The sequence below is a fragment of the Frigoribacterium sp. R86507 genome, from assembly GCF_044597695.1.
Lineage (GTDB): Bacteria > Actinomycetota > Actinomycetes > Actinomycetales > Microbacteriaceae > Frigoribacterium.
Genome location: NZ_CP139002.1, coordinates 1 through 57,671 on the forward strand (window position 1 = coordinate 1; position 57,671 = coordinate 57,671).

48 protein-coding genes and 3 rRNA genes (1 of these 51 running past the window's edge) are annotated in these 57,671 nt (G+C 70.0%); 16 read left to right on the forward strand and 35 right to left on the reverse strand.

The window, feature by feature from the left end; translation table 11 throughout:
• Positions 1-9 precede the first annotated feature (9 nt).
• The 8 genes from rrf to SJY14_RS00040 all read right to left on the reverse strand — a co-directional run bounded on the left by rrf (position 10) and on the right by SJY14_RS00040 (position 11,622).
• Positions 10-126, reverse strand: a 5S ribosomal RNA gene (gene rrf / locus SJY14_RS00005).
• 158 nt (positions 127-284) lie between these two features.
• Positions 285-3,407 (reverse strand): 23S ribosomal RNA (locus SJY14_RS00010).
• Between the two features lie 467 nt (positions 3,408-3,874).
• Positions 3,875-5,394: ribosomal RNA gene (locus SJY14_RS00015) — 16S ribosomal RNA — on the reverse strand.
• The 16S, 23S and 5S rRNA genes sit together here, the layout of an rRNA operon.
• 538 nt (positions 5,395-5,932) lie before the next feature.
• The gene (locus SJY14_RS00020; protein ID WP_396599410.1) at positions 5,933-6,955 is read right to left on the reverse strand and encodes a YeiH family protein; all 1,023 of its coding nucleotides are present in this window, start codon (positions 6,953-6,955) and stop codon (positions 5,933-5,935) included.
• A gap of 9 nt (positions 6,956-6,964) precedes the next feature.
• Complete coding sequence (locus tag SJY14_RS00025) at positions 6,965-7,735, reverse strand: fumarylacetoacetate hydrolase family protein (protein ID WP_054146214.1); 771 nt, start codon at positions 7,733-7,735, stop codon at positions 6,965-6,967.
• On the reverse strand, positions 7,732-8,865 hold the full coding sequence (locus tag SJY14_RS00030) for a branched-chain amino acid aminotransferase (RefSeq protein ID WP_396599411.1): 1,134 nt from the start codon (positions 8,863-8,865) through the stop codon (positions 7,732-7,734). Before SJY14_RS00030 ends, SJY14_RS00025 begins: the two co-directional genes overlap by 4 nt.
• Before the next feature lie 8 nt (positions 8,866-8,873).
• Entirely contained in the window at positions 8,874-9,959 is a 1,086-nt protein-coding gene (locus SJY14_RS00035) for a 3-isopropylmalate dehydrogenase (RefSeq protein ID WP_396599412.1), read from the reverse strand.
• 118 nt (positions 9,960-10,077) lie between these two features.
• A complete protein-coding gene (locus SJY14_RS00040; protein ID WP_396599413.1) occupies positions 10,078-11,622 on the reverse strand; it encodes an MFS transporter in 1,545 nt (514 codons plus the stop codon).
• A 148-nt stretch (positions 11,623-11,770) separates the two neighbouring features.
• Here SJY14_RS00040 and SJY14_RS00045 point away from each other — a divergent pair, with 148 nt between their 5' ends.
• Entirely contained in the window at positions 11,771-12,337 is a 567-nt protein-coding gene (locus SJY14_RS00045; protein WP_071257137.1) for a TetR/AcrR family transcriptional regulator, read from the forward strand.
• A gap of 98 nt (positions 12,338-12,435) precedes the next feature.
• Here SJY14_RS00045 and SJY14_RS00050 read toward each other — a convergent pair whose 3' ends face one another.
• The 4 genes from SJY14_RS00050 to SJY14_RS00065 form a co-directional block, all read right to left on the reverse strand.
• Entirely contained in the window at positions 12,436-13,497 is a 1,062-nt protein-coding gene (locus SJY14_RS00050) for a beta-propeller fold lactonase family protein (protein WP_071257139.1), read from the reverse strand.
• Entirely contained in the window at positions 13,494-13,853 is a 360-nt protein-coding gene (locus tag SJY14_RS00055; protein WP_082452693.1) for a chorismate mutase, read from the reverse strand. Before SJY14_RS00055 ends, SJY14_RS00050 begins: the two co-directional genes overlap by 4 nt.
• A gap of 119 nt (positions 13,854-13,972) precedes the next feature.
• Positions 13,973-14,398: an organic hydroperoxide resistance protein gene (locus tag SJY14_RS00060; RefSeq protein ID WP_054146207.1), complete on the reverse strand. Its 426-nt coding sequence runs from the start codon at positions 14,396-14,398 to the stop codon at positions 13,973-13,975.
• 64 nt (positions 14,399-14,462) lie between these two features.
• Complete coding sequence (locus SJY14_RS00065) at positions 14,463-15,749, reverse strand: adenylosuccinate synthase (RefSeq protein WP_054146206.1); 1,287 nt, start codon at positions 15,747-15,749, stop codon at positions 14,463-14,465.
• Between the two features lie 167 nt (positions 15,750-15,916).
• On the opposite strand from SJY14_RS00065, the gene SJY14_RS00070 reads away from it, so the two are divergent.
• Positions 15,917-17,395, forward strand: a complete 1,479-nt coding sequence (locus SJY14_RS00070) for a xylulokinase (protein WP_396599414.1) — start codon at positions 15,917-15,919, stop codon at positions 17,393-17,395.
• 82 nt (positions 17,396-17,477) lie between these two features.
• Positions 17,478-18,200, forward strand: a complete 723-nt coding sequence (locus SJY14_RS00075; RefSeq protein WP_396599415.1) for a metal-dependent transcriptional regulator — start codon at positions 17,478-17,480, stop codon at positions 18,198-18,200.
• A gap of 147 nt (positions 18,201-18,347) precedes the next feature.
• On the opposite strand, the gene SJY14_RS00080 is transcribed toward SJY14_RS00075, so the two are convergent.
• From SJY14_RS00080 to SJY14_RS00105, 6 genes are all read right to left on the reverse strand, one after another.
• Positions 18,348-19,568: an ROK family protein gene (locus tag SJY14_RS00080; RefSeq protein WP_396599416.1), complete on the reverse strand. Its 1,221-nt coding sequence runs from the start codon at positions 19,566-19,568 to the stop codon at positions 18,348-18,350.
• 99 nt (positions 19,569-19,667) lie between these two features.
• Complete coding sequence (gene yicI / locus SJY14_RS00085) at positions 19,668-21,950, reverse strand: alpha-xylosidase (RefSeq protein WP_396599417.1); 2,283 nt, start codon at positions 21,948-21,950, stop codon at positions 19,668-19,670.
• Between the two features lie 25 nt (positions 21,951-21,975).
• Entirely contained in the window at positions 21,976-22,890 is a 915-nt protein-coding gene (locus SJY14_RS00090) for a carbohydrate ABC transporter permease (RefSeq protein WP_071257146.1), read from the reverse strand.
• Entirely contained in the window at positions 22,890-23,888 is a 999-nt protein-coding gene (locus tag SJY14_RS00095; protein WP_396599418.1) for a carbohydrate ABC transporter permease, read from the reverse strand. The genes SJY14_RS00090 and SJY14_RS00095 overlap by 1 nt, the downstream gene beginning before the upstream one ends.
• A 2-nt stretch (positions 23,889-23,890) precedes the next feature.
• Positions 23,891-25,186, reverse strand: a complete 1,296-nt coding sequence (locus SJY14_RS00100; protein WP_396599419.1) for an ABC transporter substrate-binding protein — start codon at positions 25,184-25,186, stop codon at positions 23,891-23,893.
• Between the two features lie 135 nt (positions 25,187-25,321).
• On the reverse strand, positions 25,322-26,338 hold the full coding sequence (locus SJY14_RS00105) for a LacI family DNA-binding transcriptional regulator (protein ID WP_396599420.1): 1,017 nt from the start codon (positions 26,336-26,338) through the stop codon (positions 25,322-25,324).
• 228 nt (positions 26,339-26,566) lie between these two features.
• Between SJY14_RS00105 and xylA the strand changes: the two genes are divergently transcribed.
• The 5 genes from xylA (at position 26,567) to SJY14_RS00130 (ending at position 32,492) form a co-directional block, all read left to right on the forward strand.
• The gene (gene xylA / locus SJY14_RS00110) at positions 26,567-27,757 is read left to right on the forward strand and encodes a xylose isomerase (RefSeq protein ID WP_043593145.1); all 1,191 of its coding nucleotides are present in this window, start codon (positions 26,567-26,569) and stop codon (positions 27,755-27,757) included.
• Positions 27,758-27,883: 126 nt separating this feature from the next.
• Complete coding sequence (locus tag SJY14_RS00115) at positions 27,884-29,020, forward strand: glycosyltransferase (protein WP_071257152.1); 1,137 nt, start codon at positions 27,884-27,886, stop codon at positions 29,018-29,020.
• A 60-nt stretch (positions 29,021-29,080) separates the two neighbouring features.
• On the forward strand, positions 29,081-29,773 hold the full coding sequence (locus SJY14_RS00120; protein WP_071257153.1) for a TetR/AcrR family transcriptional regulator: 693 nt from the start codon (positions 29,081-29,083) through the stop codon (positions 29,771-29,773).
• Entirely contained in the window at positions 29,770-30,492 is a 723-nt protein-coding gene (locus SJY14_RS00125) for a hypothetical protein (protein ID WP_396599421.1), read from the forward strand. The genes SJY14_RS00120 and SJY14_RS00125 overlap by 4 nt, the downstream gene beginning before the upstream one ends.
• Positions 30,489-32,492 (forward strand): YhgE/Pip family protein, encoded by a 2,004-nt coding sequence (locus tag SJY14_RS00130; RefSeq protein ID WP_396599422.1) that lies wholly within the window; start codon positions 30,489-30,491, stop codon positions 32,490-32,492. Before SJY14_RS00125 ends, SJY14_RS00130 begins: the two co-directional genes overlap by 4 nt.
• A 90-nt stretch (positions 32,493-32,582) precedes the next feature.
• On the opposite strand, the gene SJY14_RS00135 is transcribed toward SJY14_RS00130, so the two are convergent.
• Together SJY14_RS00135 and SJY14_RS00140 are read right to left on the reverse strand one after the other, a co-directional pair.
• A complete protein-coding gene (locus SJY14_RS00135; protein WP_071257196.1) occupies positions 32,583-32,999 on the reverse strand; it encodes a DUF3151 domain-containing protein in 417 nt (138 codons plus the stop codon).
• Between the two features lie 67 nt (positions 33,000-33,066).
• Positions 33,067-33,711, reverse strand: coding sequence for an RNA methyltransferase (locus SJY14_RS00140; protein ID WP_071257156.1), 645 nt, complete (start codon positions 33,709-33,711; stop codon positions 33,067-33,069).
• Between the two features lie 73 nt (positions 33,712-33,784).
• Here SJY14_RS00140 and SJY14_RS00145 point away from each other — a divergent pair, with 73 nt between their 5' ends.
• Positions 33,785-34,597: an HAD-IIA family hydrolase gene (locus tag SJY14_RS00145; protein WP_396599423.1), complete on the forward strand. Its 813-nt coding sequence runs from the start codon at positions 33,785-33,787 to the stop codon at positions 34,595-34,597.
• Positions 34,598-34,643: 46 nt separating this feature from the next.
• Here the strand turns inward: SJY14_RS00145 and SJY14_RS00150 are convergent, their stop codons facing one another.
• From SJY14_RS00150 to SJY14_RS00160, 3 genes are read right to left on the reverse strand one after another with little or no spacing between them, the layout of a single operon-like run.
• Entirely contained in the window at positions 34,644-37,031 is a 2,388-nt protein-coding gene (locus tag SJY14_RS00150) for a hypothetical protein (RefSeq protein WP_396599424.1), read from the reverse strand.
• The gene (pyrE, locus tag SJY14_RS00155) at positions 37,028-37,579 is read right to left on the reverse strand and encodes an orotate phosphoribosyltransferase (RefSeq protein ID WP_071257159.1); all 552 of its coding nucleotides are present in this window, start codon (positions 37,577-37,579) and stop codon (positions 37,028-37,030) included. The genes SJY14_RS00150 and pyrE overlap by 4 nt, the downstream gene beginning before the upstream one ends.
• Positions 37,580-37,627: 48 nt before the next feature.
• Positions 37,628-37,873 (reverse strand): hypothetical protein, encoded by a 246-nt coding sequence (locus SJY14_RS00160; protein WP_071257161.1) that lies wholly within the window; start codon positions 37,871-37,873, stop codon positions 37,628-37,630.
• Positions 37,874-37,980: 107 nt separating this feature from the next.
• Between SJY14_RS00160 and SJY14_RS00165 the strand changes: the two genes are divergently transcribed.
• On the forward strand, positions 37,981-38,817 hold the full coding sequence (locus SJY14_RS00165; protein ID WP_071257163.1) for an exodeoxyribonuclease III: 837 nt from the start codon (positions 37,981-37,983) through the stop codon (positions 38,815-38,817).
• Positions 38,818-38,863: 46 nt separating this feature from the next.
• Here the strand turns inward: SJY14_RS00165 and SJY14_RS00170 are convergent, their stop codons facing one another.
• Positions 38,864-39,784: an AEC family transporter gene (locus SJY14_RS00170; protein WP_071257165.1), complete on the reverse strand. Its 921-nt coding sequence runs from the start codon at positions 39,782-39,784 to the stop codon at positions 38,864-38,866.
• A 59-nt stretch (positions 39,785-39,843) separates the two neighbouring features.
• Positions 39,844-40,296, reverse strand: a complete 453-nt coding sequence (locus tag SJY14_RS00175) for a hypothetical protein (protein WP_071257166.1) — start codon at positions 40,294-40,296, stop codon at positions 39,844-39,846.
• Between the two features lie 205 nt (positions 40,297-40,501).
• On the opposite strand from SJY14_RS00175, the gene SJY14_RS00180 reads away from it, so the two are divergent.
• On the forward strand, positions 40,502-41,557 hold the full coding sequence (locus SJY14_RS00180) for a low specificity L-threonine aldolase (RefSeq protein ID WP_071257168.1): 1,056 nt from the start codon (positions 40,502-40,504) through the stop codon (positions 41,555-41,557).
• A 105-nt stretch (positions 41,558-41,662) separates the two neighbouring features.
• Here SJY14_RS00180 and SJY14_RS00185 read toward each other — a convergent pair whose 3' ends face one another.
• The 9 genes from SJY14_RS00185 to SJY14_RS00225 all read right to left on the reverse strand — a co-directional run bounded on the left by SJY14_RS00185 (position 41,663) and on the right by SJY14_RS00225 (position 51,428).
• Positions 41,663-42,286, reverse strand: coding sequence for a phosphoribosylanthranilate isomerase (locus tag SJY14_RS00185; RefSeq protein ID WP_071257170.1), 624 nt, complete (start codon positions 42,284-42,286; stop codon positions 41,663-41,665).
• Between the two features lie 41 nt (positions 42,287-42,327).
• Positions 42,328-43,320: an NAD(P)-dependent oxidoreductase gene (locus tag SJY14_RS00190; RefSeq protein WP_071257172.1), complete on the reverse strand. Its 993-nt coding sequence runs from the start codon at positions 43,318-43,320 to the stop codon at positions 42,328-42,330.
• A 65-nt stretch (positions 43,321-43,385) separates the two neighbouring features.
• A complete protein-coding gene (locus SJY14_RS00195) occupies positions 43,386-44,657 on the reverse strand; it encodes a nucleotide sugar dehydrogenase (RefSeq protein WP_071257174.1) in 1,272 nt (423 codons plus the stop codon).
• A gap of 87 nt (positions 44,658-44,744) precedes the next feature.
• Complete coding sequence (locus SJY14_RS00200; protein ID WP_396599425.1) at positions 44,745-45,872, reverse strand: DegT/DnrJ/EryC1/StrS family aminotransferase; 1,128 nt, start codon at positions 45,870-45,872, stop codon at positions 44,745-44,747.
• Between the two features lie 49 nt (positions 45,873-45,921).
• Positions 45,922-47,280: a lipopolysaccharide biosynthesis protein gene (locus SJY14_RS00205; protein ID WP_071257177.1), complete on the reverse strand. Its 1,359-nt coding sequence runs from the start codon at positions 47,278-47,280 to the stop codon at positions 45,922-45,924.
• Positions 47,277-48,614, reverse strand: coding sequence for a nucleotide sugar dehydrogenase (locus SJY14_RS00210; protein ID WP_396599426.1), 1,338 nt, complete (start codon positions 48,612-48,614; stop codon positions 47,277-47,279). Before SJY14_RS00210 ends, SJY14_RS00205 begins: the two co-directional genes overlap by 4 nt.
• 44 nt (positions 48,615-48,658) lie before the next feature.
• Entirely contained in the window at positions 48,659-49,693 is a 1,035-nt protein-coding gene (locus SJY14_RS00215; protein WP_071257181.1) for a Gfo/Idh/MocA family protein, read from the reverse strand.
• Positions 49,690-50,784: a DegT/DnrJ/EryC1/StrS aminotransferase family protein gene (locus tag SJY14_RS00220; RefSeq protein WP_071257183.1), complete on the reverse strand. Its 1,095-nt coding sequence runs from the start codon at positions 50,782-50,784 to the stop codon at positions 49,690-49,692. The genes SJY14_RS00215 and SJY14_RS00220 overlap by 4 nt, the downstream gene beginning before the upstream one ends.
• Before the next feature lie 2 nt (positions 50,785-50,786).
• Complete coding sequence (locus SJY14_RS00225) at positions 50,787-51,428, reverse strand: acyltransferase (protein ID WP_071257198.1); 642 nt, start codon at positions 51,426-51,428, stop codon at positions 50,787-50,789.
• A 131-nt stretch (positions 51,429-51,559) separates the two neighbouring features.
• On the opposite strand from SJY14_RS00225, the gene SJY14_RS00230 reads away from it, so the two are divergent.
• Genes SJY14_RS00230 through SJY14_RS00250 form a run of 5 tightly spaced genes read left to right on the forward strand, consistent with a single transcriptional unit; the run spans position 51,560 to position 57,157 of the window.
• On the forward strand, positions 51,560-52,294 hold the full coding sequence (locus tag SJY14_RS00230; RefSeq protein ID WP_396599427.1) for a sugar transferase: 735 nt from the start codon (positions 51,560-51,562) through the stop codon (positions 52,292-52,294).
• Positions 52,291-52,929 carry a NeuD/PglB/VioB family sugar acetyltransferase gene (locus SJY14_RS00235; RefSeq protein WP_255364314.1) on the forward strand — a complete coding sequence of 213 codons (639 nt, stop codon included), beginning with the start codon at positions 52,291-52,293 and terminating at the stop codon, positions 52,927-52,929. The genes SJY14_RS00230 and SJY14_RS00235 overlap by 4 nt, the downstream gene beginning before the upstream one ends.
• Complete coding sequence (locus SJY14_RS00240; RefSeq protein WP_071257185.1) at positions 52,926-54,239, forward strand: glycosyltransferase family 4 protein; 1,314 nt, start codon at positions 52,926-52,928, stop codon at positions 54,237-54,239. The genes SJY14_RS00235 and SJY14_RS00240 overlap by 4 nt, the downstream gene beginning before the upstream one ends.
• Entirely contained in the window at positions 54,236-55,693 is a 1,458-nt protein-coding gene (locus tag SJY14_RS00245; protein ID WP_396599428.1) for a hypothetical protein, read from the forward strand. The genes SJY14_RS00240 and SJY14_RS00245 overlap by 4 nt, the downstream gene beginning before the upstream one ends.
• Positions 55,694-55,702: 9 nt before the next feature.
• Positions 55,703-57,157: a right-handed parallel beta-helix repeat-containing protein gene (locus SJY14_RS00250; RefSeq protein WP_083396513.1), complete on the forward strand. Its 1,455-nt coding sequence runs from the start codon at positions 55,703-55,705 to the stop codon at positions 57,155-57,157.
• A 53-nt stretch (positions 57,158-57,210) separates the two neighbouring features.
• Here SJY14_RS00250 and SJY14_RS00255 read toward each other — a convergent pair whose 3' ends face one another.
• On the reverse strand, positions 57,211-57,671 hold the 3' portion of the coding sequence (locus SJY14_RS00255; protein WP_083396514.1) for a hypothetical protein. The gene runs 364 nt beyond the window's last position; 461 of the gene's 825 nt are visible here — the last part of the coding sequence; its start codon lies beyond the right edge, outside the window; its stop codon occupies positions 57,211-57,213.

Sequence of the window (57,671 nt, forward strand, 5' to 3'; positions counted from 1 at the left end):
CTAAAAGGAGTCCGGCGGTGTCCTACTCTCCCACAAGGTCCCCCTTGCAGTACCATCGGCGCTGAGAGTCTTAGCTTCCGGGTTCGGAATGTGACCGGGCGTTTCCCTCTCGCTATGGCCGCCGAAACATTTACCACACACCATTACTGGTGGTGAAGTCTGTTTTTAGACCATGCACCCGCCCCGGAGGACGGATGAGTGTTCTGTTGAGTTGTTCCCGACCGTATTTCGGGAACCACATAGTGGACGCAAGCAGCTTTCCCCCACCTCTACAGGGAGGGAGTGTTGTCAAGTTATCGGCTTATTAGTACCGGTCAGCTCCATGGGTCGTTAGTCCCCACTTCCACATCCGGCCTATCAACCCAGTAGTCTAGCTGGGAGCCTCTCACCCCTAAGGGTATGGAAATCTCATCTCGAAGCCGGCTTCCCGCTTAGATGCTTTCAGCGGTTATCCGTTCCGAACGTAGCTAATCAGCGGTGCCCTTGGCAGGACAACTGACACACCAGAGGTTCGTCCATCCCGGTCCTCTCGTACTAGGGATAGATCTTCTCAAATTTCCTACGCGCGCAGCGGATAGGGACCGAACTGTCTCACGACGTTCTAAACCCAGCTCGCGTACCGCTTTAATGGGCGAACAGCCCAACCCTTGGGACCTACTCCAGCCCCAGGATGCGACGAGCCGACATCGAGGTGCCAAACCATGCCGTCGATATGGACTCTTGGGCAAGATCAGCCTGTTATCCCCGAGGTACCTTTTATCCGTTGAGCGACAGCGCTTCCACAAGCCACTGCCGGATCACTAGTCCCGACTTTCGTCCCTGCTCGACTTGTCAGTCTCACAGTCAAGCTCCCTTGTGCACTTACACTCGACACCTGATTGCCAACCAGGTTGAGGGAACCTTTGGGCGCCTCCGTTACTTTTTGGGAGGCAACCGCCCCAGTTAAACTACCCACCAGGCACTGTCCCAGAACCGGATCACGGTTCGTAGTTAGATATCCAAAGTGACCAGAGTGGTATTTCAACAATGACTCCACCTGAACTAGCGTCCAAGCTTCACAGTCTCCCACCTATCCTACACAAGCCACTCCGAACACCAATACCAAGCTGTAGTAAAGGTCACGGGGTCTTTCCGTCCTGCTGCGCGTAACGAGCATCTTTACTCGTAGTGCAATTTCGCCGAGTTCGCGGTTGAGACAGCTGGGAAGTCGTTACGCCATTCGTGCAGGTCGGAACTTACCCGACAAGGAATTTCGCTACCTTAGGATGGTTATAGTTACCACCGCCGTTTACTGGGGCTTAAATTCTCAGCTTCGCTTGCGCTAACCGTTCCTCTTAACCTTCCAGCACCGGGCAGGCGTCAGTCCGTATACATCGTCTTGCGACTTGGCACGGACCTGTGTTTTTAGTAAACAGTCGCTTCCCACTGGTCTCTGCGGCCTTTCCCGCTCCGGGAGTAAATCCCATCACGGTTCCGGCCCCCCTTCTCCCGAAGTTACGGGGGCATTTTGCCGAGTTCCTTAACCACGATTCTCTCGATCTCCTTGGTATTCTCTACCTGACCACCTGAGTCGGTTTGGGGTACGGGCGGCTTGAACCTCACGTCGATGCTTTTCTCGGCAGCATAGGATCACTGATTTCCCCCAATCGGGGTACGCATCGGATCTCAGGCGCATTGACGACGGATTTGCCTATCGTCAGCCCTACATCCTTACACCAGGTTCACCTTACGGATACCATCGCCTGGCTCAGCTACCTTCCTGCGTCACACCTGTTAATACGTTAACCGCACCAGCATGGGGTCGAGCGTTAGACCGGCCGGCATCACCCCGAAGGGATCCACTCAGCCGGGTTAGGACTCTTAGCACCACTGGATTAGCTTGGGCGGTTCTTCGCCGGTACGGGAATATCAACCCGTTGTCCATCGACTACGCCTGTCGGCCTCGCCTTAGGTCCCGACTTACCCAGGGCGGATTAACCTGGCCCTGGAACCCTTGGTCTTTCGGAGGACGGGTTTCTCACCCGTCTTTCGCTACTCATGCCTGCATTCTCACTCGTGTGGCCTCCACGGCTGGTTTACACCGCCGCTTCACTGGCCACACGACGCTCTCCTACCACTCCGTACGACTGAACCACGAAGGCTTGTCTATAATACGAAATCTACAACTTCGGTGGTGTGCTTGAGCCCCGTTACATTGTCGGCGCGGAATCACTTGACCAGTGAGCTATTACGCACTCTTTCAAGGGTGGCTGCTTCTAAGCCAACCTCCTGGTTGTCTATGCAACTCCACATCCTTTCCCACTTAGCACACGCTTAGGGACCTTAGTTGGTAGTCTGGGTTGTTTCCCTCTCGACGATGAAGCTTATCCCCCACCGTCTCACTGCTGCGCTCTCACTTACCGGCATTCGGAGTTTGGCTGACGTCAGTAAGCTTTTGGGCCCCATCGGCCATCCAGTAGCTCTACCTCCGGCAAGAAACACGCAACGCTGCACCTAAATGCATTTCGGAGAGAACCAGCTATCACGAAGTTTGATTGGCCTTTCACCCCTATCCACAGCTCATCCCCTCAGTTTTCAACCTAAGTGGGTTCGGTCCTCCACGACGTCTTACCGTCGCTTCAACCTGGCCATGGATAGATCACTTCGCTTCGGGTCTAGGACATGCGACTGGATCGCCCTATTAAGACTCGCTTTCGCTACGGCTACCCCACACGGGTTAACCTCGCCACATATCGCTAACTCGCAGGCTCATTCTTCAAAAGGCACGCTGTCACCCCTACAAGGAGGCTCCAACGGTTTGTAAGCAAACGGTTTCAGGTACTATTTCACTCCCCTCCCGGGGTACTTTTCACCTTTCCCTCACGGTACTTGTCCGCTATCGGTCATCTGGGAGTATTTAGGCTTATCAGGTGGTCCTGACAGATTCACACGGGATTTCTCGGGCCCCGAGCTACTTGGGATCCCCATTCAGCCAGCGCCAGCATTTCGGCTACGGGGTTCGCACCCTCTATGACCAGCCATTCAAAGCTGTTCGCCTATACTGCGCTGTAACTGTCCCTGTCCGGCAGAACAGGACAACGGGTCCCACAACCCCGACCATGCAACGACCGCCGTCTATCACACATGACCGGTTTAGCCTCTTCCGATTTCGCTCGCCACTACTGACGGAATCACTGTTGTTTTCTCTTCCTGTGGGTACTGAGATGTTTCACTTCCCCACGTTCCCTCTACCCGCCCTATATATTCAGGCGGGAGTCACCAGACATAACGCCTGGCGGGGTTTCCCCATTCGGAAATCCTCGGATCAGGGCTCGATTATCAGCTCCCCGAGGCTTATCGCAGATTTCTACGTCCTTCTTCGGCTCCAGATGCCAAGGCATCCACCGTTTGCTCTTAGAAACTTGACCACAAAGTTGCTGCCAGCCAAAGACTGACAGCTCAGTGTTATCTCATTCGCCAACCACACCCCAAAGGGCGGATTGGTCTAAGAAATTGCACTTAGTATCACAAACAACAACCAACCCGAAGGCCGGCCCTGCTTGCGACTAAGATGCTCGCGTCCACTGTGTAGTTCTCAAAATACGGGCGGCACCATGAACACCCTGCAAGTGATGCAGGACCTTCATGGCCCAGAGGAAAAACAACCACACAAAGTGTGGAAGCTTGGTCCCTCAGGACCCAACAGCGTGCACACCCCTCACCCCGAACACCCTCACCTTCCAAACACCCGAAGATGCCGTACTAGCGCTGATGCTCTTCATGAAGAGCCATTGTCAATGTTCCACCCATGAGCGCCGGCCGAAGACATTCGCTTCGAAACCGACTTGACTCGTTGACCCCCGTGTATACCGCGGGGCGAGTACATGCTCCTTAGAAAGGAGGTGATCCAGCCGCACCTTCCGGTACGGCTACCTTGTTACGACTTAGTCCTAATCACCGATCCCACCTTCGACAGCTCCATCCACAAGGGTTAGGCCACTGGCTTCGGGTGTTACCGACTTTCATGACTTGACGGGCGGTGTGTACAAGGCCCGGGAACGTATTCACCGCAGCGTTGCTGATCTGCGATTACTAGCGACTCCGACTTCATGAGGTCGAGTTGCAGACCTCAATCCGAACTGAGACCGGCTTTTTGGGATTCGCTCCACCTTACGGTATCGCAGCCCTTTGTACCGGCCATTGTAGCATGCGTGAAGCCCAAGACATAAGGGGCATGATGATTTGACGTCATCCCCACCTTCCTCCGAGTTGACCCCGGCAGTCTCCTATGAGTTCCCACCATAACGTGCTGGCAACATAGAACGAGGGTTGCGCTCGTTGCGGGACTTAACCCAACATCTCACGACACGAGCTGACGACAACCATGCACCACCTGTATACCGACCTTGCGGGGCGACCATCTCTGGACGTTTCCGGTATATGTCAAGCCTTGGTAAGGTTCTTCGCGTTGCATCGAATTAATCCGCATGCTCCGCCGCTTGTGCGGGCCCCCGTCAATTCCTTTGAGTTTTAGCCTTGCGGCCGTACTCCCCAGGCGGGGAACTTAATGCGTTAGCTGCGACACGGAGACCGTGGAATGGCCCCCACATCTAGTTCCCAACGTTTACGGCATGGACTACCAGGGTATCTAATCCTGTTCGCTCCCCATGCTTTCGCTCCTCAGCGTCAGTTACGGCCCAGAGATCTGCCTTCGCCATCGGTGTTCCTCCTGATATCTGCGCATTCCACCGCTACACCAGGAATTCCAATCTCCCCTACCGCACTCTAGTCTGCCCGTACCCACTGCAGGCTGGGGGTTGAGCCCCCAGATTTCACAGCAGACGCGACAAACCGCCTACGAGCTCTTTACGCCCAATAATTCCGGACAACGCTTGCACCCTACGTATTACCGCGGCTGCTGGCACGTAGTTAGCCGGTGCTTTTTCTGCAGGTACCGTCACTTTCGCTTCTTCCCTACTAAAAGAGGTTTACAACCCGAAGGCCGTCATCCCTCACGCGGCGTTGCTGCATCAGGCTTTCGCCCATTGTGCAATATTCCCCACTGCTGCCTCCCGTAGGAGTCTGGGCCGTGTCTCAGTCCCAGTGTGGCCGGTCACCCTCTCAGGCCGGCTACCCGTCGTCGCCTTGGTGAGCCATTACCTCACCAACTAGCTGATAGGCCGCGAGTCCATCCTTGACCAAAATTCTTTCCAACTCCTAGCCATGCGGCTGAAGCTCGTATCCGGTATTAGACGCCATTTCTAGCGCTTATCCCAGAGTCAAGGGCAGGTTACTCACGTGTTACTCACCCGTTCGCCACTAATCCCTGGAGCAAGCTCCAGTTCATCGTTCGACTTGCATGTGTTAAGCACGCCGCCAGCGTTCGTCCTGAGCCAGGATCAAACTCTCCGTAAAAGAAAAAACAGCACAACCGGAATAGGCCATGACTGCTGAATTTGATGCTGACTAAAGAACAAAACAATCTGACGATTGTTGTTGTCCATCAATCTCAAAGAAACCTAAACACCACTCACAACCCCACCAAAAGATGAGACCACAAGCAATGCCAGGGTATAATTTGGCATTTGACAATGTGCACGCTGTTGAGTTCTCAAGGACCAAACGCACCTGGGACCCAGTCTTAGAAGACCTTCGCCCTGGGCAGTTCTGTTACCTGATTGCACTGACTGACGATGCCGAATCCGTGCCGAAGTCCCTTGCGGAACGAGCCGTAACTCTACATCACCTTGTTCAGTGTTCGCAACTCACTTGGTCCGAGGCTGTGAAGCATCTCGAGGACTTGGAAGTTGATCCCGCTTGAGGGTTGGAGGAGCTCCGCTCCGCCGCACCTTTGGGGTGACAAGAAGCAACTGTAGCCATGTCCTGGCGATTCTGGCCAACCCTCCATGCATCCCGGGCGTGTCGCGCTACGCATCGCGGAGGTACGGGCCCTTCAGCCCAAGGGCAGCACGAGCACAGCGCCGAGAGACACCGAGGCGATGGTGATCCACGACATCAGGCCCACGAGGACGGCGCGACCACCGGTGCGGACGAGGCGCTCGAGTCGGATCCCCGACCCCAGGCCGACGAGCGCGAGCCCGAGCAGGACCGACTGGACCGTTCCCGCGGTCGTGAGCAGCGCCTCCGGAACCGGGACCACCGTGCGGATGACGACCGCCACGGCGAATCCGACGACGAACAAGGGCACGATCGGCGGTCGGGCGCCGGCGCCGGCGCCGGCGTCCTGCCGACGGACGATCGTCGAGGTGATCGCCACGATCGGGGCGAGCATCAACACCCGCGTGAGCTTGACGATCACCGCGATCGCGAGGGCGGCGGCTCCGGCGGTCTGCGCCGTGGCGACGACCTGCCCCACGTCGTGCACGCTCGCTCCCACCCAGGCTCCGAACTCGAGGTGAGTCAGACCGACCCACCCACCCACCAGGGGCAGGACGGCGATCGCGAGGGTGCCGAACAGCGTGACCAGGGCGACGGGGGTCGCCGCGTCCTTGCCGCGATCCCGGGTCACGGCACTCATCCCACCGATGGCCGACGCCCCGCAGATCGAGAATCCGGCCGCCAGCAGAAGGGGCTGGTCACCGGGAAGACGGGCCCACCGGCCGAGCAGGTAGGTGACGCCGAAGGTGAGCACGAGGATCGCGACCACCACGACGACCGTCACCCACCCGAGGCCGGCGACGTCGACCAGGCTGAGCTGGAGGCCGAGCAACACGACGCCGATGCGCAACAACCGCTTGGAGGCGAGCGTGAGTCCGGGCTTGCAGACGCCGTCGAGCACCGGTCGGAGGGGCCGGACCTGAGCGACGGCGATGCCGAGCAGGACGCACCAGGTCAGGACGGGCACCGCCGGCAGCACGAGGTGCAGGCCCCAAGCCAGCCCGTAGGCGGCCCCGGCGACGACGAGCCCCGGCACCGGACGCGCACGGGAGGGCGCGTCGACGGCGGCGGGGCTCACCGGACGGGCCTAGACCCGGTTCTTGGCGGGGTTGATCAGCGAGCCGAGGCCCGAGATCGCGACCTCGACGGTCTGGCCCGACGTGAACGGACCGATGCCCGCAGGCGTTCCGGTCAGGATGACGTCGCCGGGCAGCAGGGTGAACACGTCGGTGACGTACTCGATGAGCTCGGGGATCTTGTGGATCATCTGCATCGTCGACTCGCGCTGCATGACCTCGCCGTCGACCCGGGTCTCGATGGTGGCGTCCGCCCAGTCGAACTCGTTCTCGATGTAGGGCCCGAGCGGCAGGAAGGTGTCGTAGCCCTTGGCGCGGGTCCACTGGCCGTCGGCGTTCTGCACGTCGCGGGCCGTGACGTCGTTGGCCACGGTGTAGCCGAAGACGACGTCCTGGTAGTCCTCGGCCTTGACGCGCTTGGCGATCGAGCCGATGACGATGGCGAGCTCGCCCTCGAAGTCGACCCGGCCGACGTCGGGCGGCAGCTGGATCGAGTCGCCGAAGCCGATGACCGTCGTGTTGGGCTTGAGGAACAGGACGGGCGCCTCGGGCGCGGACTGGCCGAGCTCGTCGGCGTGGTCCTGGTAGTTCAGGCCGACCCCCACGATCTTGGAGCGCGGGATCACCGGCGCGAGCAACTTGGCCTGACGCAGGGACACCCGCTCTCCGGTCGTCTCGTACCCGCTGTACATCGGGTCGCCGGCGAGGACGATGAGCTCGCGCTCGTCGACGATGCCGTAGCGGGGGTCTTCTCCGGGCGTGGCGAAACGGGCGATCTTCACGCGTCGAGCCTAGTCATCCAGCCGTGGACGTCGGGACGGCGGCCGTACTGGATGTCGGTCAGCTCGTCGCGCAGCGACATGGTCAGTTCGCCGCCGGACGCGGCGGGCGACCCGATGTGGATGCCCTCGCCCTTGAGCTCGGCGATGGGGACGACGACCGCGGCCGTGCCACAGGCGAAGACCTCGACGATGTCACCCGACTCGACGCCGTCACGCCACTCGTCGATGGTCACGCGACGTCGTTCGACGCGGTGCCCCCGGGCCTCGGCCAACTCGAGGATCGAGTCGCGCGTGATGCCCTCGAGGATCGAGTCGCTGTCGGGCGTGACGAGGGTGCCGTCCTTCTTGACGAGCACCACGTTCATGCCGCCGAGCTCTTCGATGTAGTTGCTCTCGGACGAGTCGAGGAACAGCACCTGCTGGCAGCCGTTCTCGTAGGCCTCCTGCTGCGGCAGCAGTGACGACGCGTAGTTGCCGCCGGTCTTGGCCGCACCCGTGCCGCCCTTGCCGGCGCGGGCGTAGTTCGTGGTCAGCCAGATCGAGACGGGAGAGACGCCGCCGCTGAAGTAGGCGCCGGCCGGGCTCGCGATGACGTGGTACGACACCTCGTGCGCGGCCCGGACCCCCAGGAACGCCTCGGTGGCGATCATGAACGGTCGCAGGTAGAGGCTCGTCTCGGGGGCCGACGGCACCCACCCCAGGTCGGCCCGCACGAGCTGGCGGACGGACTCGACGAAGTCGTCCGTGCTGAGCTCGGGCAGGGCCAGCCGGCGGGCCGAGCGCTGCAGGCGACGACCGTTGGCGTCCGGGCGGAACGACCAGACCGAGCCGTCGGCGTGCCGGTAGGCCTTCATGCCCTCGAAGATCTCTTGCGCGTAGTGCAGCACCGACGCCGACGGGTCGAGCTGGAGCGGGCCGTACGGGTGCACGGACGCCGCGTGCCAGCCGTCGGCGAGGGTCCACTCGATGGTCACCATGTGGTCGGTGAAGTGCTTGCCGAAGCCGGGGTCGCTGAGGATCGTCTCGCGTTCGGCGTCGTCGCGAGCCGTCTCGGACGGAGTCAGCTCGAACTGCAGCGGGAAGTCGGCCGAATCGTCGGTCGGGGCGGAGACGTTGTCGGTGGTGGTCATGATGCCCTTCAGGCGGAGGCAGACGGGGACAGGGTGCGCACGCGGTCGGCGATCGCCGTGCCGATCTCGGCCGTGCGGCGGGCGGGGACGGACGCGTCGCGCGAGGCGCGGTCGGCGATGTCGGCGTCGACGGCGCGGGTGACCCGGGCGGCCGCGTCGGACAGGCCGAGGTGGTCGAGCAGGAGAGCGACGGAGAGGATCGCCGCCGTCGGGTCGGCCTTCTGCTGACCGGCGATGTCGGGAGCCGAACCGTGCACGGGCTCGAACATGCTCGGGAAGGCGCCGTCCGGGTTGAGGTTGCCCGAGGCCGCGAGCCCGATTCCGCCGCTGATCGCGCCGGCGAGGTCGGTGAGGATGTCGCCGAACAGGTTGTCGGTGACGATGACGTCGAAGCGGGACGGGTCGACCACGAGGTGGATGGTGGCCGCGTCGACGTGCTGGTAGTCGACCGCGACGTCGGGGTACTCGGCGGCGACCGCGTCGACGGTGCGCTGCCAGAGGCTGCCCGAGAAGACGAGCACGTTCGTCTTGTGCACCAGGGTCAGGCGACCACGACGGCTGCGGGCCTTCTCGAAGGCGAAGCGCACCACGCGCTCGACGCCGTAGGCCGTGTTGACGCTGACCTCGTTCGCGATCTCGTGCGGCGTGCCCTGCCGCAGCGCGCCTCCGTTGCCGACGTAGGGGCCCTCGGTGCCCTCGCGGACGACGACGAAGTCGACCTCGCCGGGCGCCGAGAGCGGCGAGGCGACACCGGGGTACACCTTGGTCGGCCGGAGGTTGACGTAGTGGTCGAGGGCGAAGCGCAGCTTCAGCAGCAGGCCGCGCTCGATGATGCCCCCGGCCAGCCGGGGGTCGCGGGGGTCGCCGCCCACCGCGCCGAGCAGGATCGCGTCGTGCGAAGCGACGGCGGACAGGTCGTCGTCGGTGAGGATGTCGCCCGTCTCGAGGTAGCGCCCCGCGCCCAGCGAGAACGTCGTGACCTCGAACGTCGCGTCGTCGCCCGCCGCGACCTCGAGCACCTTGAGCGCCTCGGCGACGACCTCGGGGCCGATGCCGTCTCCGGGGATGGCGGCGAGTCTGACGGTGCGGGGCATGGTTCTCCTGGCGTCTCGGGGGGGGCTCGCCACACTTTACCCGTGGGCAGGAGGGCCGCGCGGGCCGGGCGACCGGGTCGGTCCACCCGTGCCGGGGTGGCCCGGCACGGCCCGGGACTCAGTCGGCCGAGGAGGCGCGGCGCAGGGTCGTGAGGGCGACCACCACCGCGGCGACCATCACCAGTGCTCCGACCCCGGCCGTGACGACGAGACCCTGGTCGAAGGCGTCGGTGGCGGCGTGCAGCAGGGGCCCCGCGAGCGAGGCGGGCAGCCCGTCGGAGACCGCCACCGCGCCTCCCAGGGTCTCGCGAGCGGCCTCGCCGGCCTCGGCGGGGACACCGGCGGGGACGACGAGCGCACCCCGGTAGATGGCCGTGAGCATGCTGCCGAGCACGGCGGTGCCGAGCACGGCGCCGACCTCGTACGCGGTCTCGGACACCGCCGAGGCGGCCCCGGCCCGGTTCGCGGGCACGGCCGCGATGATCAGGTCGTTCGAGATCGTCTCGGCGGCACCGACACCCAGGCCCACGAAGGCGAAGGCCACGACGAACACGACCACCGGGGCCCCGGCACCGGTGGCGAAGACCGCCGCGTAGGCGAGAGCGGCGGAGGCGAGGCCGATCGCGACGATGGTGCGCGGGCGCAGCCACCGGACGACCCGTACGACACCGAGGCCGGCCAGGATCATCACCACGAGACCGGGTACCAGCGTCATCGCCGCCTGCAGCGGTCGCAGCCCGGCGACGAGCTGCAGATGTTGGGTCGTGAAGAACAGGAAGGCCACGAGCGCCACGACGGCGAGCAGGTTGACCATGACGGAACCGGCGAACACCGGGTTCGTGAAGAGCCTCACGTCGAGCAGCGGACGCGGGCGGGTGAGCTGACGCCGGACGAACAGCCAGCCCGAGCCCACGCCGACCACGGCCAGGGCGGCGACGGGCCAGACGAAGCCGTCGGTCGCGAGCAGCTTGATCGCCGCGACGACCGGGGCCATCGCCGCGAGCGACAGCAGCACCGAGAACGGGTCGGCGGGCCCCGGGGCGGGGTCGCGGCTCTCCGTGAGCAGCAGGGGGCCCGCGATCAGCAGGGGGACGAGCACGGGCACGGCGACGAGGAACACCGAGCCCCAGGCGAAGTGCTCGAGCAGCACACCGCCGACGATCGGCCCCAGGGCCGACCCGGCGGCGAAGCCCGAGGCCCAGACGGCGATGGCGAGCCGGCGCTGCTCGCGGTCGAGGAACGTGCTGCGCAGCAGCGAGAGGGTCGCCGGCATGATCATCGCGCCGAAGAAGCCCAGAACGGCCCGGGCCGTGATCAGCTGCTCGGCACTCGTCGAGAACGCCGCGAGCACCGAGACCACGGCGAACCCGCTCGCCCCGATGAACAGCAGCTTGCGCCGGCCGAACCGGTCGCCCATCGAGCCCATGGCCACGAGCAGGCCGGCGAGGACGAGCGAGTAGACGTCGACGATCCAGAGCTGCCCCGCGGCGCTCGGCTGCAGGGCGGTCGAGATCTCGGGCAGCGCGAAGCTCAGCACCGTGTTGTCGACCGAGACGAGCAGCACGGGCAGCATGAGCACGACCAGCGCGGCCCACTGTCGTCGCCCGGCACGGAGCGGAACGCCGGTCGGGGTCGTGGTGGTCACGGTGGCGGGGCGGGTCATGGTGCTCTCTCGCGGTCGGTGGGGCGGTGGGTGGACGGCCTGTGCTGTGGGGCAGGCACCGCCCGTCGGCGATCCGACGAGGGCAGGAGGCGCGGGCCCTGACCGTCCGGACGGTACAGTTACACCGTCCAGACGGTACAGTAACAGAATGAGTCCTCGACCGTCAGCCCGGGAATCGATGCTCGACACGTTCGAGACGCTCGTCGTCGACGACGGCGAACGCGCCGCGACCTTCGACGCCGTCGCCGCTGCCGCCGGCGTCTCGAAGGGCGGACTGCTCTACCACTTCCCCACCCGCGAGGCGCTGGTCGACGGCCTCGTCGACCGGCTCACCGCACTGCTCGACGACGACGTCGCCGCGATGACCAGTGCGCCCGAGGGCGTCGTGGACTACTTCGTCCGCACGTCGTCGCCCGCTGCCATCCCCGCCGACGACCCGCTCGACCGCTGCATCACCGCCGTCTCGAACCTGGCGTCCAGCGGGCGCCACCCCCGCGCCCTCGAGGCCCTGACCGCCATGCAGTCGCGCTGGCACCAGGTCGTCCTCGACGCCGTCGGCGACCCCGCGGTCGCCCGGGTCGTGTCACTCGTGTCGGACGGGCTCTACTTCACGCCTCGGCCGTTCTCGCCGGTGGACTCGGGCGGTGACCCGCGCCACGACACGTCGATCGACGACGTCATCGCCGTGCTGCAGCGGCTCGTGCCGCGCAGCTGACCCGCGCCTCCTGCGGTCCCGGCCGGCCGGACCCCGGGAAACCGCCGAGACCCCTGCGCGCGCGGAGGGGTCTCGGCGACTTCTCGGGGTCTCGGCGATCAGACGGCGACGATGCAGGCGGGGCTGCCGAGCGTGAACAGGTCGACGGGGGCGCCGGGCAGACCGGTCGTCTCGTCGAGCGGCAGCACCGAGACCGTGTCGGAGCCCTGGTTGGCGCAGTAGAGCAGACCGTCGGCGATGGCGAAGTGCCGTGGCCAGTCGCCGCCGCAGGGAACCTGCCCGACCAGGCGGAGCCGTGAGGGCTCGCCGCGGTCGGAGCCGCCCTCGGCGTCGACCGAGGTCTCGAGCACGCTGATCGTGTCGCGGCCGCGCGTGGCGACGTAGACCCGCGAGCCGTGCACGGCCAGGTGCGACGGGAGGTCGCCCCGCTCGTTCGGCTCGCCCTCGACGACCGCCACCGAGTACGGGATGACGAGTTCGTCACCCTGGCGGCGGACGACGTACAGACGGGCGTCGAGCTCGCCCACGACGAGCAGGTCGTCCCCGAGCCAGGCGAGGTGTCGCGGACCCGAACCGGGAGGCATGGGGTGGACGGCGACGATCGACGGCTCGAGCGTGACGACGTCGACGGCGACCTCGATCAGCCGGTCGGTGCCGAGGTCGCTGACCAGGTGCGTGCCCCACGGCGTGGCGACGATCTGGTGGGCGTGCGGCCCGCCCTGGCGATCGGCGACCGGGCCGGAACCCGACGGGAGCGCGACGGTCGCCGTCACGCGCGCGGGGTCGGTGGCCTCGGAGCTCAGCACCCCGAAGGTGCCGCCGACGTAGTTCGCGACGAGCAGGGCGTTGGAGGCCGGGTCGTGCGCGATGTGGCAGGGCGAGGCACCGCCGGACGCGGCGACGCCGGCCTCGACCAGGCGGCCCGCCGCGATCGTGTACGACAGCACGCGGCCCTCGTTCGTCTCGGCGACGGCGTGCAACGCCCCCTCGGTGACGACCAGGAACGACGGGTCGTCGGCCTCGACGACCTGCCCGGCCTGCCAGCGGCCGTCGGCCCGCGACCGCTCGAGGACGGTGATGCCGACGCCGTGGCCACCGCTGACCGCGGTGTACGAACCGACGTAGAGACGCTGCGGGGCGGACGGGTCGGGGTCGCTCACGCGCGGCCCGCCGTCGGGTCGTCGCCCGCGGCGATGCGCTCGTGGTGGTGGATCACCTCGGCGACGATGAAGTTCAGGAAGGACTCGGCGAAGGCCGGGTCGAGGCGGGCCTCTTCGGCCAGGCGGCGCAGGCGCTGGATCTGCACGCGCTCACGCTCGGGGTCGCTCGCCGGCATGCCCGCCGCCGCCTTGAGCAGGCCGACGGACTGCGTGTACTTGAACCGCTCGGCGAGCATGTGGACGAGGGCGGCGTCGATGTTGTCGATGCTCTGGCGGATGCCCGCGAGCTCGTCGATCGCGCCCTGGTCGGCTGAGCTGAGGGGGCTGTCCGCCCCGAGAGGACTGTCGAGTGCCATGCACCGACCCTATCGGCGCGCCCGGCGACGGGACCAGCGACGGACCGCCACGGACGAAGGAGGCGCGTCCCGCTCTCGCAGGACGCGCCTCCTTCACGGCCGGGTCGGCCCGGGCCGGGTCAGTCGACCAACGTGAGGGTGACCTCGACGTTGCCGCGCGTGGCGTTCGAGTACGGGCACACGTGGTGGGCCGCGTCAGCGAGCTCTTGACGACGCTCGGGCTCGACGTTCGGCGTGTAGATGTCGAGCTCGACGGCGAGGCCGAACCCGCCCTCGCCGTTGCCGCCGATGCCGACGCTCGCCGAAACCTCGGCGCCCTTCGTGTCGACGCCGAGCTTCTTGCCGGCACCGTGCATGGCGCTGAGGAAGCAGGCGGCGAAGCCCGCGGCGAACAGCTGCTCGGGATTGGTGCCCTCGCCGGAGCCACCGAGTTCTTTGGGGGGACGCGTGTCGAAGTCGAGTCGGTCGTCTTCGCTGCGGACGTGGCCGTCGCGACCCCCGCCGGTGGCGTGGGCGATGGCGGTGTAGGCGATGTCGAGTGTCATGAGGAGAAGACCATACCTAGATTCTGGGAGTTGGCTCGGTGGTGGGTGAGTGTGGTAGCGCGGCTCAGCCGAGCAGGTCGTGACGCTGGACGATGGCGTCGCGGCCCGGGCCGACGCCGATCGCCGAGATGCGGGCGCCGCTCATCGCCTCGACGGCGAGCACGTAGTCCTGCGCGGCCTTCGGCAGGTCGTCGAAGCTGCGGGCACCGGTGATGTCTTCGGTCCAGCCGGGGAACTCTTCGTAGATCGGCGTCGCGTGGTGGAAGTCGCTCTGCGAGACGGGGACCTCGTCGTGGCGGACGCCGTCGACGTCGTAGGCGACGCACACCGGGATCGTCTCGAGGCCGGTGAGCACGTCGAGCTTCGTCAACACGAAGTCGGTGACGCCGTTGATGCGCGCGGTGTAGCGGGCAATCGGGGCGTCGTACCAGCCGCAGCGGCGCGGGCGGCCGGTGGTCGTGCCGAACTCGAAGCCGTTGGCCCGCAGGAACTCGCCCGAGGCATCAAAGAGCTCGGTCGGGAACGGGCCGGCTCCGACGCGCGTCGTGTACGCCTTGACGATGCCGATGACACGTTCGATGCGGCCGGGCCCGATTCCCGAGCCGGTCGAGGCGCCGCCCGCGGTCGCGGACGAGGACGTGACGAACGGATAGGTGCCGTGGTCGACGTCGAGCATCGTCGCCTGGCCCGCCTCGAAGAGGACGGTCTTGCCGGCCTCGAGCGCCTGGTGGATCTCGAGCGCCGTGTCGGCGACCATCGGCTTGAGCCGCTCGGCGTACGAGAGCAGCGACTCGACGACCTCGTCGACCTCGATCGCACGCCGGTTGTAGATCTTGACGAGCAGGTGGTTCTTCTGGTCGAGGGCCGCCTCGACCTTCTGCCGCAGGATGCCCTCGTCGAAGATGTCCTGCACGCGAATGCCGACGCGGTTGATCTTGTCGGCGTAGGTCGGGCCGATGCCGCGACCGGTGGTGCCGATCTGGCGCTTGCCGAGGAAACGCTCCGTCACCTTGTCGAGGGTGCGGTGGTAGTGCGTGATGACGTGCGCGTTCGCGCTGACCCGCAGCCGGGAGACGTCGATGCCCCGCGCGATGAGCGCGTCGAGCTCGTCGAAGAGCACCTCGATGTCGACGACGACGCCGTTGCCGATGACGGGTGTGACGCCCGGCGAGAGGATGCCCGAGGGCAGCAGGTGCAGCGCGTACTTCTGGTCGCCGATCACCACGGTGTGGCCGGCGTTGTTGCCGCCGTTGAACTTGACGACGTAGTCGATGCGGCTCGACAACAGGTCGGTGGCCTTGCCCTTGCCCTCGTCGCCCCACTGGGCTCCGATGATCACCACTGCTGGCATGGGTTTCTCCTCACGTCGGGGGAACGCACCGGGTGAGGTGCACTTGAGTCTACCGACAGGCTCGTCCGGGCCGCCCGGAGGCGACCGGACCCGCCGAGGAGGCGCGGCGCGCGACCCGAGAGCCACCCCCGGTGGCCATTTGTGGTCACGTACGACAAACTGTGCCCATGAGTCTCGTCGCCGGGGTCGACTCATCGACCCAGAGTTGCAAAGTCGTCGTCCGTGATCTCTCGACGGGCGAACTCGTCCGGCAGGGGTCGGCCGGGCACCCCGAGGGCACCGAGGTGCCTCCGTCCGCCTGGTGGGAGGCGCTGCTCGCGGCGATCGCGGACGCCGGCGGCCTCGACGACGTCGCCGCGCTCTCGGTCGCCGGTCAGCAGCACGGCCTCGTCGCCCTCGACGCCGAGGGGCGCGTCGTGCGCGACGCCCTGCTCTGGAACGACACCCGCAGCGCCCCGGCAGCCCGCGACCTGATCGACGAGCTCGGGGCCGAGCAGTGGGCCCGACGCACGGGCTCCGTCCCCGTCGCGTCCTTCACCGCGACCAAGCTGCGCTGGCTGCGCGACGCCGAGCCCGAGAACGCGGCGCGAGTGGCCGCGGTGGCCTTGCCGCACGACTGGCTCACCTGGCGCCTCCTCGGTCACGGCCCTGCCGACGAGAGCCCGCTCGGGCCCGACCTCGACGCCCTGGTCACCGACCGCTCGGACGCCAGCGGCACCTCGTACTGGAGCCCCGCCGGCGAGGCGTACGACCTCGACCTGTTCGAGCACGCCTTCGGTCGCGGGGCACGCGAGGCCACCGGCTCCCCCGCGGGCGACGACGAACGCATCGTGTTGCCGCGGGTGCTGCACGCCGACCAGGCGGCCGGGACGACGATCACGGACGGCCCGGTGCCCGCCGGCATCGTGGTCGGTGCCGGCGCGGGCGACAACGCCGGCGCAGCCCTCGGCCTCGACGCCACGGTCGGCGACCTCGTCATCAGCATCGGCACCAGCGGCACGGCCTTCGCCGTCACCGACCGGCCCGTGACCGACCCCAGCGGCACGGTGGCCGGCTTCGCCGACGCCGCGGGCGGCTACCTGCCGCTGATCGCCACGCTGAACGCGGCCCGGGTGCTGTCGTCGATCGGCGGGCTGCTCGGCGTCGACCACGACGAACTGGCCCGCTTGGCCCTCGCGGCCGAGCCGGGCGCCGGTGGCGTCACGCTCGTGCCCTACTTCGAGGGCGAACGCACCCCCGACCTGCCCGACGCCACGGCCACGCTCTCGGGCCTGACCCTGGCGAGCTCGACCCGCGAGAACCTGGCCCGCGCCGCCGTCGAGGGCATGCTGTCGGCGCTGTCCGACGGTGCCGCCGCGGTCCGTCGCCAGGGTGTCGAGGCGACGCGGGTCCTGCTCATCGGCGGGGCGGCCCTGAACCCGGCCGTACAGGACGTCGCGCGGCAGGTGTTCGACCTGCCCGTGGTCGTGCCCGAGCCGGGCGAGTACGTCGCCGACGGTGCGGCACGGCAGGCGGGCTGGGCCCTGTCGGGGACGCGACCGACCTGGGCACCGGCGACCAGCGCCTCCTTCGAGACCGACCTGCGACCCGCCGTCGGCGAGCGCTACCGGGCCGCGCAGGGGCTGGGGTCGCTGCCGCGGCCGTGACGCCGGTGCTCGCGGCTCACGGCTCGCGGCGCGGGGCGCGGACGACAGGGGAGGCGCGGGTGACGCCACCTAGGATCGGACCATGCCCAGCGACCCGGCCAGCACGCGCACGACCATGGCCGAGGACTACCTCAAGGTCATCTGGAAGGCCGAGGAGTGGGCCGAGGCCGGCAGCGACTCCGGCATCTCTACCAACGAGATCGCCGCCACGCTCGGCGTCAGCGCCTCGACCGTCTCGGGCAACCTGCGCAAGCTCGACCGCGACGGCTACCTCGACTACGAGCCCTACCGGCGCATCGCGCTGAGCGACCAGGGCCGGGCGATCGCCGTGTCGATGGTGCGTCGCCACCGCCTGATCGAGACGTACCTGGTCGAACGCCTGGGCTACGGCTGGGACGAGGTGCACGACGAGGCCGAGGTGCTCGAGCACGCGGTCAGCGATCGGTTGCTCGACCGGTTCGACCTCGAGCTCGGGCACCCCACGGCCGACCCGCACGGCGACCCGATCCCCGCGGCCGACGGCACGGTCGTACGGCCTCCCGCCCACCCGCTGGGCGACTTCGCCGAAGGCGAGTGCGGCTTCGTCGTCCGCGTCTCGGACGACGAACCCGAGCTGCTGCGCTACCTCAGCTCGCTCGATCTGCGGGTCGGGGCGCACGTCCGCGTCGGCGAGCGCCGCGACTACGCCGGCTCGCTGCACGTCGTGCTGACGGATGCACACGACCAGGCGGTCGGCAGCGTCGAACTGGCCGGCGTCGCCGCGGCGTCGGTGTGGGCGAACTCCGAGCCGCACACGCACGCCTGAGGCGCAGGGCGGCGGTCGACCCCGCCTGCCTGCCCGCCTGCCCGCCGGCCCGCCTGCCCGCCTGCCCGCCACGAGGTAAACAACCCGCCACCCGATTGCGTGGCGGGTTGTTTACTTCGTGGCGGGTCGAACGCCACGAGGACGACATCAGGAGGCGCGGGTCACGGACGCCGGGTCGGCCAAGACGGCGGCGAAAGCCAGCTCGGCGGCCCCGATGGTCAATCGGTCCACGCCGAGGGCGGCACGGGTGATGCGGACGTCGTCGCGGGCACCGGGCAACGACTGGCTGCGAACCCGATCGGCGAGCCGGCCGGGGTCGGCCGCGTGCAGCGATCCGAGGAAGCCGCCGAGCACGATCAGCTCGGGGTTGAACGAGTTGACGACGCCCCGGAGGGCGACGGCCAGGAAGTCGATCTGGCGCCGGACCTCGACGGCCACGGACGAACCGGGCTCGGCACCGGCGAGCGCCGCGTCGAGCTGGTCGGCCTGACCGCGGTCGAGCCCCGTGACGGCGAGCAGGCGGGCCTGCCCGACCTCGGTCTCGAGGCAGCCCACGGCGCCGCAGTGGCAGAGCTGGCCGACCGAGTTCACGAGGGTGTGCCCGATCTCTCCGGCGAAACCGCCGACGCCGGTCACCGGGCTGCCACCGATCAGGACTCCCCCGCCGACGCCGCTCGCACCGCCGTTCAGGAACACGAGGTCGTCGACGCCCCGCCCGGCTCCGAAGCGCCCCTCGGCGACCGCACCGAGCGACGCGTCGTTGGCGGCCCGCGTCGGCAACCCGGTCGCGGACGCGACGACCGCCGCGAACGGCTCGTCGGTCCAGCCCAGGTGCGGGGCGAGGCGCACTACTCCCCCGTCGGAGCCGACCAGGCCGGGCACCGCGAGACCGACCCCGAGCACCCGCACGTCAGGAGACAGCGCGGTGGTCCGCAGCTCGTCGATCACCTCGGCGGCGAGCGCCGCGGCCTGGGGCGCGCTGGGCACCCCGACGGTCTCGCGGCGGACGCGGTGCTGCACGACGCCGTCGAGCCCCACGGCCCCGACCGTGACGGCGTCGATCTCGGGGTTGACCGCGATGGCGACGACGCGTGGACTCGGCGCCACGACCGGGCTCGGACGCCCGACCCGGTTGGTGCCGACCGGGTCGGTCTCGACGACGAGCCCCAGGTCGACGAGTTCGCCCACGAGCGCCGCGATCGTCGAGCGGTTCAGGCCGGTCGCCTGGGTAAGGGCCGATCGCGACGTGGCCCCGTCGGTGTGGACGATGCCGAGGACCGTCGCGAGGTTGTCGCGCCGGACCCGGTCGAACCGAGCACCGAGATCGGGACCCGCCGCGGTCTCACCGCTTCCTTGCTGTGTCGACACGCCCCGCCCCTCCGTCGGTCGAGGCTACCTCCACCTCGACGGGCGGCGCGTCGACGGGGCCCGTGCCGCCCGTCACGGCGCCGTCCGTCGACTCCGGCGTCAGACCTCGTCGACGCGCCAGCCGGTGGCGGCGGTCTCGACCGACACCGCGCCTCCTGACCGCGTGACGACGAAGTCGGCGGACTCGCCCGTGGGCGTCGTCACCGTGAGCGAGCGGCTGCCGTCGCCCCCGGGGAACACCTTGAGCACGAGACCGTCGAGGTAGTCGTGGTCGGGGCGGTCGTCCCGCGCGCCGACCGGGATCACCGCCCCCTCGCGCACGTAGAGCGGCAGGCTCAGCACGTCGTGCCGCTCGGTGCGCCAGGTGCCCGAGCCCGCGTCGACGACCTCACCGGTGAACCAGTTCGTCCAGCGTCCGGCCGGCAGGTAGACCTCGACGGTGCCGTCGGCCGAGAAGACCGGCGCGACGAGCAGGTCGTCGCCGAGCAGGTACTGCGTGTCCACGTGGGCGGCGCCTCGGTCGTCGGGGAAGGCCAGGGCCATCGGACGCATGACCGGCAGCCCCGAGCGCGACGACTCGAGCCCGGCGGCGTACAGGTAGGGCATGAGCGACAGCTTCAGCTTCGTGAAGCGCCGGGTGACCTCGACCGCCTCGTCGTCGAACGCCCACGGCACCCGGTACGACGAGCTGCCGTGGAACCGGCTGTGGCTCGACAGCAGGCCGAAGGCCGTCCACCGCTTGTAGACCTCGGCGTCGGGGGTCCCCTCGAAGCCGCCGATGTCGTGGCTCCAGAACGAGAAGCCGCTCATGGCCAGGGACAGTCCGCCGCGGAGGGTCTCGGCCATCGACTCGAAGGTCGACGTCGAGTCGCCACCCCAGTGCACGGGAAGCGCCTGACCGCCCGTCGTCGCCGAACGGGCGAAGACGACCGCGTCACCCTCGCCGCGTACCTCCTCGAGCACCTCGAAGACCGCCTGGTTGTAGAGCTGCGTGTACCAGTTGTGCATGCGCTCGGGGTCGGAGCCGTCGTGCCAGACGACGTCGGTGGGGATGCGCTCGCCGAAGTCGGTCTTGAACGCGTCGACGCCCTGGGCCTGCAGCCGACGCAGGTGGCCCTGGAACCAGGCCGTCGCCTCGGGGTTCGTGAAGTCGACCAGCCCCATGCCCGCCTGCCAGAGATCCCACTGCCAGACGCTGCCGTCGGGGTTCTTCACGAGGTACCCGGCGTCGGCCGCCTCGCGGAACAGCGTCGAGCGCTGCCCGATGTAGGGATTGATCCAGACGCAGACGCGCAGGTCCCGGTCGTGCAGCCGGGCGAGCATGCCCTCGGGGTCGGGGAAGACGCGAGGGTCCCACTCGAAGTCGCACCACCGGAACTCGCGCATCCAGAAGCAGTCGAAGTGGAACACGCTGATCGGCATGTCGCGGCGGGCCATCTCGTCGACGAAGCCCGTCACCGTCGCCTCGTCGTAGTCGGTCGTGAACGACGTCGACAGCCACAAGCCGTACGACCAGGCCGGCACGTGGGCCGGTCGACCGGTCAGGCGCGTGTAGCGGTCGAGCACGTCGGCCGGGGTCGGGCCGGCGATCACCAGGTAGCGCAGGGTCTCGCCCGCCACCGAGAACTGCACCCGCTCGACCGACTCGGAGCCGATCTCGTACGACACGTGGCCCGGGTGGTCGACGAGGACGCCGTACCCGCGGTTCGTCACGTAGAACGGCACGTTCTTGTAGGCCTGCTCGCTCGAGGTGCCGCCGTCGGCGTTCCAGACGTCGACCGTCTGGCCGTTCTTGACCAACGGGCCGAACCGCTCGCCGAGGCCGTAGACGAGCTCGCCGACACCGAGCGAGAGCTGCTGGGAGACGTAGCTCGGGGCGAGGACGCGCCCGGTTCCGGCCCGGGCGTTGCCGAGCATAGCCCCGTCGACCTGCGCGTCGGCGGCCACCCGGTGGTAGCCGACCGACTTGTGGCCCGAGCGGGTGAGCACGGTCTCGCCGTCGCGGAACGTCAGGTCGAACGGCGCACCGGGACCGACCGTGGCGGTGAGGCGTCCCGAGGTCAGGGTCGCGCCTCCTTCGCTCGTCTCGACGACCCCCACTCCGGCCGGGCCGCCCTCGGAACCCACCAGGTCGAACCCGATCTCGTCGCGACCACCGGCGAAGTGCGTGACGTCGACGGCGATGACGCCCTCCATCGGCGAGCTCAGCGCGACGGTCAGCGTCGGGCGGTTGAGGGTGTCGCCTCGCGAGGCGATCACCTTGGTGGGCGCGGTGACCTCGATCGAGCGTCCGTCCGCCCGGGCCTCGACGTCGTGGACCTCCTGGGCGAAGAGGGACTCGACCCCCGGGCGGATCTGCCAGAAACCGTCGGTGAACTTCATGTGGAGCCTTTCGGGGTGGAACGCGTCACTTGACCGCGCCGGCCGTGATGCCGCGGGTCAGGGTGCGCTGGAAGATCAGGAAGAAGACGAGCGTGGGGATCAACCCGAGCAGGGCCGACGCGCTCGTCGTGGTGACGTCCATCAGCCGGTCGCCCTGCAGGGCGGTGATGGCGACGGGAACCGTCTGGTTGCCGTTCGACACCAGGAAGGTGAGCGGGATGAGGAACTCGTTCCACGTCCAGATGAAGAAGAAGATCGCGAGCACCGACAGGGTCGGCCGACTGATCGGCACGATGACCCGCCAGAGGATCTGCCACCGACTCGCCCCGTCGAGCGACGCCGCCTCGAGCACCTCTTTCGGGAACGTGCCGTAGACGCTCGAGAGCAGGTAGGTGCCGAAGGCGCTCTGGATCACCGTGAAGATGATGATGACCGCCCAGATGTTGTCGTAGAGGCCCACCTGCTTGAACATGAAGTACAGCGGGTAGAGCAGAGCCTCTTGGGGCAGCATGTTGGCCAGCAGGAACAGCACGATGATCCAGGTGCGGCCGCGGACCCGCCCGATGCCGAGCGCGTAGGCGTTGAACACCGAGATGACCACGGCGAACAGGGCGACCAGCCCGGCGATCACGAAGCTGTTCCAGAGCTTGGCGGGGAACTCGACGCGGTTCCAGAAGTCGACGAGGCCGTCGAAGTACAGCGACGTCGGCAGGCTGAGCGGCCCTCCGGTCGTGTAGTCGGCGGGCGACTTGAACGAGTTGACGAGGATCAACAGGAACGGCAGGGCGATCAGCACGCCGAAGGCGATCGCCGCGACGAGGATCAGCCAGTCGGTGGCCGTCTTCTTGCGCCCCCGTCTGTTCGCCTTCGGGAGGCGCGGGCTGGGCACCGCGGGACGGATGCGGTCGTCTTTCACCGGCGGCACGACGGTCGTGGCCATCAACGTTCCCTCTCTGCTCGTTCGACCCGGTTCTGTGCCCGGATGAAGAAGATCGTGATGACGACGATGACGAGCGTCAGCGCCGTCGCGATGGTCGCGCCGTAGCCGACCTGCTGACTCTGGAAGAACTCGCTGTAGGCGTAGTAGCTCGGCACGATGGTCGAGTCGCCGGGGCCGCCGCGGGTCAGGGCGTAGATCGGCCCGAACACCTTGAGCGCGGCGATCGTGCAGGTCAGCACGACGACGAAGATCTCGGGACGGATGATGCTCACCGTGATCGCCCGGAACCGCTGGAACCAGCCGGCACCGTCGAGTTCGGCCGCCTCGTACAGCTCGGGGTCGACCCGTTGCAGCGCGGCCATGAAGATGACGACGGGATAGCCGAGCTGCACCCAGACCATCACCACCATGATGCTGAGCAGGGCGGTGTCGGGACTTCCGAGCCAGTTGTGCTGCAGGGCGCCCAGCCCCACCGCGTCGAGCACGGTGTTCAGCGCACCGTTCTCTGGTCGGAGTATCCAGCCGATGACGATCGCGGCGATCGCCACGGGCAGGATCTGCGGCAGGTAGTAGGTCGCCCGCAGGAACGACGCGAGACGGCCGCCGAACTTGCGGCCGATGAGGTCGAAGAGCATCGCCGCGAGCAGCAGGCCCAGCACCGTGGGGACGACCACCATCGCGATGATGAGGAAGACGCTGTTGAGGAAGGACGTCCAGAACCGGTCGTCGCTCATCAGCTCCCGCCAGTTGTCGAGCCCGGCCCAGGTCGGCGGACGGATGCCGCGGTAGTCGGTGAAGCTGAGGTAGACGTTCCAGATCAGCGGGACCAGGATCACGACGGTGAACAGGACGAAGCCCGGGATCAGGTACAGCCAGAAGCCCGCGCGGCGGGCTCCGGGGAGGAGGCTCTCCTCCGGCGGGAGGGCCGACGGCGTGCGTCGACCCTCCCGACGGGGGCGCGCCTCCCCGGCACCGGGGCGGGTGTCGAGGGAGGTCACGGCTACTTCCCGGTGATGTCGTCGACGCCGCTCTGGTACTGGTCGCCCAGGGTGGTCAGCATCTCGTCCGGTGTGGCCGTGCCGTTGACGAGCTCTTGCGTGCCCGCGACCAGCTGGTCGTAGAAGGTCGGCGTGGGCCAGTCCGGGTAGAACGCCAGGCCGTCGCGGTCGAGCAGGGTGTTGAAGTTGGCGATCAGCTCCTGGCTCTTCGGGTCGGTGATGTCGGCGGGGTCGGCCTTCACCGGCACGCCACCGTTGTTGCCGATCAGGTTCTGGATCTCGGGGCGCATCGTGATGTCGATGAACTCGTACGCGAGGTCCTTGTTGGCCGCGTTCTCGGGGACGACCCAGAGGTTGCCGCCCGAACCCGGCGCCATCTCGCTGCCGGGGAAGAGGAACGTGCCCCAGTCGAAGGTGGCCTCGTCGGCGACGCGACCGGCCCACCAGCTTCCCGAGACCATGATCGGCGCCCCGCCGCTCATGAACGTGGTGCCCATGTCTTCCGCCTTGATGCCGGTGACGTCCTTCGAGATCCACCCGTTGTCGACGTACTCCTTCAGCTTGTCGGCGGCGTAGCTCAGCTCGGGGCCCTGCCAGTCGACGTCGCCCTCGTAGAGCTGGTAGTCGTCGACGAACGAGCGGTCGGCCTTGGAGAGGGCCAGCTGGTAGAAGAGCTGGCCGAGCGGGTACTCGCCGCCGGCCTCGGCGAGCGGCGTGATGCCCGCGTCGGTGAAGGTCTGCAGGGCCGTCTCGAACTCGTCGTAGGTCGTGGGCACGGCGATGCCCTGCTCGGCGAAGGCGTCCTTGTTGTAGAACACCTCGACGTACTCGCCGTAGTTCGGGATGCCGTACCAGCTGCCCGACCCCATGACGCCTCTCTCGTCGTACTTCGAGGTCGTGGCGATCGACGGGGCGAGGTCGTCGTCCCAGCCGTACTCGTCGACGGCGTCGTCCAGGTCGGCGAGGAGCCCCTGGCTCGCGAGCAGGCCCGCCGTCGCGTTGCCCTTGTTGTACTCGAGGATGTCGGGCGCCTCGTTCGAGTTGAGGACCTGGCTGGCGGTCGAGCGGATCTGCTCGAAGCTCTTCTCCTCGAACTCGACCTTCGCGCCGGTCTCTTCTTCGAAGGTCTTGATGGCCTGGTCCCAGGCGATGCCCATCGCGCTGGTCTCGCTCTCGAAGTGCCAGAGCTTCAACACGTTGGGGTCGGAGGACCCTCCGCTGCCGGCCGAGCAGCCGGTCAGCAGGGCCGCGGTGGCCGCGAGGGCCGTCCCGACGGCGACGATGCGTCGTTTCTTCATGGTGTCTACTTCCTCGTAGAGGCCCCGTGTCGATGGTCGAAGCGTTTCGACGATCGACGCGGAGCGATGTGATCTGAGCGTCGGATGACGGTGGTGCGGATGGTGCGGTGGTGCGGGTGGTGCGGTCGGTGGGGTTCAGGAGGCGCGGGTCGGCCCGGAGACCGAGCCCTTCGCCAGGTAGGTGGGCGCGATCAACTCGACGCCCGTGTCGAGACGGCCGTCGATCCGCTCGAAGGCGGCCTCGACCGCCCGCGAGCACATCTCGTCGATCGGCAGCGGGATGGTGTCGAGGGCCGGCTCGAACTCGTCGGCGGGGTAGCTGGCACAGGCCGCCAGCACCGAGAGGTCGCGGGGTATCTCGAGACCGAGACGCCGGACGTGCTGGAGGACGGCCTCGGCGGTGGGCTCGCTGCAGTGCAGGACGAGCGCGGTCATGCCCGGCAGTCTCTCGCGGAGGTCGTCGAACGCCCGGACGGCCGAGGCCCGCCCGAGGTCCGCCGCCACGGTCAGCGTCTCGACGCCGCGGCCATCGGCACGGGTGGCGAAGGCGTCGTCGAAGCGACGGATGAAGCCGGTGTCACGCTCGCCGTACGAAGCCGGGTGGCCGATGACGCCGATCGACCGGTGCCCCGCGTCGGCCAGACGGTCGACGCTCTCGGCGGCCGCGGCGGCGAAGTCGAGGTCGATGCACGCGAGGTCGTCGACGCCTTGCGGGATGCCGATGAAGCCGGCCGGCAGGTCGAGCTCGCGGACGAGGTCGACGCGTTCGTCGACGGTCGCCACGCCGATCGCGACGACGCCGTCGACGAGCGAGCTCGAGGCCACGCGCCGGATGCCGGACACCTCGTCGTCGGTGGCGAGCAGCAGCACGTCGTAGTCACGACGACGAGCCGCCTCGACGACGGCGGTGACGAACCGCATCTGGGTGGGCTGATGGTTGTCGGGCCGGATCGGCGCGCTGAGCGCCAGGATGTTGGTCCGGGCACCGGCCAGCATGCGGGCTCCGGCATGCGGCCGGTAGCCGAGCCGCTCGACGGCGTCGGTGACCCGCTGCCGCGTCGACGCAGCGATCGACCGCTTGCCCGACAGGGCGTACGAGACCGTCGAGATCGACACACCGGCGGCCTGGGCCACGTCGTGGATCGTCGTCATGATGACCTCGCTGTCGGTTGTCGAACTGGTGCGGAAGCGCTTCGACTGCCGCGGGTCGAGACACTACGACAGCCGCGGCGCGGCGCGCAAGTCTTTTGTGGGACCCCGCGACAAATGATCTTCGCCCCTTCCGTACTGCCCGGGGAAGGGATATGTTGAGGCTCACAACATTCGCGTCGAGGCGGGACCGCCCGACGCGATCGAAGCTCGACCCTGGAAGGGACACCGATGTCCACCACCCCCACCCGCGAAGACAAGTTCTCGTTCGGCCTCTGGACGATCGGCTACAACGGCTCGGACCCCTTCGGCGGCCCGACCCGCCCCCAGCTCGACGTGGTCGAGGCCGTCGAGAACCTCGACCGCCTCGGCGCCTACGGACTGACCTTCCACGACGACGACCTGTTCGCCTTCGGCTCGACCGACGCCGAACGGCAGAAGCAGATCGACCGCCTCAAGGGCGCGCTCGACGCGACCGGCATCGTCGTGCCCATGGTCACCACGAACCTCTTCAGCGCACCCGTCTTCAAGGACGGCGGCTTCACGTCGAACGACCGCGGCGTCCGTCGCTTCGCCCTGCGCAAGGTGTTGCGCAACATCGACCTCGCCGCCGAGCTCGGCGCGAAGACCTTCGTCATGTGGGGTGGCCGTGAGGGTGCCGAGTACGACAGCGCCAAGGACGTGCAGGCCGCCCTCTCGCGCTACAAAGAGGGTGTCGACATGCTCTCGCAGTACGTGCTCGACAAGGGCTACGACCTGCGCTTCGCGATCGAGCCCAAGCCCAACGAGCCCCGCGGCGACATCCTGCTGCCGACCCTCGGTCACGCGATCGCGTTCATCGAGACGCTCGAGCACCCCGAGATGGCCGGCGTGAACCCCGAGGTCGGCCACGAGCAGATGGCCGGGCTGAACTTCACGGCCGGCATCGCCCAGGCGCTGTACCAGGGCAAGCTCTTCCACATCGACCTCAACGGTCAGCGCGGCATCAAGTACGACCAGGACCTCGTGTTCGGCCACGGCGACCTCCAGAACGCCTTCTCGCTCGTCGACCTGCTCGAGCACGGTTCGCCCCAGGGCGGACCGACCTACGACGGCCCGCGTCACTTCGACTACAAGCCCTCGCGCACCGAGACGATCGACGGCGTGTGGGAGTCCGCGGCCGCCAACATGCGCATGTACCTGCTCCTCAAGGAGCGCGCGCAGGCCTTCCGCGCCGACCCCGAAGTGCAGGAGGCCCTGGTCGCCAGCCAGGTCGCCGAACTCTCGGTGAACACCCTCGCCGACGGCGAAGGCTACGAACAGCTCCTCGCCGACCGCGCCTCCTACGAGGACTTCGACGCCGACGCCCACTTCGGCGGACACGGCTACGGCTTCGTGCGCCTGCAGCAGCTCGCCCTCGAACACCTGATGGGCGCTCGCTAGACGACCCACCTGCCGAACGGTCACGACTCGCCGCTCACGTCCGGACGTGAGCGGCGAGTCGCGTCTTCTCGACCCGGCGTCAGGGTGCGCTACCGTGCTGAGCACCCCGACCGAACGGACACCCGAATGCCCGCACGCCCCCGTCGCCGTCCGAACGCCCGCCCCTCCGTCGCCGTCATCGGCACCCGCGGCTATCCCAGCTACTACGGCGGGTTCGAGACCGCGGTGCGCCGGATCGCCCCCGCCCTGGTCGACGCCGGCTGGGACGTCACGGTCTACGGTCGCGACGGGTCGACGCGCGACGACGACCCCGCCCGCGACCGTCGCGTGACCTCCCGCCTGACGAAGGGCGTCGAGAGCAAGTCCCTCAGCACCCTGAGCTACGGCCTCACCGCCGTGCTCGACGCCCTCGTTCGGCGGCCCGACGCGGCCCTCGTGATGAACGTGGCCAACGGCTTCTGGTTGCCCCTGCTGAGGCTGCGGGGCATCCCCGTGCTGGTCAACGTCGACGGCATCGAGTGGGAGCGCGCCAAGTGGGGGCGCGCGGCCAAGACCGTGTTCCGTCTCGGAGCCAAGGCCAGCGCACGCTTCGCGAACGGGTTGATCTGCGACGCCCGCGAGATCGTCCGGCGCTGGCAGGCCGACTTCGGGGTGGACGGCCTGTTCATCCCCTACGGTGGCGACCCGGTCCGCGACCTGCCGGTCGAGCCGGGCCAACGACACCGCGGGTACGCCCTCGTCGTCGCGCGCTTCGTCCCCGAGAACACCGTGGTCGAGTTCGTCGAGGCGGCCCGCACGATCGCCGAGCGGCACGACGTCGTCATCGTCGGCTCGACCGGCTACGGCGGCGAACTCGACGAGCTAGTCCGCGCGCTGGCCGACGAGGACGACCGCGTGACCTGGCTCGGTCACGTCAGCGACGACGACCGTCTGCACGCCCTCTGGCAGCACGCCGGGGCCTACTTCCACGGCCACAGCGTCGGCGGCACGAACCCCGCGCTGGTGCAGGCGATGTTCGCGGGGGCGCCCGTCGTCGCGCGCGACACCGTCTACAACCGCGAGGTGCTCGACGGAGCCGGCACCCTGGTGGCGCCCGAGCCCGCCGCCATCGCCGCCGCCGTCACCGCGCTGCTCGACGACCCCGCCGAACAGCAGCGTCTCAGCGAGGCGGCCCTCGCTCGTGCCGCGGACGCCTACACCTGGCAGTCCGTCTGCGACGCCTACGAGGAGGCACTGCGAGCGACCCTGCCCCGCGCGCGCTGACCGACGACCGCGGTGCCGAAATAAGTTGCACAAAGGTGTGCAAGATCGTACGATCGGGTCATGCCTGCCGCCGATTCCCCCGTGCGCGCCGCCCGCGCACCACGCCGTGACGCCACCGCGAACCGCGATGCGCTGATCTCCGCCGCGGCGCTGCTGCTCAACCGCGACCCGTCCGTGTCGCTCGAGGCCATCGCCGCCGAGGCGGGCCTGTCGCGTCGCTCGGTCTACGGCCACTTCGCCACACGGGACGACCTGGTGCGCGAGGTCAGCCTGCGCGGTGCCGCCCGCATCGCGATCGCCGCGCGACCCGCCCCGATCGCGGACCCGGTCGTGCAGCTCGCCTCCCTGGCCGCCCTGCTCTGGGCCGAGGTCGAGCACGTGCGGGTCATGGCACAGCTGACCGTGCGCGGCCCCATGGCGCACGAGGTCGGCGAGGCCCTCGCCCCGCTGCGGAAGGCCGTGCGCGACGTCGTGCGCCGCGGCGTCGAGTCCGGACGCATGCGCGACGACATCGCTCCACGCACGCTCGCACACCTCGTCGAGGGGGCCGCCCTGTCGGTGCTCGACGAGGCGACGACGCAGCGACTCAGCCGCGCCGAGGGCCACCGACTCGTCATGCTCGCGGTGCTCGGCGTCGTCGGCCTCGACTGGCGCACCGCCGGAGACCTCGTCGCGACGGCCCCCGAACTCGCGCTCCCTCCCGAACAGGCGACCGGCGCCTCCTCGACTCCCCCCACCGGAGAACCCGCATGAGACTCGAACTGCACGACGTCGCGATCGGCGACGGCCCCGGGGCGGCCCTGCCCCCGCTCAGCGCGGTCGCCGACCGCTGGACCCCCGGCTTCGTGGCGGTCGAGACCGAGAACGCGCCCACCCTCGCGTCGCTCGTCGCGGGGGGTCGCATGCGCCCCGAGACCGGCCGGGTGACGGTCGACGGCCGGTCGGACGACGCGGCGATCCGCGCCTCCTTCGCCCTCGTCGACACCCCCACCGTCGCCGAACCGTTCGCGGCCCTCACGGTCGTGCAGGTCGCCCGAGAAGAACTCGCCCTCGCCGGGCTCCGCGCCGACAAGGACTCGGCTCGCCTGCTGCTCGACGAGATCGGCCTGCGCGAGCACGAGCGGACGCGCCTGAGCGCCCTGCCCACCGAGCTGCGCGTCCGCCTGCTCTGCGAACTGGCCGTGCTGCGCCCCGAGGTGCGCGGGCTGATCCTGACGACCCCCGAGCGTCACGGAGGTGACGTTGCCGCCTGGCTCTCGGTGGTGCACGACCTCGTCGGCCGCGACTACTCCGTGCTGACCATCACCGGGTTCGCGGCCCTCGCGACGATCGAGTCGCTGCCCACGCCCGAGTTCGCCCCGGCCGAGTCCGCCGCCGCGCCCGAGACCGACACCGACACCGCCCCTCCCTCCCCCGACGACACCGCGGTCGCCACCACCCCCGACACCTCCGTCGAAAGCGACCAGCCGTGAAGATCTACGCCCTCGTCCGTTCCGAGCTGCAGCGCCTCACCGCCACCCCGCTCGCCCGCCTGGCACTCGTCGCCCTGATGACCGTGCCGCTGCTCTACGGCGGCCTGTACCTCTGGGCCAACCAGGACCCCTACGCGAAGCTCGACCAGATCCCGGCCGCGCTCGTCAACACCGACGCCGGCACGACGGTCGACGGCGAGACCGTGAACTACGGCGACGAGGTCACCGACCAGATCACCGACGGCGGCGACTTCGACTGGCACGTCGTCTCGGCGGCCCAGGCCGCGGCCGGCCTGCGCGACCAGACCTACGACTTCACCTTCACGATCCCGAAGGGCTTCAGCGACGACCTGACCTCGGCGAGCGGCGACGACCCGAAGCGGGCCCAGATCACCCTCGCGACGAGCGACGTCAACAGCTACCTCTCGTCCACGATCGCCGAGCAGGCGGCGAAGACCATCCGCGCCTCGGTCACCGAGAAGGTCGGCAAGGAGGCGGCGGGCCGCCTGCTGGTGGGCCTCGCCGACGTGCGCACCAACCTGGGCAGCGCGGTCGACGGGGCGAACCAGCTCGTCGCCGGCACCGGCTCGGCCGTCGCCGGGGCGAACCAGCTGGCAGACGGGGCGGCCGACGCGGCGACCGGGGCCCACACCCTCGCCGACGGGACGAGCCAGCTCAGCTCGGGGGTGTCGGCGCTGGACACGGGGCTGCAGACCCTGAAGACCCAGACGACCAACCTGCCCGCGCAGACCCAGACCCTGGCGGACGGCGCCGCCCAGGTGGCGGCCGGCAACGACGCCCTGGCCACCGGCGTGGCCGATGCGGCCACGACGAGCGCGACGGCCGCGGCCGCCCTGCCCGCCGCCCAGCAGCAGGCGCAGCAGCAGATCGCCGAAGCCTTGAGACAGCAGGGGTACACCGACGAGCAGATCCAGCAGATCGCCGCGACCTTCGCCCCCGCGACCGAGTCGCTGACCACCGCCCTCCAGGACGCGAACACACAGATCCAGGGGCTGAACACCCAGGTGGGGCAGCTCGCCACGGGCGCCGACCAGGTCTCGACCGGTGCCGCGACCCTGGCCGCCGCCACGCCGGCCCTGACCCAGGGCATCTCGTCGGCCGCCACCGGCTCGTCACAGCTCGCCACGGGTGCGGCGAGCGCCGCCACGGGTGCCTCGACCCTCGCGACCGGTCTCGACACCCTGAGCAGCGGGTCGACCTCGCTGCGCGACGGCGTCGTCAGCCTCGACACCGGCACGACCCAGCTGCGCGACGGCCTGCAGAGCGGACTGGGCGAGATCCCCTCGAGCACCGAGCAGACGCGTGACGACCAGGCGAGCGCCATCAGCGACCCCGTCTCGGTGAAGGACGATGCGCTGACCAGCGCCGGCACCTACGGCGCGGGACTCGCCCCGTTCTTCATCAGCCTCGCGGCCTGGATCGGCATGTACGCGCTGTTCCTGATCGTGAAGCCGATCTCGAAGCGGGCCATCACGGCCGTCAAGGCCCCCGTACGCATCTCGCTGGCCGGCTGGCTGGCGCCGGTCGTGCTCGGGGTCGTGCAGATGGTCGCGCTCTACGTGATCGTCACGCAGGCACTCGGTTTCGAGGTCGCCCACCCGCTCGGGATGATCGGCCTGATGGCGCTGGCCTCGGCCGCCTTCGCGGCGATCATCATGACGCTCAACGTGTGGCTCGGCAGCGTCGGGCAGTTCCTCGGCCTCGTGCTGATGGTCGTGCAGCTCGTCACGGCCGGCGGCACCTTCCCGTGGCAGACCCTGCCGGCCCCCCTGGCAGCGCTGCACTTCGTGCTGCCGATGAGCTACGCCACCGACGGGCTGCGCCAGGTCATGTACGGCGGCAGCAGCGCCGCGGCCTGGGGTGACGCCGGTGTGCTGGCGGCCTGGCTGCTCGGCGCGCTCGTCCTGACCTGGGTGGCGACCTCCCGCATGACGCGGGCGCGGACTCTGCGCGACCTGCGGCCGTCACTGATCGGCTGAGGCCGGCGCGGCGGCGGCCGCCGTCGGGAACGCAGGAGGCGCGGGTCGGGTGACCCGCGCCTCCTGCGTTCTCGACGTCGGTCGCGCCGGTCAGCCCGCCTGGGCCTCGAGCGACGGCAGGACGCTCGGGTCGGCGTCGGCGAGGAACGTCGTCAGGCGCTCGACCTCGTCGGTCTCGCCGATGGCGACCGCCCCGCGCCGCAGGGCGAAGAGCGAGCGCAGCACGCCGCGGTTGGGCTCGTGCGACCACGGCACGGGGCCCTGGCCGCGCCAGCCCGCCTTGCGCAGGGCGTCGAGCCCACGGTGGTAGCCGACCCGGGCGTAGGCGTAGGCCTCGAGGTCGGCCCCGCGGGCGGCGGCCTCGTCGCTGAGTAGTGCCCAGGCCAGGGACGAGGTGGGGTGGGCCGTGACGACCTCGGCGGTGGTGAGGGTCTCGAGGTCGGCGACGACGGCGGGTTCGGCGGGCAGCCGGGTCTCGGGCACGCCGAGCAGGTTCGTGGAGGACATGGCGACCACGCTAGCGGCGGGGGCCGACGGAGGGCACTTCAGCGCGGACGGGCGGCGGCATCGTGGGTCAGAACCGGTGCTGGCGCACCCATTCGTGCATGACGATCGCGCCGGCTGCCGAGGCGTTGATGCTGCGCGTCGACCCGAACTGCGAGATCTCGATCACGGCGTCGGCCGCGGCGATCGACTCGGGGCTGAGTCCCGGCCCCTCTTGTCCGAACAGCAGGACGCAGCGCTCGGGCAGGGCGAAGGTCTCGATCGGCACCGACCCCTCGACGTTGTCGATCGCGAGCACGGGCAGGCCGGCCTCGCGCGCCCAGGCGATGAAGGCGGCGACGTCGGGGTGGTGCTGCACGTGCTGGTAGCGGTCGGTCACCATGGCCCCGCGCTTGTTCCACCGACGACGCCCGACGATGTGCACCGTGTCGGCAGCGAACGCGTTGGCGCTGCGGACGATGGAGCCGATGTTCATGTCGTGCTGCCAGTTCTCGACCGCGACGTGGAAGGGGTGACGGTGGGAGTCGATGTCGGAGACGATCGCCTCCATCGTCCAGTACCGGTAGCCGTCGATCACGTTGCGACGGTCGCCCTCGCGCAGCAGCTCGGGGTCCCAGTGGTCGCCCTCGGGCCAGGCCGCCTCCCCGCCGGGCCAGGGGCCGACGCCGTGCGTCGGCTCGTCGTTCGGCGGGGTCGGCGACTCGTCCTGGGGCATCGAACCAGGGTAGGCGGTGGGAGGAGGCGACCCGCGCCTCCTCGTCGTCAGGGCACCTCGCTAAGGTGACGGCATGGGCTCACGCGAAGACGTCGAATGCTGGCTGACCGACATGGACGGCGTGCTCGTCCACGAGAACCACGCGCTGCCCGGTGCCGCCGAGCTGATCCAGCAATGGCAAGACGAGGGCACGCCCTACCTGGTGCTGACGAACAACTCGATCTTCACCCCGCGCGACCTGGCGGCCCGTCTGCGCGCCTCGGGGCTGCACGTGCCCGAGGAGCGCATCTGGACGAGCGCCCTCGCCACCGCCGACTTCTGCCGGTCGCAGATGCCCGGCGGCTCGGCGTTCGTCATCGGCGAGGCCGGCATGACGACCGCCCTGCACGAGGCCGGGTTCATCATGACCGAGACCAACCCCGACTACGTGGTCGTGGGCGAGACCCGCAACTACTCGTTCGACTCGATCACCAAGGCCGTGCGGCTCATCCTCGGCGGTGCGCGCTTCATCGTCACGAACCCCGACGCCACGGGGCCGAGCGCCGACGGCGTGCTGCCGGCCACCGGGGCCATCGCCGCCATGATCTCGAAGGCGACCAACAAAGAGCCCTACGTCGTCGGCAAGCCCAACCCGATGATGTTCCGCTCGGCCATGAACCGCATCGGCGCGCACAGCGAGAACACCGCGATGATCGGCGACCGGATGGACACCGACATCATGGCCGGCATCGAGGCAGGGCTGCACACGATCCTCGTGATGACCGGCATTAGCGACCAGGCCGAGATCGACCGCTACCCGTTCCGGCCGAACGAGATCCTGTCGGGCGTGCACGAACTGGTCCGCAGCGAGCCGATCGAGTCCGACGTGGTGCCGGCCGAGGCCTAGGCCCCGCGGGGCCCCGCCCCCCGGAGGCGCGGGTCGCGTCGAACGTTCAGCCCGCGACCGCGACGAGGCTGGTCGTCAGGGGTTCGCCGCTGCTTCGGTTGACGAAGCACGAGTACGTTCGGTCACCCGCCGCCCACGCGTCGGCGTCGGCGGGGAAGCTCGCGAGCAGCTGCACGTCGGGGTAGGCGGCCGCGGCCTGCCGGTCGAGGGCGTCCGCTCCCGTGCAGAGCAGGTTCATCTGGCTCTGCAACACGTCGGCGCCGGGGTAGGCGGCGGTCGCGTCGCCGTCGAGGGTACCGACCCGGGTCAACTGGGCCACGTGCGGCTGACCGCAGTCGGCGACGTCGTAGTCCTGCTGCCAGGCCGAATCGAACGTCGAGAAGCACTCGCCACCCTGCAGATCGGCGTACGAGTGGACCCCGGGCGCCAGCGGACCGGCGGGGGCGACCTCGGCGACCGGCTCGACCGGGGCCGCGGTCACCGTGCGGGCCGCCGTCGGGGACGTGGCCGCCGCCGGGTCGGACGCCAGGTCGTCCGTGGATGCGAACAGTGACCGCGCGATGAAGAACAGGGCCACGAGCAGCAGCACGATCACGAGCGCGGCCCCGACGGCGGCCAGCACCTTGTGCCCACGCACCCAGTCGGCGATGCCCGGCCCGCGCGGCGACCCCGCGGGCGCCGGCTCGACGGGACGGGTCTGCGGCACGAACACGCCCGCCGTGCCGGCACCGCCCCGAGGGCGCTCGCCGACGGGGCCGGCGGCTGCCCTCGACCCGGAGCCGGGCGTCTCGGACCCTGCGACGGTCGCCGAGAGGCCTGGCAGCACCGCGGTGGCGTCGGTGGCCGCGCTGGTGTCATCGTCGGGGTCGGCGTCGGCGTCGGTGTCGGTGTCGAGAGCGGACCGAGGAGGCGCGAAGAGCGCGGTCGCGGTCGTCACCTCGTCGTCGTCGTCGATGCCCTCGTCGTCGACGTCCTGGTCGGCGTCGTCCACCACGCCCGCACGTGCGGGCTCGGCGCCCGGGTCGACGTCGGTGACGACCTCGGGCACCGCCCCCGACTCGGACAGCGACCAGGCGGCCGGTGCGGGTGTCACGGGGGCGGCGTGCTGCGGCTGGGGATCGTCGCTGCCCGCGGGTGCGGACGACACGACGCCGAGGATCTCGGTGAAGGTGGGCTCACGGTCGGCGTCGGTCGAGGGGTCGGTCTCGGGCTCGCCGCCGGGCCTCGACACGGACGGCGTGCCGACCACCGGAGCCGACGCGGCCCCGGCACCGGCACCGGCCCCGGCCGGCCCCGCAGGGGCCGCACCGTTCGCAGCGGCAGCGGCAGCGGCCGCGGCCGCCTCGGCCAGACGGCGCTCGCGTCGGGTCATCTCGTGGTGCTCCTCGACCCACCAGGGCGCCTCGGCACCCGGTTCGGTCGTGACGCCGGAGGTCGCCGATGCCTGCTCCGGGGCGTGAAGTCCGGGTTCGGGCTCCGGGTCGGGCCCGGCTTCCGACTGAGGTGCGATCTCGGACTCAGGTCGCGGCTCGACCTGCGATTCCGGCTCGACCTGCGATTCCGGCTCGACCTGCGATTCCGGCTCGACCTGCGATTCCGGCTCGACCTGCGATTCCGGCTCGACCTGCGATTCCGGCTCGACCTGCGATTCCGGCTCGATCTCGGGCTGCTCTTCCGGCTCGACGACGGCTGTGAGCTCGACGTCCGCCGTGGGCTCGGGCTCGGGCTCGGGCTCGGGCTCGGGCTCGGGCTCGGGCTCGGGCTCGGGCTCGGGCAGAGCGTCCCAGTCGAAGGTACGGGGTGCGGCCGCATCCGAGCGCGGCGCCGAGATGAGGGCAGTGAACGGACCGGGTTCGCCGTCAGGCCGAGGTTCCACCACCTCGGCCGAGTCCTCGTCGCGGTCCGACGCGTCTTCGGCGACGGGCGGCCGGTCCTCGGAGTCCGGCAGGTCGGGCGTGGGCACGGACGAGGGCGGCCGGACAGCACCCTTCAGGGCGGAGAGGTCGAGGGCCTGGGGGTGCTCGGATGTCCTGGGCGGGAGCGTTCCGGCCGCGGGCTCGGGAACCACGAACGGCAGCGAGGTCGGAGCGGGTCCGGGCTCGGGCTCGGCCTGGGGCTCCGGCTTCGGCTCCGGCTCGGCCTCTCGGTCACGGTCCCGGTCGCCGAGCACGTCCATGGCCTGGGTGGCCTGCAGATCGAGAGCCCGGGTGGCAGCGTCGGGAGCCGGGGAGGCCGGGGCGGGAGGGGCGCCGTCGACGCGACCCGCGCCTCCTGCACCGTCGTCGCCCGGGGCGTCGTCGACCTCGTCGGAGGCGTCGTCGGTGTCGCCTGCGACGGCGGGCTCGTCGCCGAACTGGGACGCCAGCCAGTCGCTGGCATCGGCCTGCTCGGGGCCGGGCTCGCCCTCGTCGTCGCGCCGCCGGTCGTCGGTCACGGGGTCAACCCGAGGTCTTCCAGCCCGATGGCGGCGTAGTAGGGGTAGCCCGCCGCCTCGATCACCTCGCGCGCTCCGGTGCTGCGGTCGACGACGACGGCGACGGCGGCGATCTCGGCCCCGACGGCTTCGAGGGCCTTCGCGGCCGCGAGGGGCGACCCGCCGGTGGTCGAGGTGTCTTCGAGGACGATCACACGCTTGCCTGCGAGGTCGGGCCCCTCGACCTGCTTGCCCCGGCCATGATCTTTCGGCTCTTTGCGGACGACGAACGCGTCGTAGTCCTTGCCCATCGCGACGCCCTGGTGCAGCACCGCCGCGGCGATCGGATCGGCGCCCATGGTCAGCCCTCCGACGGCGAACACGTCGGGCACCTCGGCGATCAGGTCGACCATGACCCGGCCGATCAGGGGCGCGACGCGGTGGTCGAGGCTGACCTTGCGCAGGTCGATGTAGTACGTCGCCTTCTTGCCGCTGGTCAGGGTGAAGTCACCATGGAAGACGGCCTCGGAGCCGATGAAGTCGATGAGCTGCGTGCGTGCGTCGGTCACGGTGACCCATGGTAGAGCAGGCGGGCGGGGAGCGGCGGGGCGAGCGGGTCACCGCCGCCGACGCTCGGCCTCGTCGAGCGATCGCGCGGTCAGCCGATGCAGCTCGGCCCAGGTGCCGGGCGGGGCGAAGAAGTCCTCGTACCGCACGACCGCCGAGAGTGCGAGTCGGACCAGGCGCGCGTCGACCGACGTCGGCCGTCGCGGCGGGTAGGGCTCGATGCGAGCGGGGGTGACCCCGCGCGCGCGTTCGTACCGGCTACTCCGGCCCGGCCCGCCTCGTCCCTCATGCGACATGTGTATTTTCTAGCGCCTTCGTTGCCCGATGGGAAGTGTTTCAATGCCCTTTGGGCAACGAAGTGACCCTCGGGCCGTGGCGATGCCGGGCCGGTACCGTGGTCCACATGCGCGTCGCGACCTACAACGTCAACTCCGTCCGAGCCCGCGTCGGCCGGGTCGTCGACTGGCTCGTCCGAGAAGACATCGACGTCGCGGGGCTGCAAGAGATCAAGTGCAAGCCCGAGCAGTTCCCCTACGACGCCTTCCGCGAGGCCGGTTACGAGGTCGAGCTGCACGGCCTCAGCCAGTGGAACGGGGTGGCCTTCGTCAGCCGACTCCCGATGGAGGACGTCGAGATCACCTTCCCCACGCAACCGGGGTTCGCGAAGGGGCACGAAGGGCCGGACCAGCCCAAGGAGGCGCGCGCGATCGGCGTCACGGTCGAAGGCGTGCGGCTGTGGAGCCTCTACGTTCCGAACGGGCGCGAGCTGGGCGATCCGCACTACGACTACAAGCTCGACTGGCTCTCCAAGCTCGCCGCCGAGACCGAGACGTGGCTCGCCGAACGCCCCGACCAGCCGCTGGCCCTGATGGGCGACTGGAACGTCGCCCCGTTCGACACCGATGTCTGGGACATGTCGGTCTTCGAGGGTCACACCCACGTCAGCCAGCCCGAACGCGACGCCTTCTTCCGCTTCGAGGAGATCGGCCTGACCGACGTGGTCCGCTCCCGCCGCCCCGAGGGCTATACCTACTGGGACTACAAGCAACTGCGCTTCCCCAAGAACGAGGGCATGCGCATCGACTTCATCCTGGGGTCGACGGCGTTCGACGACCTCGTCACGTCCGCCGCCATCCACCGCGACGAGCGCAAGGGCGACGCCCCGAGCGACCACGTGCCGGTCGTCGTCGACCTCGATCTCGAGACCGAGCTCGACGACGATCGTCCGATGATCTTCTGACGCCGCAGACGGCTCGCCCGGCCACCTCGACACCAGGAGGGGCGGGTCAGGCGAGCAACGCCGCGACCAGGACCAGCACGGGAACCGACAAGATGGTCGTCGCCAACACGGTGTCGCGCGCCACGACCACCCCGGTCTGGTACCGCTGGGCGTAGTTGAAGACGTTCTGGGCCGACGGCAGACCCGCGAGCACGACCGCGACGAACAGCTCGTCACGATCGAAGTCGAAGACGAACGCCCCGAGCAGCCACGCCGTGACCGGCATCACGACGAGCTTCAAGACGACGGCGACGAGGATGTCGGCACGGCCCTGGCCGGCCTGGAACGGCTTCGAGCCGTACAGGGACATGCCGAAGGAGAGCAGCACGACGGGCACCGCCGCACCGCCCACCAACTCGAAGGGCTCGCGGACGGCCTGAGGGATCTCGAGACCGGTGACCGCGACGAGCACGCCGAGTGCGGACCCGATCAGCAGGGGGTTCGTGAACGGGCGGGCGATCGTACGACCGATGCTGCTGCCGCGGTTCGTGACCGTGTCCATCACGGCGAGCACGATCGGGGTGAGGACGAGCAGCTGATAGAGCAGGACCGGCGCGACGAACGTGGCGCTGCCCAGGACGTAGGTGGCCACCGGCAGGCCGATGTTGTTCGCGTTGACGTAGGCGCCGCCCATCGTGCCGATCGCCGTCTCGGCCGCACTGCGTCGGAGCACGAACTTCAGCACGACGACCGAGAGGACGGCGGCCACGAGCGAGGCGATGGCCGAGACGACCAACAGGCGCGAGAACAACACGTGGACGTCGGCCTGCGAGATGGTGGAGAACAACAGGCAGGGCGTCAGGACGAAGAAGACCAGGCGCGAGAGCACCCGGTGGCCGGACTCCCCCAGCAGGTCGATGCGACCGACGACGTAACCGGTCACGATGATCACACCGATGATCGCGAACCCGATCAGCACTCCACCCATGGGTCCATCCTGTCGCACCCCCGGGTCGTGCCCGCCGAGACGGGCAGGTCAGGCGGCGATCACGCCTCGTTCCGGGGCGCGCCGATGCGCTCGACGAGGTGAGCCGCCTCGTCCACGGCCTGAGCGTCCACTCCCCACGTGATCGCACCCGCCTCGCACGCGGCGACGGCGAACGCCTCGCCGAGCGGCAGCCCGCTCGCTCGCGAGAGGTCGTCGGCGAACCGCGCGGCCAGCTGCTGGACCGGGCGCTCCGAGGAGAGGACGACGAGAGCCCCGCGCCGCAGACCGCCGGCGAGACCGGCCACCGCCCGATCGAGCTGCACCTCGGTCGAGGTGGCGTCGTCGACGGCCACCACGGCCCAGTCGAAGCCCACGACGTCGTCGAGCGGGACGACGACGTCCGAGGAGAGGACGAGGACCTCGGCGTCGAGCGCCGCGGCGCGGTCGGCGACCGGACGGACCACCGGATACGAACCGGCCAGGACGAGCTTGGGGGCGTGGGCGAACAACATGACGGGCCTCTCGGGGTTTGAGGAACGCCCGGCGGGTCGGACCGGACGCGACATCGAGTCGACGATGTATCACATACAATCTTACGTATGATATTCACATTGCACAAGAGGTCGCGGCCGCACCACGGGTCGAACAGGCCCTCGACGAACCCCTCCCCCGCGCCTCCCGACGTGTCGACATGCGCCGGTCGGGCAGAATCATCGGGTGACGCGCCTCCACGATCCCTCGGTCCACTCGTTCGCCAGCGACAACTACGCGGGAGCCCACCCCGAGGTGCTGCAGGCGATCGTCGACGCGAACGGCGGGCACGTCGGCTCGTACGGGGCCGACCCCTACACGGCGCGGCTGTCCGAGGTGATCGTCGAGACGTTCGGCGAGGGGGCCGCGATCGACCCCGTGCTGACCGGGACGGGTGCGAACGTCGCGGCGCTGCAGGCGCTCACGCCGCGATGGGCCGCCGTCGTCTGCGCGACGACCGCGCACGTCTACACCGACGAGGGCGGGGCGCCCGAGCGCCTCGGCGGCCTCAAACTGCTGACGGTGCCGACTCCCGACGGCAAGCTGACGCCCGAACTGATCGACCGACAGGCTTACGGCTGGGGTGACCAGCAGCGCCCGCAGCCCCTGGCGGTCACGATCACGCAGAGCACCGAGCTCGGCACGGTCTACACACCCGACGAGATCCGGGCCGTCACCGACCACGCGCACTCGCTCGGCATGCGCGTCCACCTCGACGGCGCGCGTCTGGCGAACGCGGCGGCCTCGCTCGGGGTGCCGCTCCGCGCGATCACGCGCGACGCGGGCGTCGACTCGGTGTCGTTCGGCGGCACGAAGAACGGCCTGGTGCTCGGCGAGTCGGTCGTGACCTTCTCCGAGGAGGCGCGGGCCGGCCTGGTCTACCTGCGCAAGATGGACGCCCAGCTGGCCTCGAAGATGCGCTTCGTCTCGGCGCAGTTCCTGGCGATGCTCGACGGCGACCTCTGGCTGCGGTCGGCCACCCGGGCCAACGCGATGGCCGCGCGCCTCGCGGACGGGCTGGCCACGCTGCCGGGAGTGACCGTGACACAGCGCGTCGACGCCAACGCGGTCTTCGTCGTCCTGCCCCGGGACGTCGTCGAGCCCCTGCGCGAGGCCCACCACTTCTACGACTGGAACCGGGCCACGGGCGAGGTGCGCCTCATGTGCTCGTTCGACACGACCGAAGAACACGTCGACCGCCTCGTCGGGGATGCCAGAGACCTGATCGGCACCGCGCGGTAGTCGAGACGTGGCTCGGCCCGCACCGGGCTCGTTGGTTCCTTGCAGGCCGGGTGTGCGCTCGGCGGCGTCCGGTGGGGTCCGGTGGGGGTCCGTTGGGTCCGGACGTCAGGCCCGGGCGGCCGCCACGAACGCGCGGATCAGCTCGACGCTCTTCACCCCGCGCGACGACTCGACGCCCGAGCTGACGTCGACGCCGACGGCGCCGTGCGGACGCCACCCGGCGAGCAGGCCGGAGACGTTGTCGGGCGCCAGCCCTCCGGCGAGCAACCAGTCGCGGCCGGGAGGCGCGGCGAGCAGGGAGCCGGCGTCGAAGGTGGCCCCGGCACCGGGGGCGACCGCGTCGAGCAGCAGGGCGTCCTCGCGGAAGGCGACCCGCGCCTCCTCGGGTTCGGCCGCGTAGGCGGCGGCGCTGACGGCGCGGATCACCCGGAAGCCCGCCTCGTGGACCGCGGCGACGTCGGCGGGCGTCTCGTCGCCGTGCAACTGCACGGTCGACACCGAGGAGGCGCGGGCCAGCTCGAGCACCGTCGCGATGCTCTGGCCACGGAACACGCCGACCGTCTCGACGTCCGCCGGCACCCGGGCTGCCAGCTCGCGCGCCGTCACGGGGTCGATCGTGCGGGGACTGCCCGCCGCGAACACGAATCCCACGGCGTCGGCCCCTGCCTCGACGGCGGCGGCGACCGTCTCGGGCGTGGACAGGCCGCAGATCTTCACCCAGGTGCGCATGGGTCCAGTCTGCCGCGCCGGGACGCCGCACGGCGCAGCTCTCACCCGGCGACGAGCGCCTCGGCTCGGTCGTCGCGCTCGACGGCCCGTGCGGCCGCGACGCACCGCGCCACGCCTTCGAGCACGCCGACCCGGGGGTGGTAGCCGAGCACGCGCCGGGCCCGGTCACAGCTGGCCACCCGGTTCTCGACCTCGATCTCGCGGGGTCGACCGAGATCGGTCGGGGCGGTCGAGACGACCGGACTGGACGAGTCGGCGAGGTCGACGACCGTGCTGGCGAGCGCGCCGATGGTCCACGTCTCGTGACCCGACAGGTTGAAGAGACGCTCGTCGCCCTGGTGCACGGCCGCCCGGAGCAGACCGTCGACGAAGTCGTCCACGTAGGTGAAGGTGCGGAGCTGGTCACCCGAACCGACCACGGTGACCTCGTCGCCGCGGAGGGCTTGCTCGACGAACCGCGTGACGACGAAGTCGGTGCGCTGGCCGGGCCCGTACACGTTGAAGGGCCTGACCACGACGCCGTCGAGCCGCCCGGCCTCGGTCTCGGCCACGACGAGCTCTTCGGCTTCGCGCTTGGCGCACCCGTAGGCCGACAGGGGGGACAGGGGCGAGGTCTCGACGAGGGGGAACGACGCCGATTGCCCGTAGACCTCGGAGGACGACACGTAGACGAAACGGACTCCGCCGAGGCCCTCGACGAGGTCGACGAAGCGGGAGGTCATGCCGAGGATGGTCGACCGGGTGGCCTCGGGGTCCGCCGACGCGGCGACGACCCCGACGACCGAGGCGAGGTGGACGACCATGTCGGGACGCAGGGAACTCAGCTGGTCGGCCGTCAGCGCCGCGGCGTCGCCTTGGACGTGTTCGTAGCCCGGCCCGGTGTGGCCCTGGCGGACGTCGATGCCGACGACGGTGGCACCGGCGTCGAGGAGGCGCGGCACGAGGGCCGAGCCGATGAACCCGGCTGCGCCGGTGACGAGGACGCGCAGTCCTCGATAGGGGGAAGCGGAGGAGGAGGTGAAGGAGTCGATCACGAGCGTGCTTTCTGCTGAGGGGAGGAAGGAAGGGGTGACGAGGCCGAAGGACCGGTCACGGCGGGTCAGAGGACCACGCGGGTCGGCTCGTCCACGACGTTGCGGGTGTCGAGGACCAGGCGACCGCGGAGCGCACCGAGGTCGACGTCGGTGTGCCGCGTGAGCACCACGGAGACGTCGGCGGACGCCGCGGTCTCGTCGTCGAGCTCGGAGCGGACGACACCCGCCGGCCAGTCGCGGTCGGAGACATGGGGGTCGACCGCCGTGACCGACGCCCCTCGAGCGGCGAGCAGACGGGCGATGTGGACTGCTGGCGCCTCTCGGACGTCGCCGCTGTCGGCCTTGTACGACAGACCGACCAGCAGCACGTTCGCCCCTCGGACGGCCTTGGACTCGTCGTTCAACAGAGCCTCGAGGCGCCGCACGACGTATTCGGGCATGCCCTCGTTCACCTCGTTCGCCAGCTCGACGAAACGCAGGGATCGGCCGAGCTTGCGTCGGACCTCCCACGAGAGGTAGCTCGGGTCGACCGGCAGGCAGTGGCCCCCGACGCCGGGGCCCGGCATGAACTTCATGAAACCGAACGGCTTCGTGCCGGCCGCGTCGAGCGCCTGCCAGATGTTGATACCGAGGTCGTGCGCGGCGATGGCCAGTTCGTTGACCAGGGCGATGTTGACGTGACGGAACGTGTTCTCGATAAGTTTCGCCAGCTCGGCCTCTCGAGTGCCCGGGACCGGGACCGTCACGTCGACGAGCGCGTCGTAGAGCTTGGTGACCTCGGCGAGCGAGGCGTCGTCGATGCCCGAGACGATCTTCGGCGTCGTCCGGAACGACCACTCGGAATTGCCGGGATCGATGCGCTCGGGGCTGAACCCGACGTGGAAGTCGCGGCCCGCCGACAGCCCGCTGACGGCCTCGAGGATCGGGACGAGCACCTCGGCGGTGGTTCCCGGGGACGTGGTGGACTCGAGCACGACCGTCGCCCCGGGGCGCAGGACCGCGCCGAGCGTGCGAGCGGCCGACTCGATGTAGCTGAGGTCGGGCAGGGTCTCACGGAGCGGGGTCGGCACGCTGATGATCGCGTGGTCGAAGCGGTCGACGCCGTCGAGCGACGACCGCGGTGCGTAGCGGCCCGAGTCGAGGGCCGCGGTGACCTGGGCATCGGGGACGTCCTCGACGAACGAGATGCCGGCGGCGAGGGCGTCGACGCGAGACCGGTCGACGTCGAGCCCGACGACGTCGAAGCCGGCGTCGACGGCCCTCATGGCGAGCGGGAGGCCGACGTAGCCCTGGCCGACGACGATCAGCAGGGGGGAGGGATGCGAGACAGGGGACATGACGGCCTTTCGTGGTGCAGGTATCGGGGGTCGCGACGGGGTGGGCGCGGTGGGGTGATCGAGCGGGGCTATCGGGCGGGGCCCGGGTCAGGATTGACGGTCGAGTGCTGCCGAGAGCAGCTCGAGCACCCGGTCGACGTCGAGGTCGCTCAGCACCGATCCGCTCGGCACGGTGAGCCCGTGTTCGAAGAGGCGGTCGGCGACACCGGTCACCGTGGATCCGGCCGACGCGAACACGGGCTGTCGGTGCATGGGCTTCCACAGTCGACGGGTCTCGACGGACCGGGCGGCGAGTGCCTCGCCGACCCGGGCGACCGATGTCGGATCGTCGAACATCAGCGACGTGAGCCAGACGTTGTCGTCAGCGTCGATGCCGTCATGCAGCAGTCGGACGCCCTCGTACGACCAGACGAGTTCGCGGTATCGCTCACGGATCACGCGCCGTCGGGCGATCATGCCGTCGAGGCGCTCGAGCTGGGCCCGGCCGAGAGCGGCGAGCACGTTGCTGAGTCGGTAGTTGTAGCCGATCTCGGCGTGCTCGTAGTGAGCGACGGGCAGGCGCGCCTGGCTGGCGACACGCCTGGCCTCGGTGGCGAGCTCGACGTCGTCGGTGAGCAGCATGCCACCGCCGGACGTCGTCATGATCTTGTTGCCGTTGAAGGACACGGCCGAGGCCTGGCCGAAGGAGCCTGCGGCTCGACCGCCACGGGTCGCACCGAGCGACTCGGCGCTGTCGCACAGCACGGGGACCCCGTGCCGCTCGGCCACGCCTTCGATGCGGGACAGGTCGGCGACCTGGCCGTAGATGTCGACTGGCATGACGGCCGAGACGCGTCTGCCCTGACGAGCCAAGGCGCTCAAGGTCTCGTCGAGCAGCTGGGGGCACATGTTGCCCGTGCTCTCGACGGAATCGACGAAGAATGGCTGGGCCCCGGCGTGGACGACGGCATTGGCCGTCGCCGCGAAGGTGAAGGTCGAGGTGACGACGACGGAGCCCGGGCCGACGCCGAGACCTCGCAGACCCAGGTGGAGCGCAGCGGTACCGGACGAGACGGCGACACCGGCGGCGACACCGACCCGGGCGGCGATCTCTCGTTCGAAGGCGTCGACCTCGGGACCCAGCGGTGCGACCCAGCCGGACCGCAGGGCGGCGTCGACGGCGTCGCGCTCGCGTTCTCCCACATCGGGGGCGGAGAGGTGGATCTGCGTGGTCATGTCACTCCCTGGCTCGTGTTCGTACTGACATATTACACATGATGCACGCTCAGGTAAATATCGAAAGACGATCGGCCTGCCGCACCGCGTGCAGCACGAGTCCCAGCAGGGCCCCGTAACTCAGCACGGAGGCGACCGACCACGCGACGACCGACTCGAGGACACCGGCGCCGGTGACACCCGTGCCGACGACGGCCACCGTCGTGGCCACGAGCCGGGCGACGTCCCACGCGAGCTGCGTGGCCTGACGTTCGAGCATGGGAAGCACGCGGGACAACGGTGACGCGATCATCTGGGCGACGAGGGCCGGGACCACGGCGACGGCGGTCGTGGCGGACTCGCCCCAGCCGTCGCCGAAGAGCACCGGGAACGCAGGAGGCGCGAGGACGACGCAGAGGACTCCCCCGGTCGCGGCCACCCCGGCGAGCGGGACGAGGAGGCGCACGACCGACGGCGAGAGCCCCCCGCGTCGGGCGCGTGCGAGCGCGCCGATCTGCCCTTCGACCTGCAGCCCGACGGCGTCGGCCACCATGCCGACGGGAGCACCGAGCACGCGCATCGTCAACGCGAGGGCGCCGATCGCCGGAGCACCGTGCAGGGAGGCCAACAGGACGAGAGGGGCCTGCTGGCCGGCGACGTTGACCAGGCTCGACCAGGTCGTGACGAGCGGGAAGCGGCGGTAGCGCACGCCGACGGAGCGGACGATCAGCAGGCGCCGCGACAGGGAGGCGCCTCGAACCACCGCGCGTCGACTCGGCCGGGGACGTCGACGCCGAGACGTGGACCGCTCCCGTCGGCCGGGGAACGAGCCGACGAGGGACGCGGAGCGACCCGCTGCCACGCCCAGCACGAGGCCGAGCGGCCCACCGAGGGGCGCGAGGGCGAGGTTGCAGGCGATCTGCCCGAGGCCCTGCCATGCCGTGCGGCGGGCGAGGGCCCGGTAGTCACGGCAGCGGGCCAACCAACTCGTGACGACCCGTTGGAGGGCGACGACCACGATGGTGACGGGGCAGACCCACCAGAAGTCGGCCAGCACCGGAGCACCGGTCAGGCGGGCGAGGGCGGGCCCCCAACACCACGCGGCGACCGCCGCCGCCAGGCCGACGACCAGGACGCCGCCGAGCGCCAGGGCGACGAGCGCGCGGGCCGACGTCTCGCCCCGGGGCACGACGACGGCCCGGTCGTAGCCGAGCGGTGCGACGGCACCCACCATCGCGGAGACGGCGGTGACCACGGCGAGCGCTCCGAGATCGGCCGGGCCGTAGAGGCGCGTGATGAGGGGCGAGGCGGCGAGGACGACTCCCTGCCCGACGAGGCTGCCCCCGAGGACCGTCAGCGCCGGACGGGACGAGATGCCGCGTACCCCGGCGAGGAGGCGACGGATCGACGACCGGCCGGCGTCGATCACGTGCCCGCGGGGACGGCAGGCCCGCGGGTGGAACGTGCCAGGGCCGCTCCGTCTCCGATCGCGGTGACCACGGCCGAAGGCCAGGCGGCCGGGTCGAGGATGCGTCGGCCGTCGACGACGGTTCGCACGCCAGGCACGTCACCCTCGCCCCAGAGACGGTAGTCCTCGTGGTCGGCCTGCACCACGACGGCGTCGGCGGGTTCGCCCTGGTGGTGGGCCGTGAACCCGAGCCGGGCCAGGTCGTCGTCCGGATAGAGCGGGTCGTGCACGACCACCGTCGCCCCGGCCCGTTCGAGAGCAGCGACGGTCGCGAAGACGCCGGAGAAGGCCGTCTCGCGCACACCGCCGCGGTAGGCGGCTCCGAGCACGGCGACCGTCTGACCCGAGAGGTCACCGTGCACCCGCCCCAGCAGGTCGACGGCGTGGTCGGGCATCGCGGCGTTGCGGGCCCGCGCCGCTCGCACGGTGGTGGCGTCGGGGTCGTTCCAGAGATAGAGCCGGGGGTAGACGGGGATGCAGTGCCCGCCGACCGCGATGCCCGGCTGGTGGATGTGGCTGAACGGCTGCGAGTTGCAGGCCTCGACGACCTGCGCCACGTCGATGCCGACGGTCTCGGCGTAGCGGGCGAACTCGTTCGCCAACCCGATGTTGACGTCGCGGTAGGTGGTCTCGGCGAGTTTCGCCATCTCGGCCGCCTCGGCGGACCCGAGGTCCCAGACACCGTTCGGGCGGGCGAGGTCGTCACGCCGGTCGAACTGCAACACGGAATCGTAGAAGTCGATCGCGCGACGAGCACCCTCGGACGAGAGCCCCCCGACGAGCTTGGGGTAGCGACGCAGGTCGGAGAAGACCCGACCGGTGAGCACCCGCTCGGGCGAGAACGCGACGTGGAAGTCGACGCCCTCGCGCAGCCCGCTGCCCGCCTCGAGGCGAGGGGCCCACCGCGTGCGGGTGGTCCCCACGGGGAGGGTCGTCTCGTACGCGACCAGGGTGCCCTCGGTCAGCACGGCGGCGAGGGAGTCGGTGGCGGCGTCCATCCAGCCGAAGTCGGGCCGGGCGTCGTCGTCGACGAAGAGGGGCACGACGACCACGACCACGTCGCTGCCGGGAACGGCGTCGGCGTAGTCGACGGTCGCCCGCAGACGTCCGGTGGGCACGAGCTCGGCGAGCCGGCGCGCCAGGTCGTGCTCGCCCGGGAAGGGCTCGACGCCGGCGCCGACCAGCTCGACGACGCGAGGCGAGACGTCGACGCCGACGACGGTGTGCCCCGACGATGCGTACTGCACCGCGAGGGGGAGGCCAATCTTGCCGAGGCCGATGACGGTGATCTTCATGGAGTTGCTCTTTCGGGTGGAGGGTCGGTCGTGCGGGAGGCGCATCAGGCGGGGACGACGGAGGCGGGGGCAGGGTCCCGGGCCAGGTCGACGGGCCGGCCGGTCGTGGCGGACTCGATGGCGGCCTCGGCCACGCGCAAGGTGGCGAGCCCCTCACGGAGGGTGACGACCCGCGACGGGCCATCGCCCCGCACGGCGTCGCGGAACGCCTCGTGCTCGACGAGCAGGGGCTCTCTCTTGTCGAGGGCATAGCGGACCATGGAGCCCTCGGACACCCCGCGGAAGGCCGCGACGGCGTCCCATGACGTGTCGACCGTGCCGTTCTCGTAGAAGGTGAGATCGGCCGTGAGGGTGTCGGCGACGAACGTGCCTCGCGAACCGGTCACGACCGTGAGTCGCTCCTTGAACGGCGAGAGCCAGTTCACGAGATGGCTGGTGACGGTGCCGTCCTCGAGACGGCCGGAGAACGCCACGAGGTCTTCGTGCGGCCTGCCGCTCTTGTGCGCCACCTGACCGAAGACGCTGCGGAAGCCGCTCTGGACGAGCCAGGCGGTGAGGTCGATGTCGTGGGTGGCCAGGTCTTTGACGACGCCGACGTCGGCGATGCGGGCCGGGAAGGGCCCCTGACGTCGCGTCGCGATCTGGTGCACCTCGCCGACGTCGCCCGCCTCGAGCCGGGCCCGCAACGACTGCAGCGCCGGGTTGTAGCGCTCGATGTGGCCGACGGCCCCGACGAGCCCTCTGCTCTCGAACGCCTCGACGAGCCGCCGCCCGGCGGCCCCGTCGTGAGCCACGGGCTTCTCGACGAGAGCGTGGACGCCCGCCTCGGCCAGCCGGAGGCCGATCGCCTCGTGGTACGCGGTCGGCACGGCGACGACCACGGCGTCGACGCCCAACCGCAGCAACCCGTCGACGTCGTCGACCAGAGGCAGCCCGCCGGCGACTCCGTGCGGGTCGCCGCACGCGTCGGCCACGCCGACCAGCTCGACGCCGTCGACGGCCCGGAGCACCCGCGCGTGGTGCCGCCCCATCATCCCGAGGCCGATCAGCCCGGTACGGACGGGGAACCGGGCGCTCATCGGCCGGCCCCGGCGACGAGTTCGACGCCCTGCACGATGCGATCGAGCTCGGCGTCCGTCACGGACGGGTGGACGGGCAGGGACAGGGCCTCGCGCGCCGCGCGTTCCGTCTCGGGCAGGTGGGCCTCGGACCGGAAGGGCGCGAGCCGGTGGACGGGAGTGGGGTAGTAGACACCCGTGCCGATGCCGTGCTCGCGTTCGAGCGCCCGGGCGAAACCGTCCCGGTCGTCGGGCGCACGGACCGTGTACTGGTGCCAGACGTGGGTCGCCTCGTCGGCCACGGTCGGCGTGACCACCGACTCGATGCCCGACGAGAGTCGGGCGGCGGCGACGCGGCGACGCTCGGTCCAGGCGGCGAGCTTGCGCAGCTGCACACGACCGATGGCGGCGTGCAGGTCGGTCATGCGGACGTTGAAACCGACGACCTCGTTCTCGTAGCGGCGTTCCATACCCTGGTTGCGCAGCAGGCGCAGCAGGCGCTCGACGTCCCGCTCGCCGACCGAGACCATGCCGCCCTCGCCCGAGGTCATGTTCTTGGTCGGGTACAGGCTGAAGGCTCCGGCGGCACCGAACGTGCCGACGCGACGTCCGGCCCACGTGGCCCCGTGTGCCTGCGCGGCGTCCTCGAACACCAGCAGGTCGTGTTCGGCGGCGAGTCGCCCGATGCCGGTCATGTCGGCCGGGTGACCGTACAGGTGCACCGGCATGACGGCCCGGGTCTTCGGGGTGAGAGCGGCTCGGACCGACTCGACGTCGAGGCAGAAGTGCCGGGGCTCGATGTCGGCGAAGACGGGCGTCGCCCCCACCAGCGCGACGGCGTTGGCGGTCGCGGCGAAGGTGAAGGACGGCACGACGACCTCGTCGCCGGGCCCGATGCCCGCGGCGAGCAGACCGAGGTGCAGAGCGGTCGTCCCGGAGTTGACCGCGACGGCGGGACGACCGTCGAGCAGCTCGGCCGAGAACTCACGCTCGAAGCCGGCGACCTCGGGACCCTGCGCCAGCATGCCGCTGGCCATGACGGCGTCGACGGCCGCCCGTTCGTCGTCGCCGATCAGCGGACGGGCCGCCGGGATGGGGAGGGGTGTCGCCATGGTCATCGTTCCTCTCGGAGGGCGTCGTTCTCGACGCGGTAGCGGGTGCCCGTCACCGGGCAGACGAGGGCATCCCCGTCGGGGACGAGCGAGACCCCGGCGCGACCGACCCAGCCGATCCGGCGGGCGGGGACGCCGGCGACGAGCGCGTGGTCGGGGACGTCTCGGGTCACGACCGCACCGGCGGCGACCATCGCCCACCGGCCGATCGACACGGGAGCGACGCACACGGAACGCGCGCCGAGCGAGGCGCCGTCGCCCACGCGCACGCCCACCGGAGTCCAGTCGAAGGGTTCTTTGAGTCGCCCGTCGGGGGTGACGGCCCGTGGAGCGCGGTCGTTCGTGAGCACGACGGCCGGCCCCACGAAGACGCCGTCGCCGAGGACGGCGGGTTCGTAGAGGAGCGCGTCGTTCTGGATCTTGCACCGGTCGCCCACGACCACGCCGGAACCGACGTAGACGCCACGGCCGATGACGCAATCACTGCCGACACGGGCCCCTTCGCGGATCTGGGCCAACCCCCAGACACGCGTCGAGGGATCGATCCGGGCCTCGGGCGCGACGTCGGCCGATGCGGCGACACGGACGGGACTCGATCCCGTCTCGGCGAGCGCCGGAGGCGCGGGGGGCGGTGTCGGGTTCATGGCTTCCTCCATCTATGGTCGGAAAGTAGAATACGACATGTCGTCAGAAAATACCAGAGCGAAATGACACTAGCCAGACGGCCGGGCCTCGCCTAAACTGACATTTCACACATCTTTGGACAGGAGAAACCGTGTCACGACCCGAACACGACCGAGGCAGCAGCCGACGGGCGGTCTACGAGACGACCAAGCGCGCGCTCGACGTGCTCTGCGCCTCCTCGGCCCTCGTCCTCCTGGCGCCGCTGATGCTCGTGGTGGGGTCGAGCGTGGCGGTCTTCCTCGGGCGGCCGGTGCTCTTCCGTCAGATGCGGCCCGGGCGCCACGGCGAGCCGTTCGCTCTCGTCAAATTCCGGTCGATGCGCGACGTCGACGCGGCCGAGGGGCTGCTCAGCGACGCCGACCGCCTCACCCGTTTCGGTCGTCTGCTGCGGTCCACCAGCCTCGACGAACTGCCGAGTCTCGTCGCGGTGGTCCGAGGCGACCTCAGCCTCGTCGGCCCACGTCCCCTCTTGATGCAGTACCTCCCCCTGTACAGCGAACACCAGCACCGCCGGCACGAGGTCCGGCCCGGCCTGACGGGACTCGCGCAGGTGAGCGGGCGCAACCTCCTCGACTGGGACGAGCGCTTCGATCTCGACGTGCGGTACGTGGACGAGCGAGGGCTCCTGCTCGACCTGCGCATCCTGGCGCAGACGATCGGGTGCGTGCTCCGCCGGACCGGAGTCAGTGCCGCCGGCGAGGCGACCTGCGCGCCCTTCCGGGGATCGGCGCGCTTCGAGCTCGAGGGGCCCGCCGTCGTCCCGACGACCGGCGTCTCGACGACCACCGTCTCGACGACCACCGTCGAGATCGAGGTCGCGGCGTGAGCGGGGCAGGTGCCGCCGGCGGTCTGGTCGTGATCGGCGCGGGCGGCATGGGCCGCGAGGTCCTCGACGTCGCCCGTGCCCTCGGTCGGCCCGTGGCCGGAGTCGTCGACGACGGCCCGTCCTCCGCCGACCGGCACCGCCTGTCCCGGACGGGCACGGCGTATCTCGGCAGCATCGACGAGTGGCTCGCCGGCGGCGCGCACGAGCCCTGGGTCATCGGGCTCGGCGACCCCGGTGTGAGGAGCCGGGTCGTGGCACGTGTCGCGGCGGCCGCGGGCCACCCCACGACGCTCGTGCACCCGACGGCGACCCTCGGCTCCCAGGTGCTCCTGGGTGACGGCACCGCGATCTGCGCGGGAGTACGGGTCTCGACGAACGTCCGTGTCGGCCGTCACGGGCTGCTCCTCGCGAACGCCGCCGTGGGGCACGACAGCCGACTCGGCGACGTCGTCAGCGTCAACCCCGGCGCGGTCGTCTCGGGGGCCGTCACCATCGGCGGGGGCAGCCTCGTCGGAGCCGGTGCCACCGTGCTCCAGGGGCTGCACGTCGGAGAACGCTGCGTCGTGGGCGCCTCCGCCTGCGTCGTCCGCGACGTCGCGGCCGACACCGTGGTCCGTGGGGTCCCGGCTCGATGAGCGAGCCGCGGGTCGTCTGGTTCGTCAACCACTACGCCACCAACCAGCATCGCGACGGCCGCAGCGGTCGGCACGAACAGTTCGCCCGACGACTGCCCGACACCGGCTGGCGTGCCGTCGTCATCTCGGCGAGCACGGATCATCCCAGCGGCCGCCAGACGATGCGTCGGGGCCGTCTCCGAGAACGCTTCGTCGACGACCGACACGACTTCGTCTGGCTCCGAGGGGTGTCGTACGCCCGCGTCCGGCTGCTGCGCGTCGCGGACGTCCTGCTCTTCACCGCACTGCTGCTCGTTCCCGGCATGCTGAACGGCCTGCCGCGCCCCGACGTCGTCGTGGGCGGTTCCGTCCACCCACCGGCCGCCTGGGCCGCCTCGCTGATCGCCAGACGCCTCCGCGTCCCCTTCGTGTACGAACCCCGGGACCTCTGGCCCGAGACCCTCGTCCAATTCGGCTCGATCGGTCGACGGTCACCGATCGCCCTGGTGCTCGCGGCCGTCGAACGGCACTGCGTCCGCCGAGCCGTCGTCGTCGTGTCGCCCCTCGAGGGTGCCGGCCGGTACTTCTCGGCACGAGGGCTGCACGCGCCGTTCGCCTGGGTTCCCAACGGGGTGTCGCGCCAGCTGGTCGACGACATCGAGGACGATCGCGACACGGTCGGCACGACGGTCGACGACACGGACACCGGCACCGGCACCGGCCACACCTTCGAGATCGCCTACCTGGGCTCGATGGGCACCGCCAACAGCCTCGTCCCGGTGGTCGACGCGTTCTGCCTCGCGTCCGACCGTCTCGCCGGTCGACCTCTCGTGCTGCGGCTCGTGGGCACGGGCCCCGACCGCCGCCGACTCGAAGAGCGGGCGGCCGCCAGCGGCCACGCCTCGCGCATCGTCTTCGAGGGGCACCTCCCCCAGAGCGAAGCCCGAGCCGTCGGTCGCCGGGCCGATGCCCTGATCGCCAACCTGCGCCCGCTCGACCTCTACCGGCACGGCACGTCGTTGAACAAGTTCTTCGAGTACCTCCTGCTCGCCAAGCCGGTCGTGCTGGGCGCCTCGGTGCCGCGCGACCCGGTCACCGACTCCGGTGCCGGCGTGCGGGTGCCGGGCGACGACGTACCGGCCCTGGCCGACGCCATCTGTCGCGTGGCCACCATGAGCGCGCCCGAACGCCTCGAGCACGGCGCCCGCGGCCGCCGTCACGTGTTGGCGCACTACGACTACGACGTCCTCGTCGTCCGACTCGCCGCGGCACTCGACCAGGCGCTCTCGATCCCGACGGCGCCCTCGCGCCGGCCGGGGGCCGGTCGATGAGCAGCGGCACCACGGCGACGGTCGCCCGCGGCCTGCGCGGGTCGGCGCTCTCCGGAGCATCCGCCGCGCTGCTGCGCCACGCCGTCGGCGTCTCGGTCGGCACGATGGTCTACGCGCTGTCGTTGCACTGGGTCTACGCGAACCTCATCACCGTTCCGTTCGCCTACGCCGGCTTCACGTACCGCGAGGCGAGCCCGCAGGCGACCATGGCCACGATCGCGGTCGCGTGCGCCGTCGCGATCACGCTGCCTGCCCGGCCGCAGCGCGTGTCCCACGTCATGCTCTGGGTGCTCTTCGTCGTCGGCGTCGCTCCGGCCCTGCTGATGGTGGCGTACACCGGCTATCTCAAGGCCGACGAGGCGGTGCTGGCCAGCGCAACCGTGGGTGTGGCGTTCGGCGTCGCGACCGTCGGCACGCGCCTCCTGGACGGGCGCGGACGATCGGCAGCCGTCGCCGGACACGAGTCGCTCGCCGGTGGGCCACTCGACCTCGGCCCCTTCGCCCCCGCACCCGGCTCGGATCCCGGCCGACGCCTCCCACCCAGTACCGCCCTCTGGGTGGTCTGCGGACTGCACTCCGCTCTGACGTACGGCGTGATGGCCGCGACCACCGGGCTCTCGCTCCGTTTCGTGGCGCTCGACGACGTCTACGACGTCCGCGCCTTCTACAAAGAAGAGGTGCAGGGCGACAACGGCCTCTTGGGCTACCTGCTGAGCGGCCAGGCGAACGTCGTCAACACCGTGCTGATGGCCCGGGGCCTCAGCCGACGCAACGTGCCGTTGATCGCCGTGGGCGTGATCGGGCAGCTGCTGCTGTACTCGGGCACCGGTTTCAAGACGATCCTGTTCTCGTTCCCCGCCGTCGTGTTCATCGCCCTGGCCACCCGGGTCGCACGAGGGCGGGCCCTCGCACCCGGCGTCGGCTACCTCGCGGGCCCGGTCGTCCTGATGGTGCTGGCGGCCGGCGCCGACGAACTCCAGGGCGGTCTCCTCTGGACGTCCTTGTTCGCCCGCAGGTTCCTCATCACGCCCGGGGTGCTGACGAGCGTCTACGTCGAGTTCTTCGGCGAGAATCCCCCGGCCATGCTCGGCCAGTCGGTCCTGCGATGGTGGGTCGACTACCCCTACGACCGGTCCATCCCCATGGAGGTCGGGCAGTACCTGCAGCCCGGGGGCGCCCTGGCGGCGAACGCGAACCTGTTCGCGGACGGGTTCGCCAACTTCGGTCATCTCGGGGTCCTGGGCACCGGCGCCGTCCTCCTGGCGTTCCTGCGCTTCGTCGACTGGTCGGCTCGAGGACTGCCTCTGACCGTCGGGGCCATGGTCATGATGATGCCGAGCATCACCCTGTCGAACACGTCGCTGCCGACGGCCATGCTCTCGCACGGCCTGGCGCTCGGCACCCTCGTGCTCGCCGTGGCTCCGCGGACGGGATGGGAGCCACCGTCACGCTAGAGTGCTTTCATGCCTCATGCTCGTACACCTCATGCCACCGACCTCGTTGCCGCACCACGGCTGGGCCGAAGGGCGCTGCTGCTGACCGGAGCGGGCACGGCGGCGGGCGTCCTCGTCGCCTCGGGCCGCGCCTCCCCGGCGATGGCTGCCGCGACCGGCTCAGGGGCCCCCGGGCACGAAGCGGCAGCGTGCTCGCCGGTCGTCGTCGACACGGACGCCACCGACCTCGACCTCGTCCTCGCGACCGTGCCCGAGGGCGGCGAGCTCGTCGTCACGCGCCACTGGGACCGCTCGGGCCCGCTCGAAGTCACCCGGGCCGTCACTCTCCGCTTCACCGGTGAGGGCCACCTCGCGGCGAACGGTGACTTCAGCGTCGTCCGCGTCACGGCGTCGCACGTGGCCGTCGTCGATGCCGTGGTCACCGGGGCCGGCGGTCGTCGGTCGGGCGCCGGACGGGGCATCGACGTCGTGGGGACAGCCGACGCCCCACTCGACGACGTGCGCATCTCCGGCGGCAGGCTCGTCGAACTGAGCCACGACGGCATCCGGGCCGAGCACACGACGGGGCTGGTCGTCCAGGGGGTCACCGTCACCGATGTCGGCTACGCGGGCGTGCTGCTGCGCTCGTGCGTCGACACCGTCGTCCGTCGGTGCGACGTGACCGACGTCCACCAGCCGAGTCCGTACGTCAACAGTTACGGCGTGATCGTGACCCGCGACGACACCGTGCCGATGACGGTGTCCGGCCGGTCGACGCGCGTGGTCGTCGAGGGCAACGCGATCACCGGCGTCCGACTCTGGGAGGGCCTCGACACCCACGCCGGCGATCGGGTGGTCATCCGCGACAACGTCGTGCGAGATTGCCGGGTCGGGATCGCGGTCGTGCCCTGTCGCGACGAGGTCGACCGCTCGTACCGACACGCGCCCACCGCGTTCGTCGTCGCCGGCAACGTCGTCGAGCGCATCGACCTGGCCTCACCCGGGGCCGGCATCCTCGTCAAGGGTGCAGGCACGACCGTGGGCGACGACGTCGAACGGGCGACGGGGTTCGTCACCGGCAACACCGTCCGCGGCCACGGCGGTGGCACCGAGGCGGGCATCGTCCTCTACCTCACCCGCGGCGTCGTCGTGAGCGGCACCACCCTCGAGCGATGCATCGACCGGGGCGTGCTCGTCTACCACTCGAACGACGCCCTGACGCTGACGCGCACGTCGGCCTCCGATCTCGAGGCCTCGACGGAAGGAGGCGCGGTGTCGGTCGTCGAGGCCCGCAGCGGCGCGAACACGGTCACCGTGTCGGCGACCAGCGTCGCCCGCACGGAGGGCACCTCCGGCCCGGTGCGAGGCCTGGCCGTGGCCAATGCCGACAACGTGTTCGACCTGCTGGCCAACGACTGGCGTGAGACCGACCTCGCCGTGTGGAACAAAGGGGCCGTCGTGCGCCGCTGGGCCGACGAGGGGTGACCGGCGGCCTCCTGCGTGGCGTCTCAGGCCGTGGCGTCTCAGGCCGTGGCGTGTCAGGCCGTGGCGAATCCCCGAGCGTCACCCTCGCGTCTCGCGCGTCGACGCCTCGGGTCGTCGGCGCGACCCGCTCGAGCGGGGACGGGTGGGGGGACCGCGACGAAGGCCGCCTCGGGCGACCTGGAGACCGTTCGGGCCGGCTCCGTGACGTCGCGGGCGTCCGGCTCGAATCGGCGAGCACGGCCGGGCCCTTCGGCGGGTGGGTCGACCACGACGGGTCCGAGCGCCGAGGCGACCGTCGTGGCCGCGGCCGCCAGCCGGCGGGCGACGCGCAGATGCACACCCGCCCGTCGCCCCATGGGGTCGAGGACGTCGTCGTCCTCGGGATCGTCGGGACGCAGCACACTGCCTCGTAGGCGCAGCAAGGACTCCAGCGAAACCCCGGGCCACCCCGGGCCGGACTCGACCGACCCTCCGTCGGCGACGCGGACCGCCCCCTCGGCGAGCGCCGCCTCGG

Excerpts from the sequence above, each read along its gene's own strand:
- SJY14_RS00030 (WP_396599411.1), bottom strand. The coding sequence starts at position 8,865 with ATGACCACCACCGACAACGTCTCCGCCCCGACCGACGATTCGGCCGAC.
- SJY14_RS00035 (WP_396599412.1), bottom strand. The coding sequence starts at position 9,959 with ATGCCCCGCACCGTCAGACTCGCCGCCATCCCCGGAGACGGCATCGGC.
- SJY14_RS00040 (WP_396599413.1), bottom strand. The coding sequence starts at position 11,622 with ATGACCCGCCCCGCCACCGTGACCACCACGACCCCGACCGGCGTTCCG.
- SJY14_RS00045 (WP_071257137.1), top strand. The coding sequence starts at position 11,771 with ATGAGTCCTCGACCGTCAGCCCGGGAATCGATGCTCGACACGTTCGAG.
- SJY14_RS00055 (WP_082452693.1), bottom strand. The coding sequence starts at position 13,853 with ATGGCACTCGACAGTCCTCTCGGGGCGGACAGCCCCCTCAGCTCAGCC.
- SJY14_RS00060 (WP_054146207.1), bottom strand. The coding sequence starts at position 14,398 with ATGACACTCGACATCGCCTACACCGCCATCGCCCACGCCACCGGCGGG.
- SJY14_RS00065 (WP_054146206.1), bottom strand. The coding sequence starts at position 15,749 with ATGCCAGCAGTGGTGATCATCGGAGCCCAGTGGGGCGACGAGGGCAAG.
- SJY14_RS00070 (WP_396599414.1), top strand. The coding sequence starts at position 15,917 with ATGAGTCTCGTCGCCGGGGTCGACTCATCGACCCAGAGTTGCAAAGTC.
- SJY14_RS00075 (WP_396599415.1), top strand. The coding sequence starts at position 17,478 with ATGCCCAGCGACCCGGCCAGCACGCGCACGACCATGGCCGAGGACTAC.
- yicI (WP_396599417.1), bottom strand. The coding sequence starts at position 21,950 with ATGAAGTTCACCGACGGTTTCTGGCAGATCCGCCCGGGGGTCGAGTCC.
- SJY14_RS00090 (WP_071257146.1), bottom strand. The coding sequence starts at position 22,890 with ATGGCCACGACCGTCGTGCCGCCGGTGAAAGACGACCGCATCCGTCCC.
- SJY14_RS00100 (WP_396599419.1), bottom strand. The coding sequence starts at position 25,186 with ATGAAGAAACGACGCATCGTCGCCGTCGGGACGGCCCTCGCGGCCACC.
- SJY14_RS00105 (WP_396599420.1), bottom strand. The coding sequence starts at position 26,338 with ATGACGACGATCCACGACGTGGCCCAGGCCGCCGGTGTGTCGATCTCG.
- xylA (WP_043593145.1), top strand. The coding sequence starts at position 26,567 with ATGTCCACCACCCCCACCCGCGAAGACAAGTTCTCGTTCGGCCTCTGG.
- SJY14_RS00115 (WP_071257152.1), top strand. The coding sequence starts at position 27,884 with ATGCCCGCACGCCCCCGTCGCCGTCCGAACGCCCGCCCCTCCGTCGCC.
- SJY14_RS00120 (WP_071257153.1), top strand. The coding sequence starts at position 29,081 with ATGCCTGCCGCCGATTCCCCCGTGCGCGCCGCCCGCGCACCACGCCGT.
- SJY14_RS00125 (WP_396599421.1), top strand. The coding sequence starts at position 29,770 with ATGAGACTCGAACTGCACGACGTCGCGATCGGCGACGGCCCCGGGGCG.
- SJY14_RS00135 (WP_071257196.1), bottom strand. The coding sequence starts at position 32,999 with ATGTCCTCCACGAACCTGCTCGGCGTGCCCGAGACCCGGCTGCCCGCC.
- SJY14_RS00140 (WP_071257156.1), bottom strand. The coding sequence starts at position 33,711 with ATGCCCCAGGACGAGTCGCCGACCCCGCCGAACGACGAGCCGACGCAC.
- SJY14_RS00145 (WP_396599423.1), top strand. The coding sequence starts at position 33,785 with ATGGGCTCACGCGAAGACGTCGAATGCTGGCTGACCGACATGGACGGC.
- SJY14_RS00160 (WP_071257161.1), bottom strand. The coding sequence starts at position 37,873 with ATGTCGCATGAGGGACGAGGCGGGCCGGGCCGGAGTAGCCGGTACGAA.
- SJY14_RS00165 (WP_071257163.1), top strand. The coding sequence starts at position 37,981 with ATGCGCGTCGCGACCTACAACGTCAACTCCGTCCGAGCCCGCGTCGGC.
- SJY14_RS00170 (WP_071257165.1), bottom strand. The coding sequence starts at position 39,784 with ATGGGTGGAGTGCTGATCGGGTTCGCGATCATCGGTGTGATCATCGTG.
- SJY14_RS00175 (WP_071257166.1), bottom strand. The coding sequence starts at position 40,296 with ATGTTGTTCGCCCACGCCCCCAAGCTCGTCCTGGCCGGTTCGTATCCG.
- SJY14_RS00185 (WP_071257170.1), bottom strand. The coding sequence starts at position 42,286 with ATGCGCACCTGGGTGAAGATCTGCGGCCTGTCCACGCCCGAGACGGTC.
- SJY14_RS00195 (WP_071257174.1), bottom strand. The coding sequence starts at position 44,657 with ATGTCCCCTGTCTCGCATCCCTCCCCCCTGCTGATCGTCGTCGGCCAG.
- SJY14_RS00200 (WP_396599425.1), bottom strand. The coding sequence starts at position 45,872 with ATGACCACGCAGATCCACCTCTCCGCCCCCGATGTGGGAGAACGCGAG.
- SJY14_RS00210 (WP_396599426.1), bottom strand. The coding sequence starts at position 48,614 with ATGAAGATCACCGTCATCGGCCTCGGCAAGATTGGCCTCCCCCTCGCG.
- SJY14_RS00215 (WP_071257181.1), bottom strand. The coding sequence starts at position 49,693 with ATGAGCGCCCGGTTCCCCGTCCGTACCGGGCTGATCGGCCTCGGGATG.
- SJY14_RS00220 (WP_071257183.1), bottom strand. The coding sequence starts at position 50,784 with ATGGCGACACCCCTCCCCATCCCGGCGGCCCGTCCGCTGATCGGCGAC.
- SJY14_RS00225 (WP_071257198.1), bottom strand. The coding sequence starts at position 51,428 with ATGAACCCGACACCGCCCCCCGCGCCTCCGGCGCTCGCCGAGACGGGA.
- SJY14_RS00240 (WP_071257185.1), top strand. The coding sequence starts at position 52,926 with ATGAGCGAGCCGCGGGTCGTCTGGTTCGTCAACCACTACGCCACCAAC.
- SJY14_RS00245 (WP_396599428.1), top strand. The coding sequence starts at position 54,236 with ATGAGCAGCGGCACCACGGCGACGGTCGCCCGCGGCCTGCGCGGGTCG.
- SJY14_RS00250 (WP_083396513.1), top strand. The coding sequence starts at position 55,703 with ATGCCTCATGCTCGTACACCTCATGCCACCGACCTCGTTGCCGCACCA.